This window comes from Azospirillum soli (genome assembly GCF_017876165.1).
In the GTDB taxonomy this organism is placed as follows: Bacteria; Pseudomonadota; Alphaproteobacteria; order Azospirillales; family Azospirillaceae; genus Azospirillum; species Azospirillum soli.
Genome location: NZ_JAGINQ010000002.1, coordinates 447949 through 503920, shown reverse-complemented (window position 1 = coordinate 503920; position 55972 = coordinate 447949). Strand labels below are relative to the sequence as shown.

52 protein-coding genes and 1 tRNA gene (2 of these 53 running past the window's edge) are annotated in these 55972 nt (G+C 67.5%); 25 read left to right on the top strand and 28 right to left on the bottom strand.

What is annotated here, in order from left to right; translation table 11 throughout:
- On the bottom strand, positions 1-752 hold the 5' portion of the coding sequence (locus J2852_RS05410) for a helix-turn-helix transcriptional regulator (protein ID WP_209872038.1). The gene continues 136 nt to the left of window position 1, outside the view; the window shows 752 of its 888 coding nt (coding positions 1-752); the start codon lies at positions 750-752; its stop codon lies off the left edge, out of view.
- Positions 753-1030: 278 nt separating this feature from the next.
- On the opposite strand from J2852_RS05410, the gene J2852_RS05405 reads away from it, so the two are divergent.
- A complete protein-coding gene (locus J2852_RS05405; RefSeq protein ID WP_209872035.1) occupies positions 1031-1846 on the top strand; it encodes a sulfite exporter TauE/SafE family protein in 816 nt (271 codons plus the stop codon).
- 10 nt (positions 1847-1856) lie between these two features.
- On the opposite strand, the gene J2852_RS05400 is transcribed toward J2852_RS05405, so the two are convergent.
- Positions 1857-2330, bottom strand: coding sequence for a DUF411 domain-containing protein (locus J2852_RS05400; protein ID WP_246499298.1), 474 nt, complete (start codon positions 2328-2330; stop codon positions 1857-1859).
- A 291-nt stretch (positions 2331-2621) separates the two neighbouring features.
- On the opposite strand from J2852_RS05400, the gene J2852_RS05395 reads away from it, so the two are divergent.
- The 4 genes from J2852_RS05395 to J2852_RS31965 all read left to right on the top strand — a co-directional run bounded on the left by J2852_RS05395 (position 2622) and on the right by J2852_RS31965 (position 6202).
- Positions 2622-4190: a diguanylate cyclase gene (locus tag J2852_RS05395; protein ID WP_209872032.1), complete on the top strand. Its 1569-nt coding sequence runs from the start codon at positions 2622-2624 to the stop codon at positions 4188-4190.
- A 672-nt stretch (positions 4191-4862) separates the two neighbouring features.
- Complete coding sequence (locus tag J2852_RS05390; RefSeq protein ID WP_209872029.1) at positions 4863-5423, top strand: hypothetical protein; 561 nt, start codon at positions 4863-4865, stop codon at positions 5421-5423.
- Positions 5424-5455: 32 nt separating this feature from the next.
- Positions 5456-5965 carry a hypothetical protein gene (locus tag J2852_RS05385; protein WP_209872027.1) on the top strand — a complete coding sequence of 170 codons (510 nt, stop codon included), beginning with the start codon at positions 5456-5458 and terminating at the stop codon, positions 5963-5965.
- Positions 5966-6079: 114 nt separating this feature from the next.
- Entirely contained in the window at positions 6080-6202 is a 123-nt protein-coding gene (locus tag J2852_RS31965) for a hypothetical protein (protein WP_281418413.1), read from the top strand.
- A 24-nt stretch (positions 6203-6226) separates the two neighbouring features.
- Here the strand turns inward: J2852_RS31965 and pspC are convergent, their stop codons facing one another.
- From pspC to J2852_RS05365, 4 genes are all read right to left on the bottom strand, one after another.
- Positions 6227-6640 (bottom strand): envelope stress response membrane protein PspC, encoded by a 414-nt coding sequence (gene pspC / locus J2852_RS05380; protein ID WP_209872024.1) that lies wholly within the window; start codon positions 6638-6640, stop codon positions 6227-6229.
- A gap of 22 nt (positions 6641-6662) precedes the next feature.
- The gene (gene pspB / locus J2852_RS05375; RefSeq protein ID WP_209872021.1) at positions 6663-6890 is read right to left on the bottom strand and encodes an envelope stress response membrane protein PspB; all 228 of its coding nucleotides are present in this window, start codon (positions 6888-6890) and stop codon (positions 6663-6665) included.
- 107 nt (positions 6891-6997) lie between these two features.
- A complete protein-coding gene (gene pspA / locus J2852_RS05370) occupies positions 6998-7669 on the bottom strand; it encodes a phage shock protein PspA (protein ID WP_209872018.1) in 672 nt (223 codons plus the stop codon).
- 22 nt (positions 7670-7691) lie between these two features.
- Positions 7692-7841, bottom strand: a complete 150-nt coding sequence (locus tag J2852_RS05365) for a hypothetical protein (protein ID WP_209872015.1) — start codon at positions 7839-7841, stop codon at positions 7692-7694.
- Positions 7842-7984: 143 nt separating this feature from the next.
- Between J2852_RS05365 and pspF the strand changes: the two genes are divergently transcribed.
- On the top strand, positions 7985-8992 hold the full coding sequence (gene pspF, locus J2852_RS05360; protein ID WP_209872012.1) for a phage shock protein operon transcriptional activator: 1008 nt from the start codon (positions 7985-7987) through the stop codon (positions 8990-8992).
- Between the two features lie 3 nt (positions 8993-8995).
- Here the strand turns inward: pspF and J2852_RS05355 are convergent, their stop codons facing one another.
- Positions 8996-9307, bottom strand: a complete 312-nt coding sequence (locus J2852_RS05355) for a polyhydroxyalkanoic acid system family protein (protein ID WP_209872009.1) — start codon at positions 9305-9307, stop codon at positions 8996-8998.
- 186 nt (positions 9308-9493) lie between these two features.
- Between J2852_RS05355 and J2852_RS05350 the strand changes: the two genes are divergently transcribed.
- Positions 9494-11647 (top strand): transglycosylase domain-containing protein, encoded by a 2154-nt coding sequence (locus tag J2852_RS05350; RefSeq protein WP_209872006.1) that lies wholly within the window; start codon positions 9494-9496, stop codon positions 11645-11647.
- A gap of 17 nt (positions 11648-11664) precedes the next feature.
- Here J2852_RS05350 and J2852_RS05345 read toward each other — a convergent pair whose 3' ends face one another.
- The 8 genes from J2852_RS05345 to groES all read right to left on the bottom strand — a co-directional run bounded on the left by J2852_RS05345 (position 11665) and on the right by groES (position 19917).
- A complete protein-coding gene (locus J2852_RS05345) occupies positions 11665-12900 on the bottom strand; it encodes a BaiN/RdsA family NAD(P)/FAD-dependent oxidoreductase (RefSeq protein WP_209872003.1) in 1236 nt (411 codons plus the stop codon).
- 87 nt (positions 12901-12987) lie between these two features.
- On the bottom strand, positions 12988-13245 hold the full coding sequence (locus J2852_RS05340; protein ID WP_209872001.1) for a hypothetical protein: 258 nt from the start codon (positions 13243-13245) through the stop codon (positions 12988-12990).
- A 151-nt stretch (positions 13246-13396) separates the two neighbouring features.
- On the bottom strand, positions 13397-14554 hold the full coding sequence (locus tag J2852_RS05335; protein WP_209871999.1) for a NapC/NirT family cytochrome c: 1158 nt from the start codon (positions 14552-14554) through the stop codon (positions 13397-13399).
- Between the two features lie 152 nt (positions 14555-14706).
- Entirely contained in the window at positions 14707-15723 is a 1017-nt protein-coding gene (locus J2852_RS05330) for a cytochrome-c peroxidase (protein WP_209871996.1), read from the bottom strand.
- Positions 15724-16019: 296 nt separating this feature from the next.
- Positions 16020-16583 (bottom strand): catalase-related domain-containing protein, encoded by a 564-nt coding sequence (locus tag J2852_RS31960; protein ID WP_281418412.1) that lies wholly within the window; start codon positions 16581-16583, stop codon positions 16020-16022.
- Between the two features lie 42 nt (positions 16584-16625).
- Positions 16626-17762 carry a catalase gene (locus tag J2852_RS05325; RefSeq protein ID WP_281418411.1) on the bottom strand — a complete coding sequence of 379 codons (1137 nt, stop codon included), beginning with the start codon at positions 17760-17762 and terminating at the stop codon, positions 16626-16628.
- A 172-nt stretch (positions 17763-17934) separates the two neighbouring features.
- A complete protein-coding gene (gene groL / locus J2852_RS05320) occupies positions 17935-19578 on the bottom strand; it encodes a chaperonin GroEL (protein ID WP_209871993.1) in 1644 nt (547 codons plus the stop codon).
- Positions 19579-19626: 48 nt separating this feature from the next.
- Positions 19627-19917 (bottom strand): co-chaperone GroES, encoded by a 291-nt coding sequence (groES, locus tag J2852_RS05315; RefSeq protein WP_109329221.1) that lies wholly within the window; start codon positions 19915-19917, stop codon positions 19627-19629.
- A 290-nt stretch (positions 19918-20207) separates the two neighbouring features.
- On the opposite strand from groES, the gene J2852_RS05310 reads away from it, so the two are divergent.
- Complete coding sequence (locus J2852_RS05310) at positions 20208-20471, top strand: usg protein (protein ID WP_209871991.1); 264 nt, start codon at positions 20208-20210, stop codon at positions 20469-20471.
- Between the two features lie 32 nt (positions 20472-20503).
- On the opposite strand, the gene J2852_RS05305 is transcribed toward J2852_RS05310, so the two are convergent.
- Positions 20504-23992, bottom strand: coding sequence for an FAD-dependent oxidoreductase (locus J2852_RS05305; RefSeq protein ID WP_209871988.1), 3489 nt, complete (start codon positions 23990-23992; stop codon positions 20504-20506).
- Between the two features lie 187 nt (positions 23993-24179).
- Between J2852_RS05305 and J2852_RS05300 the strand changes: the two genes are divergently transcribed.
- The gene (locus tag J2852_RS05300; protein ID WP_246499297.1) at positions 24180-25268 is read left to right on the top strand and encodes a COX15/CtaA family protein; all 1089 of its coding nucleotides are present in this window, start codon (positions 24180-24182) and stop codon (positions 25266-25268) included.
- Between the two features lie 185 nt (positions 25269-25453).
- On the opposite strand, the gene J2852_RS05295 is transcribed toward J2852_RS05300, so the two are convergent.
- From J2852_RS05295 to J2852_RS05285, 3 genes are all read right to left on the bottom strand, one after another.
- Positions 25454-26674 (bottom strand): polyhydroxyalkanoate depolymerase, encoded by a 1221-nt coding sequence (locus J2852_RS05295; protein WP_209871986.1) that lies wholly within the window; start codon positions 26672-26674, stop codon positions 25454-25456.
- A gap of 286 nt (positions 26675-26960) precedes the next feature.
- Positions 26961-27773, bottom strand: a complete 813-nt coding sequence (locus J2852_RS05290; protein ID WP_209871983.1) for an endonuclease/exonuclease/phosphatase family protein — start codon at positions 27771-27773, stop codon at positions 26961-26963.
- On the bottom strand, positions 27770-30022 hold the full coding sequence (locus J2852_RS05285) for a VTT domain-containing protein (RefSeq protein ID WP_209871980.1): 2253 nt from the start codon (positions 30020-30022) through the stop codon (positions 27770-27772). The genes J2852_RS05290 and J2852_RS05285 overlap by 4 nt, the downstream gene beginning before the upstream one ends.
- Before the next feature lie 139 nt (positions 30023-30161).
- Between J2852_RS05285 and J2852_RS05280 the strand changes: the two genes are divergently transcribed.
- The 4 genes from J2852_RS05280 to J2852_RS05265 all read left to right on the top strand — a co-directional run bounded on the left by J2852_RS05280 (position 30162) and on the right by J2852_RS05265 (position 35359).
- A complete protein-coding gene (locus J2852_RS05280) occupies positions 30162-30935 on the top strand; it encodes an ABC transporter permease subunit (RefSeq protein WP_209871977.1) in 774 nt (257 codons plus the stop codon).
- 10 nt (positions 30936-30945) lie between these two features.
- Complete coding sequence (locus J2852_RS05275; RefSeq protein ID WP_246499296.1) at positions 30946-31707, top strand: ABC transporter permease subunit; 762 nt, start codon at positions 30946-30948, stop codon at positions 31705-31707.
- Entirely contained in the window at positions 31704-33353 is a 1650-nt protein-coding gene (locus tag J2852_RS05270; RefSeq protein WP_343206682.1) for an ABC transporter ATP-binding protein, read from the top strand. Before J2852_RS05275 ends, J2852_RS05270 begins: the two co-directional genes overlap by 4 nt.
- 104 nt (positions 33354-33457) lie before the next feature.
- Entirely contained in the window at positions 33458-35359 is a 1902-nt protein-coding gene (locus J2852_RS05265) for a sensor histidine kinase (RefSeq protein ID WP_209871972.1), read from the top strand.
- Positions 35360-35622: 263 nt separating this feature from the next.
- On the opposite strand, the gene J2852_RS05260 is transcribed toward J2852_RS05265, so the two are convergent.
- Together J2852_RS05260 and aceA are read right to left on the bottom strand one after the other, a co-directional pair.
- The gene (locus tag J2852_RS05260) at positions 35623-36186 is read right to left on the bottom strand and encodes a DJ-1/PfpI family protein (RefSeq protein ID WP_209871970.1); all 564 of its coding nucleotides are present in this window, start codon (positions 36184-36186) and stop codon (positions 35623-35625) included.
- 505 nt (positions 36187-36691) lie between these two features.
- Positions 36692-37969 (bottom strand): isocitrate lyase, encoded by a 1278-nt coding sequence (gene aceA / locus J2852_RS05255; protein ID WP_209871968.1) that lies wholly within the window; start codon positions 37967-37969, stop codon positions 36692-36694.
- A 183-nt stretch (positions 37970-38152) separates the two neighbouring features.
- Here aceA and J2852_RS05250 point away from each other — a divergent pair, with 183 nt between their 5' ends.
- The 3 genes from J2852_RS05250 (at position 38153) to J2852_RS05240 (ending at position 42530) form a co-directional block, all read left to right on the top strand.
- A complete protein-coding gene (locus J2852_RS05250) occupies positions 38153-39601 on the top strand; it encodes a helix-turn-helix domain-containing protein (protein WP_209871966.1) in 1449 nt (482 codons plus the stop codon).
- A gap of 156 nt (positions 39602-39757) precedes the next feature.
- Positions 39758-40531, top strand: a complete 774-nt coding sequence (locus J2852_RS05245) for a ferredoxin--NADP reductase (protein WP_209871964.1) — start codon at positions 39758-39760, stop codon at positions 40529-40531.
- Between the two features lie 190 nt (positions 40532-40721).
- Positions 40722-42530 carry a glycoside hydrolase family 17 protein gene (locus J2852_RS05240; RefSeq protein WP_209871963.1) on the top strand — a complete coding sequence of 603 codons (1809 nt, stop codon included), beginning with the start codon at positions 40722-40724 and terminating at the stop codon, positions 42528-42530.
- A 47-nt stretch (positions 42531-42577) separates the two neighbouring features.
- On the opposite strand, the gene J2852_RS05235 is transcribed toward J2852_RS05240, so the two are convergent.
- A complete protein-coding gene (locus J2852_RS05235) occupies positions 42578-43306 on the bottom strand; it encodes an orotate phosphoribosyltransferase (RefSeq protein WP_209871961.1) in 729 nt (242 codons plus the stop codon).
- Positions 43307-43628: 322 nt separating this feature from the next.
- On the opposite strand from J2852_RS05235, the gene J2852_RS05230 reads away from it, so the two are divergent.
- A complete protein-coding gene (locus tag J2852_RS05230) occupies positions 43629-45218 on the top strand; it encodes a response regulator (RefSeq protein WP_209871959.1) in 1590 nt (529 codons plus the stop codon).
- 28 nt (positions 45219-45246) lie between these two features.
- Here J2852_RS05230 and J2852_RS05225 read toward each other — a convergent pair whose 3' ends face one another.
- Entirely contained in the window at positions 45247-45714 is a 468-nt protein-coding gene (locus J2852_RS05225; RefSeq protein ID WP_209871957.1) for a low affinity iron permease family protein, read from the bottom strand.
- A gap of 101 nt (positions 45715-45815) precedes the next feature.
- A complete protein-coding gene (locus tag J2852_RS05220) occupies positions 45816-48158 on the bottom strand; it encodes a mechanosensitive ion channel domain-containing protein (protein ID WP_209871955.1) in 2343 nt (780 codons plus the stop codon).
- Positions 48159-48357: 199 nt separating this feature from the next.
- Between J2852_RS05220 and J2852_RS05215 the strand changes: the two genes are divergently transcribed.
- The 5 genes from J2852_RS05215 (at position 48358) to J2852_RS05195 (ending at position 52577) form a co-directional block, all read left to right on the top strand.
- Complete coding sequence (locus tag J2852_RS05215; protein ID WP_209871953.1) at positions 48358-49038, top strand: sulfite oxidase-like oxidoreductase; 681 nt, start codon at positions 48358-48360, stop codon at positions 49036-49038.
- A gap of 161 nt (positions 49039-49199) precedes the next feature.
- Positions 49200-50921, top strand: a complete 1722-nt coding sequence (locus J2852_RS05210; RefSeq protein ID WP_209871952.1) for a 2-oxoacid:acceptor oxidoreductase subunit alpha — start codon at positions 49200-49202, stop codon at positions 50919-50921.
- A 20-nt stretch (positions 50922-50941) separates the two neighbouring features.
- The gene (locus J2852_RS05205; protein WP_209871950.1) at positions 50942-51784 is read left to right on the top strand and encodes a 2-oxoacid:ferredoxin oxidoreductase subunit beta; all 843 of its coding nucleotides are present in this window, start codon (positions 50942-50944) and stop codon (positions 51782-51784) included.
- Positions 51781-52314 (top strand): ferritin-like domain-containing protein, encoded by a 534-nt coding sequence (locus J2852_RS05200; protein WP_209871949.1) that lies wholly within the window; start codon positions 51781-51783, stop codon positions 52312-52314. Before J2852_RS05205 ends, J2852_RS05200 begins: the two co-directional genes overlap by 4 nt.
- Before the next feature lie 71 nt (positions 52315-52385).
- The gene (locus J2852_RS05195) at positions 52386-52577 is read left to right on the top strand and encodes a DUF1289 domain-containing protein (protein WP_209871947.1); all 192 of its coding nucleotides are present in this window, start codon (positions 52386-52388) and stop codon (positions 52575-52577) included.
- Here the strand turns inward: J2852_RS05195 and J2852_RS05190 are convergent.
- Positions 52574-53020, bottom strand: coding sequence for a ferritin-like domain-containing protein (locus J2852_RS05190; protein WP_246499295.1), 447 nt, complete (start codon positions 53018-53020; stop codon positions 52574-52576). The genes J2852_RS05195 and J2852_RS05190 overlap by 4 nt on opposite strands.
- 155 nt (positions 53021-53175) lie before the next feature.
- Between J2852_RS05190 and J2852_RS05185 the strand changes: the two genes are divergently transcribed.
- Positions 53176-53688 (top strand): ferritin-like domain-containing protein, encoded by a 513-nt coding sequence (locus tag J2852_RS05185; RefSeq protein ID WP_209871945.1) that lies wholly within the window; start codon positions 53176-53178, stop codon positions 53686-53688.
- A 59-nt stretch (positions 53689-53747) separates the two neighbouring features.
- Here J2852_RS05185 and J2852_RS05180 read toward each other — a convergent pair whose 3' ends face one another.
- Both J2852_RS05180 and J2852_RS05175 read right to left on the bottom strand, forming a co-directional pair.
- Entirely contained in the window at positions 53748-54293 is a 546-nt protein-coding gene (locus tag J2852_RS05180) for a YgjV family protein (RefSeq protein ID WP_209871942.1), read from the bottom strand.
- Positions 54294-54618: 325 nt separating this feature from the next.
- Positions 54619-54894 carry a hypothetical protein gene (locus tag J2852_RS05175; RefSeq protein ID WP_209871939.1) on the bottom strand — a complete coding sequence of 92 codons (276 nt, stop codon included), beginning with the start codon at positions 54892-54894 and terminating at the stop codon, positions 54619-54621.
- A 176-nt stretch (positions 54895-55070) separates the two neighbouring features.
- Here J2852_RS05175 and J2852_RS05170 point away from each other — a divergent pair, with 176 nt between their 5' ends.
- Complete coding sequence (locus J2852_RS05170; protein ID WP_209871936.1) at positions 55071-55217, top strand: hypothetical protein; 147 nt, start codon at positions 55071-55073, stop codon at positions 55215-55217.
- A gap of 62 nt (positions 55218-55279) precedes the next feature.
- On the opposite strand, the gene J2852_RS05165 is transcribed toward J2852_RS05170, so the two are convergent.
- Positions 55280-55356: transfer RNA gene (locus J2852_RS05165), tRNA-Arg, on the bottom strand.
- A 208-nt stretch (positions 55357-55564) separates the two neighbouring features.
- Between J2852_RS05165 and gpt the strand changes: the two genes are divergently transcribed.
- A protein-coding gene (gene gpt, locus J2852_RS05160) for a xanthine phosphoribosyltransferase (protein ID WP_209871933.1) crosses the window boundary here: on the top strand, positions 55565-55972 show its 5' portion. Its footprint extends 93 nt past the window's final position; the window shows 408 of its 501 coding nt (coding positions 1-408); its start codon is at positions 55565-55567; its stop codon lies off the right edge, out of view.

Here is a 55972-nt window from a genome sequence, read left to right as displayed (position 1 = left end):
CGCATGACCAGATCGTAGCGTTCCCAATGCAGCGGCACGAAGTCCAAGCGCAGCTGGTGCGCCACCGCCCGGATGGCGAGCCCGGCGTCGGCCTGCCCGCCGAGCACGGCAAGCCCGACCTCCGTCTCCACCCGCACCGGCCGGTCGAGCGTCACCAGATCGGCCCAGCCGAGCCCCGCCCCCATGACAAGGTGGTCGAACAGCAGCTGCGCGCCGGCTTCCGGCTGGCGGCGCACGATGCGGGCGCGTGAGGCGGCGAGGTCGGCCACCGACCGGATGCCCAGCGGGTTTCCGGCCGCGACCACCAGCCCCTGCTCCCGCCGCGCCCATTCGATGGCGACCACGTCCCGGTCGCCGAGCTGCCGCCGGATGAAGGGCAGGTTCTGTTCGCCGCTCGCCGTGTCGAAGGCGTGCAGGCCGCAGGCGACCGCCGCCCCCTCGGCGAAGCGTTCCAGCCCGCTCAGGCTTCCCCCGCCCATCAGCGCCAGCCCGCAGCGCGACTCGTCCACGCACCAGTCGAGCAGCGGGTCGTGGCTGCCCGCGATCACCGGAGGCGGCGCGGCGGCCATCCGGACGACCGGCTCGGTTCCGTTGCGCGCGGCCAGCCAGTGGTCGATCTGGTCCTTGGGAAACAGCCATTTGCCGCCGACGCGGGTGCAGGGGATTTCGCCCCGCTGCACGAGGTCGTAGACCTTGCGCTGCTTCAGGCGCAGGTAATCCGCGATCTCCCGCGTGTTCAGCAGCTGAACCATCGCCCCCTCTTTCCCAAGCGCGCGGCGATTATGGTCGGTTCGGGAAAATTTGCAAAGGCGCGGAGCCGCTGCAGCGTTTCGCGCAATGCCCCGCCTTCGCCGTGAAACCATTCACCGTTTCAGTATTATTCGCTCACCCCATGAAAATTACCGCGCAATCGAAAAATAAAATCACCTTACAGCGTCAAATCAAACGCCAAATTTCTTGTCTCACAGCAAAAAACCCATAATTATTTCCGAAGGTCATCGCCCATTATTTTCTCCCTGGAACGTCCACTATGCCGACCGCTGCAAGAAAGCGCGCCTTTGCCTGCATCGGGTCAGGCGCCGCCATTGGCACGCTTGGCGGTCTCATGGGACTGGGCGGGGCGGAATTCCGCCTGCCGGTTCTGGTCGGCGTGCTCGGGCTCGCGGTGCGGGCGGCGGTGCCGGTCAATCTGGCGGTCAGCTTCATCGTGCTGCTGGCCGCTCTGCCAGCCCGCGCCACGACCATCGCCCTCGACGACCTCCTTGCGCACCTGCCGGAGGTGCTGGGCATGGCCGCCGGTTCCATCGTCGCCGCGTACGTCGGCGTCGGCCTGCTGAAGCGGGTGTCCGACCGGGCGCTCGGCACGCTGATCCTGGGGCTGCTGATGGCGCTGGGCGTTGTGATGATCGGCGACGCGTTCCTCGGCGACGGCGGGGCGGGCATCGTCCCTCATATCCCCGCGTGGCGCGCCCTCGCCTCCGCCGCCTGCGGGATTGTGGTCGGTCTGGTCAGCAGCCTCCTCGGCGTCGCCGGAGGCGAGCTGATCATTCCAACCTTCGTTCTCGGCTTCGGCGTGCCGGTGAAGCTGGCCGGCTCCATGAGCATGCTGGTCGGCCTGCCGACCATCGCGGCGGGGCTCGTCCGTCACCTGCGCGACCCGGCCTGCCCGCTGCGTTCCAGCGGCACGTGGCGCGACACGGTGGGGCCGCTCGGCATCGGGTCGGTGCTGGGCGCCGTGGTGGGCGGGCTGCTGCTGGGCCTCGTGCCCGCCGACGCTCTGAAAGTGACGCTGGGCGTCATTCTGATCTGGTCCGCCTTCCGCACCTTCGCGCACCAGAAACGGTAACCGGCCGGCCTCAGCGCTGCTCGTAGACGGACGCGCCGCCGGGCGTGCCGAACAGCACCACGGCGTAGGGCTCCTTCACCCCGGTCTCCATGCCCGGCGATCCTTGCGGCATGCCGGGAACGGCAAGGCCCTTGGCCACCGGGCGCTCGCGCAGCAGGCGGGTGACGCTGTCGGCGGGAACATGGCCTTCCAGAACATAGCCGTCGACCAGGGCCGTGTGGCAGGACTGCATGTTGGCCGGCACGCCCAGCCGCGCCTTGATCGGATCGACGTCGTCCACATCGTGCACGGTCAGCGAATATCCGGCGGCGCGCATGTGCTGCACCCAGCCTTCGCAGCAGCCGCAGCTGGGGGATTTCCACACGACCACCTCGGTGACCGCGGCGGACGCGACGCCGATTACACCGCGCACCGCGATGGCGGTCCCGCCGACCGCGAGGCTGGCCCCCATGGCCATCAGAAACATGCGCCGATTCATCGTCATGACCGCACCCGATCCTTGCAAAATCCTATCGCCGCCCGGCCCCACCGTGCCGAACGGAGCGCAGTCTGCCGCCATAAAGCGCACCGATCCTTGATCGTACTCAAATGGTGACTCCGCCGACCGCGAAAACCGCATCGCGGAAAATCGCATTTTCACGAAAAGGTTCCCGTTGCACGGGATATGTTGCATCGGTTACGGCTAAGTGAAATCATCCAACACCACAGTTCCGTGCATCGACGGCGGGGTTGTCCGGCCGACGATCATGGACGGGCATGCCGGGCCACGCGCACCATGGGCAACGAGATTCTGTTCGCCGACGACGATCCGCCGATGGCCCTCAGCAACGACGGCCGAAGCAAGAAGGGCGGGCGCGAGGAAGGCGGGCCCAAGGAAAGTGGGCGCAACGACGGGGAACCGTGGACGATCCTCGTCGTCGACGACGACAAGGAGGTGCACGCCGTCACCCGGCTGGCACTGGGCAAGCTGCACTACAAGGGCCGTCCGCTGAAGCTGGTGAGCGCCATGTCCGGCGCCGAGGCGGCGGACATCCTGCGAACCACCGGCAACGTCGCCATCGTCCTGCTGGATGTGGTGATGGAGACCGACGACGCCGGCCTGAAGCTGGTCCGCACCATCCGCGAGGAGATCGGCAACCACGCCGTTCGCATCATCCTGCGCACCGGCCAACCCGGCCAGGCGCCGGAGGAGGACGTGGTGCTGGCCTACGACATCAACGACTACAAGTCGAAGACCGAGCTGACCTCGCAAAAGCTGTTCACCACGGTCATCTCGGCCCTGCGCGCCTACGCCGACATCATGGCGCTGGAGACGAACCGGCGCGGGTTGCAGCAGATCATCCAGTCCACCGACCGCCTGTTCGAGCTGCGCTCCATGCAGCAGTTCGCGGCCGGGGTGCTGACCCAGCTCTCCGCCTTTCTGCGGGTAAAGCCCGACGCCATCCTATGCGCCCGCCGCGGCGAGTCCGGCGACGGCTCCCTCTACGTGCTGGCGGGGGCCGGCTGCTACGCCGAGGCGGCGGAGAATCCGCATTCCGCCATCGCTCCGAACGTGGCCGACAGCATCGCCGAGGTCTTCCGCACCCGCCAGAGCGTCTACCGCCGCAACGAGACCACGCTGTTCATCCGCGTGCCGGACGGCGGCGAGGTGGCCGCCTGGATCCACACCGACCGCCCCCTGGACGAGGTGGATCGCGGCCTGATCGAGGTGTTCGCCGCCAAGATCGCCATCAGCTTCGCCAACCTCAGCCTGTACGAGCAGCTGCGCGAGGCGAACGAAACGCTGGAGGCCCGCGTCGCCGAGCGCACCCGCGCGCTGGAGGAGGCCAACGCCAAGCTGGAGCGGCTGGCCACGGTCGATCCCCTAACCACCGTGTGGAATCGCCGTCATTTCCTGGAGCTGGCGGCGGCCGAGCTGGGCCGGGCGCGGCGGCACGAGCGGCGGCTCAGCGTTTTCCTTCTCGACCTCGACCATTTCAAGGCGGTGAACGACGGCTACGGCCACGCCGCCGGCGATGAGGTTCTGCGCACCACCGTGGCCCGCGCCCGCAGCGCGCTGCGCACCTCCGACCAGATCGCCCGCTTCGGCGGCGAGGAGTTCGTCGTCCTCCTGCCGGAAACCGACATCGAGGGCGCCCGCATCGTCGCCGAACGCGTGCGCGCGGCCATCGCCGACGGCCCGGTCGATGCGGAGGGGCACGCCATCCCCGTCACCGCCAGCCTCGGCGTCGCCGAATGGAGCGCCGGCGAGCCCTCCATCGAACACACCCTGCGCCGCGCCGACGCCGCCCTGTACGAAGCCAAGCAATCAGGCCGCGACCACGTGTGTCTGGCGGCCCTTTAAGCCCTTTTCTCCCGTGAAAGAGCCGGAAAACGGGATTCACCACCAAGACACCAAGGCACCAAGGCACCAAGCGCGACGCACCGACCCTGGCAGTGAACAACCGGCATGCGCTGAAGCGCATCTGATCTTGGTGTCTTGGTGCCTTGGTGGTGAAAATCTTTGCCCTACCCTCCCGCTTCCGCTAGCGTTGTCGCCGTCAACGGACGATCTGCGTCCGTGCGACATTCCCTGAAGATGTGTTGCACGATGTTGCACCGGCCAACGCCCAGGCGTTCACCGGCATCCCATTCGTGCACAAATCGTTGTGCAGCGACTGCACAATGAACGTGTGCGAATGAGAACAGACAACTCTATGACACAAAAGGGAGAAACGGCGCTTTTCACCCATTGTGCAAAAACCTTTGACTGCACAATCTGCACAACGGTGCACAACGGCCCGGAGGTCGCGCCGCCGCACGACCGACACGTTTCTGACCGCCTCGGAACAGGATCCGGTCGTCGGTGCCTGTGTTTGTTGCGAAGCCGTTAAAAGCGCCTGTTTCGGCACACATAGGCGTTGAATGGGGGCGCCGGCTCGATTACCACTTGGGCGTCCCACATCCGATCAGGCACACGCCCCAGGCGAACGGTCGCAGCGAACGCTCCAGTTACACGGCCTCCAAGGTACAGACCATGTGGAACGACTACGCCCAGGCGCTCTTCTTCGCGCTCGCGCTGTCCGGCATGGGCTTCGGCATTGCGAAGCTCGTCGTCGTGCTGGGTGAACGCATGATCGAGAAGCGGCACGGCACCGGCGGCGTGCGCGAGGTGATCGCGCGCCGCGCCAAGCTGGAATCCGGTCTGGAGGCCCGCAAGGGCGAACGCGCCGCCGAACTGCGCAAGATCGAGGGCGAGATCGGCGACCTGTTGAAGCGGCGCCAGAACCTGGAACGTCAGATCAAGGACTCCCAGCGCGCGGGCGACCAGATCGTCCGTCTGATCGGCGAGGAGAACGCGGGAACGCCCTGCTACATCGCCCAGCTGGTCAACAAGTATGTGGGCACCGCCCACAAGCAGAGCCAGCACGCCTTCATCGATTCCTCCTGGGCGCAGCCCCAGACGGTGGAGGTGTGGGCGCGCTCCATGCCCGACGCGCGGGCGGAGATCGAGCGGCGCTATCCTCCGGCCTTCGGCTATGCGGTGGTGCGCATGCAGGACGGGGGCGCCTCCGCTCCCGTCGCGAAGGCGGGCTGAAGGCGGACTAAAGGAAAACGGGGGGGGACGCCATGGCCTACGTGTTCGCCGCGCTGGTCGGATTGTCGGCACTGGTCTTCGCCATGATCATGGCGATGCGCCGCCTGAAGACGGCGGAGGAGCGCATCGCCAACGCCGTCACGCGCAAGCAGACGCAGGTGGACCGCATCAAGCGCGTCGCCCGCACGACGCTGGAGCAGGCCGAGGATCTGCGCGCCGCCCGCCGCCGCAAGGAGACCATCGAGATTGCCTGCGAGGATCTGGAACAGCGGCTGAAGGCGTCCAGCGCGGCCGACCGCCGCGTCTATGTTCTGGACGACCGGCGCACGCAGGCGGACGTCGGCTGGGTGGTGAAGGTTTCGAACCCGGACTACGCGCGCATCAACCCAAACCTGGAAAAGAGCGCGCTGGAAAGCTGGAAGCGTGGCCGCCGCTTCCTGGTCTGGGGCCTGGACGAGAAGAAGGCGCGCGAGAAGATGAACGCGCGCTACCCCGAACAAAAAGGCTTCACCATCCTGTCGGTCCAGCAGAGCCTCGGCTAACGGATGAGCCCCACCGCGTGACCTCTGCCGGTCGGACGGTTGTCACCACCTCTTTTCGCTACCATCTTGCCTCTTACTTGCCTCATTCTCTGAGAGACAAGCGGAGGAGCCGTGATGGATCTCGATTTGGTTCTGCTCGGTGGTGCGATTGCGACGGTGCTTGCCGGTATCGCGGCGGCGTCCCGCCCGACGATGAAGCCGGTGCGCATCCGCACCCGCGACCGGCGCCGCCGGTAGGGCAAGCGCCGGCAACGGTGGTCGCTAGCGATCCAGATCCCGGATCGCGCGGTTGAGTTCGAACTCCTTGGACGCGACGTAGGCTTCCACGCCCGCGACGCGCTTCTCGAAATCGCGAAAGCGCTGCGTCAGGCCGGCCAGCGTGCGGTCGGGCTTGATCGACACGCCCCGCCAGAACGCCTCCTCGTCGGGGTTGCTGTACAGCTGCCGAGGCTTGACCGGCAGCGCCAGCACCGCGATCACGTAGCCGAGGATCACCGGCGGCGCGAAGAAGAACAGGCCGATCACCATGGCCAGCCGCACCAGGATGGGCTGGACGCCGAAGTAATCGGCGATGCCCGCGCACACGCCGCCGATAACCCCGTGTTCGGGGTCGCGGTACAGCCGGTGCGGGTTGGGCGAGTCATAAGGCGAATGGGATGGCGAAGGGCGGTCCATCGGGTCGTCTCCCATCATGTCGTCAGACCTTGTTGCGCCAGTTGGGCGCCTCGGCGTCGAGCACCCGTTCCAGCGTCTGGATACGGCCTTCCAACCGGTTGGCGATCTCCCACAGCTCGGCCAGCAGCCGTTCGTCCTGCGCGGACAGCCCACGCTGGGCGCGCCACTTGGTGATGTAGTGGAAGATGATCCACAGCGGTGCCACCACCGTCATGAAGAGCACCGCGAGCACGAAGCCGAATCCGCTCATCAAGGGTCAGCCTTTCTTGTTCTTGAGAGTCCCCTCCCCCGCCGTCAGGTGGGGGAGGGTTAGGGTGGGGGCTCGCCGCAGCCGCGTGGGGGCTCGCAGCCGGGACGTCAGCTTCCCTTGCGCGCCGCGACCCGCGCCCGCAGCGCGGCCAGATCGTCCTGGATCTTCTGTTCGGCCTCCAGGTCGGCGATCTCCTCGGACAGCGTCTTGGTGCGGCCGGCGTCGAAGGACTCGACCCGCCCTTCCAGCTCGTCAAGGTTCCGCTCGACCTGCTCGAAGCGCGAGAAGGCGTCGTTGATCCGCTCGTCGTGCAGCGCGGTGCGGACGCGCACCCGGTTGACGGCGGTCTTGGTCCGGGCGACCAGCGCCTTTTCCCGGTTCTTGGCGTCGGTCAGCTTGGCCTGAAGGCGGGCGATGTCGTCGTTGGCCTTGGACAGCGCCTCTTCGACCTGGCCCAGCTGCTGGGTCAGCGCCTCGGCCTCGTCGGCGGCCTCGGCCTTGCGCTTCAGGCACTCCTTGGCGAGGTCCTCGCGGTCGTGGGTCAGCGCGGTTTCGGCCTTGCGGTCCCACGTATCACGCTCGCGGTGGAGGTCGGCGATGCGCCGTTCGATCTCCTTGCGCTCCGCGATGATCTTGACCGTGGAGGAGCGGACCTCGACCAGCGTGTCCTCCATCTCCTGGATGATCAGGCGGATCAGCTTCTCCGGATCCTCGGCGCGGTCCAGCAGGGCGTTGAGGTTGGACTGAACGATGTCCGTCAGGCGCGAAAAGATGCTCATGGGTTTGTTTCCCTTGGTGCTTTTAGCCGAGGAGGGTCGCGGCCAGGAAGCCGGCGGCGAAGAACAGCCAGCTCTCGGTCGGGCGGCTGCTGAGGTAGGCGCGGGCGCGCTCCACGAACGGGCGGGCCTCACGGTCGTAACGGTCGCGGTAGTGGCTGTAGCGGTGGTTCATGATGCTCTCCATACCCTGGCCCCTTTATCAGCAAGGCCCATGCCAACCGCCAAATCCTTGCCTTGCCTGGGCTTCGCCGCCTTGGCCCATCGCTAAAACCGCGATACAATCGCCAAAACCATCAAGACTTCGCCAAAACCGCCATGCTTCCCTCCCCGCCCCCGCTTCTGGGAGAATCCCCAGCCTTCCTCGCCGCGCTGGCCCACATCTCCCGCGTGGCCCCGCTGGAGCGGCCCGTCCTGATCATCGGGGAGCGCGGCACCGGCAAGGAACTGGCGGCCGCCCGCCTGCATTACCTGTCCCGCCGCTGGGACCGGCCTTTCGTGAAGGTGAACTGCGCCGCCCTGCCGGAAAGCCTGCTGGACTCCGAACTCTTCGGCCACGAGGCCGGGGCCTTCACCGGGGCGATCCGCCGCCAGACCGGCCGGGTCGAGCAGGCCGACACCGGCACCCTGTTCCTGGACGAGATCGCCACGGCCAGCCCCGCCGTTCAGGAAAAGCTGCTGCGGGCCGTGGAGTATGGGGAGATTGAGCGGGTCGGCGGCCGGACCCTGACGGTGGACGTCCGCGTGGTCGGCGCCACCAACGCCGATCTGCCGGCCCTGGCCGAGGCCGGGAAATTCCGTGCCGACCTGCTGGACCGCTTGGCCTTCGACGTGGTGACCCTGCCGCCCCTGCGCGCCCGGCGGGAGGACATCCCCCTGCTGGCCGAGCATTTCGCCATGGGCATGGTGCGGGAGTTGGAACGCCCCCTGTTCCCCGGCTTCACCCCGCAAACCCTCGACCAGCTTCTCGGCCACGGCTGGCCCGGCAACGTGCGCGAGCTGCGCAACGCGGTCGAACGGTCGGTCGCGGCATCCGATCCGGACGGCCCGGTGGAGGAGATCACACTCGACCCCTTCGCCTCCGCGTGGCGCCCCGCCGCCCCGCAGCCAGCCAAACCGGCCCCCCCCAATCCGGCCGAAGCGCCACCGCCGCCCACACCTTCAGGGAACTTCGATGAGCAGGTCCGCACCTTCGAATCCGGCCTTCTCAAGACCGCCCTGGAGCGCCACCGCTTCAACCAGCGCCAGACCGCCCAGGCCCTCGGCCTCGGCTATCACCAGCTGCGCGGGCTGCTGAAGAAGCATGGGCTGATCGGCAACGGGTGACGATCACTTCTTCTCCAGCATCAGCGTGCCCTGGTGCTGGAGCTTGTCCTTCAGCTTGTTCGCCAGCATGCCCAAGGCCCAGGGCAACTGAACCTCGACGTTGACGCAATCCTCCTGCACGTCGATCCAGCCGGTGACCGTCTGGGCCAGCGCCACCACGCGGAAGTCCATGCGATCCTCCACCCAATGGTCCTCCATGCTGGTCGCCACCGCGCTGAGATAGGAGCGGGCCTGCCCCATCCCTTCCGTCAGGCGCCGCTTGGCCTCCTGCCGGCCCAGCTGGTGGGGAATGGTCACGGTGAGAGGTTTCGACATGGACGGCTTCTCCGTTTCGGCATCGCAGGTCTCAAAAGACAACAAACAAGTTGGCGCCAAATCCCGTCATTCTTCTGCCACGGTCCAAGGACAAATGTTCTCCCGTTCGATGCCGCTCTTTCGGGGTAAGGCCCCGGAAGCGTATATGACGCGAACAGCTTTTCATTCAGGGGCAGCGACCGCGCCGTGAGCAACGATCGACCGGTTGAACTCTTTCCGGGGCCGCGCCCCGTCCAGACCCGCGACGAGAAGCCAGCGCTCCGTCCCAAGCTTCCGAAACTGCCCAAGACGCCGGAACGCGCGCCCAAGCCGCCGCGCCCGCCCAAGGCCGCCAAGCCGCCCCGTCAGCCGCGCGCCCAGAAGGCCGGCCGCCGCTCGATCCTCGGCACGCTGGCGAGCTGGGCGGCCGTCGCGGCCATCTGGTGCGGCGTCGGCCTCGGCGCGGTGCTGGCGTGGTTCGCGCTGGACCTGCCGGACATCTCCAAGGTGTCGCAGTACGAACGCCGCGCCTCGGTCACCGTCCTGGCCGCCGATGGGACGGAGTTCGCCCGCTTCGGCGACCTGCACGGCACGACGCTCAGCGTCAAGGATCTGCCGCCGCACCTCATCAACGCGGTGCTGGCCATCGAGGACCGGCGCTTCTACAGCCACTTCGGCATCGACCCCATCGGCCTCGCCCGCGCGCTGTACGTCAACTGGCGCTCCGGCCGGTCGGTGCAGGGCGGTTCGACCATCACGCAGCAGCTCGCCAAAAACCTGTTCCTGACGCCCGAGAAGTCGCTGAAGCGCAAGATCCAGGAGGCCATGCTGGCCCTGTGGCTGGAGAACCGCTTCACCAAGGACCAGATCCTCACCGCCTACCTGAACCGCGTCTATCTCGGCGCCGGCACCTTCGGCGTGGACGCGGCGTCGCGCACCTATTTCGGCAAGCCCGCCACCCAAGTGGACCTGCGCGAGGCGGCGATCATCGCCGGCCTGCTGAAAGCCCCCTCGCGCTACGCTCCGTCCTCCAACCCCGACGAGGCGGCGGAGCGTTCTCGCGTCGTCATGGCCGCCATGGCCGACGCCGGCTTTATCACCGCGCAGGAGCTTGAGGTCGCCCGCACCACCCCGCCCGCCCCAAAGCGCAAGCCGGGCGGCGACGGGCGCTACTTCGCCGACTGGGTGACGGAGCTGGTGTCGGGCTTCGTCGGCTCCGACCACGGCGACGTGATCGTCCGCACCACCCTGGATTTGAAGCTGCAACGCGCCGCCGAACAGCGGCTGGAGGAAATACTCACCGGTCCCGGCGCCGCCGCCAACGTGCGCCAGGGCGCCGTGGTCGCCATGACCACCGATGGCGCGGTCAAGGCGCTGGTCGGCGGCCGCGACTACGACACCAGCGAGTTCAACCGGGCGACCCAGGCGCTGCGCCAGCCCGGCTCGGCCTTCAAGCCCTTCGTCTATCTGACGGCGCTGGAGTCCGGCTGGTCGCCCGACAGCCCGGTCGAGGACAGCCCGATCCGCATCGGCAGCTGGAGCCCCGGCAACTACGACGGCAAGTTCCGCGGGACCATCTCCATGGCAACCGCGCTGGCCCATTCCTCCAACACCGCGACCGTCCGCATCACCGAACGGGTCGGGGTGGAGCGGGTGCGCAAAGTGGCGTCGAGCCTCGGCATCAACTCGCCGCTCGGCAAGGATCTGTCGCTGGCGCTGGGCACCAGCGAGGTGTCGCTGCTGGAGCTGACCCGCGCCTACGGCGGCATCGCCAACCTGGGCGCGCCGGTCTGGCCCTACGCCATCACCGAGATCCGCGACCGCGACGGCAACGTCCTCTACCGCCGCCAGGGCAGCGGCACCGCCCCCGTGGTGGACCCGGCCCACGCGGTGCAGTTGGCCCGCATGATGGCCGGCGTCATCGACTACGGCACCGGCCGGTCCGCCAAGCTCGACCGCCCGGCGGCGGCCAAGTCCGGCACCACGCAGGAATACCGCGACGCCTGGTTCGTCGGCTTCACCGCCGATCTGGTGGCCGGCGTGTGGCTGGGCAATGACAACAACGACGAGATGAAGAGGGTCACCGGCGGCACCCTGCCGGCCAAGGTCTGGCAGGGCTTCATGATGGACGCCCACGCCGGCAAGCCGGCCCGCCCGCTGCCGGGACTGGAAAGCGCACCCGCCTACGTCGCCGTCGGCACCCCCGGCGCGGCGGCCGAACCGGCCCGCACCGCCTCGGCTGCACCGCCGCCCTCGCGCGGCGGCTCGGCCGCGTCTGGCATCGGCGCGCTGATCGACAGCCTGACCGGCGGCGGAAGCGCCCCGCGCGTCCAGTACGACTACGGCAACCCGAACCGATAGGCCGAACCGGTAGAGCCTTAGCTCCGTTCCAAGTACCCGAGGACACCCCCGCCCGCTTTCGCGCCCATGGCGAAGCAACCCTGGAGGAGGTAGCCGCCGGTCGGCGCCTCCCAGTCCAGCATCTCGCCGGCGACGAAGGTGCCGGGCAGGCGGGTGAGCATCAGTGCCTCGTCCACCTCCGGGAAGCGGACGCCACCGGCCGTGGAGATCGCGCGCTCAATGGGGCGGACGCCGGTCAGCACCATCGACAGCCCCTTGATCCGATGGGCCAGCGCCGCCGGGTCGGACAGGTCGCCGGCCGGGGCGAATTCCCGCAGCAGGGCAGCGCGCGGACCGCTCAGCGAAAAGGCCTTCTTCAGGAAGGTGGACAGCGATTCCGCCCCCCGGCGACGCACGCGCTTCGCCACCTCCGCCTCGGTCAGGTCGGGCAGCAGGTCGAGCGTCAGGGCGGCCCAGCCCTCGGCCTCGATGGCGTCGCGCAGGGGGGCGCTCAGCGCGTAGACCGCACCACCCTCGATGCCGGTCTCGGTGATGACGAACTCCCCCTTCAAGCGCCGGTCGCCGAAGGCAAGGCTGACGCTCTTGACCGGCTGGCCGGCGAAGCGTTCGCGCAGGTGATCGGACCAGGGCACCTCGAAGCCCATGTTGGACGGGCGCAGCGGCGCGATGTCCACCCCGCGCGCCGCCAGAAGCCCGGTCCACGCCCCGTCCGAGCCGGTGCGCGGCCAGCTCGCCCCGCCCAGCGCCAGCAGGGTGGCGCGCGGAGCGACGGTGGTTTCGGTCCCATCGGCGCGGCGGAAGGCCAGAGCCCCCTGCCCGTCCCAGCCGATCCAGCGGTGCCGGCCGTGCAGCGTCACGCCCAGCCCGTCCAGCCGGCGCAGCCACGCGCGGACCAGCGTGGACGCCTTCATCTGCACCGGGAACACGCGCCCGCTGGAGCCGACGAAGGTCTCGATGCCCAGCCCGGCCGCCCAGGCGCGCAGGTCGGCCGGCGAGAAGGCGGACAGGCAGTCGCGGAAGAACGGGGCCTGAGCGCCGTAGCGGCCGACGAAGGCGTCCAACGCTTCCGAATGGGTCAGGTTCAGCCCGCCGCGCCCGGCCAGCAGCAGCTTGCGGGCGGGGGTCGGGGTGTGCTCGTACACGGCGACGGAGCGGCCGGCGGCGGCGATCACCTCGGCGGCCATCAGCCCGGCCGGGCCGGCGCCGACGATGACGACATCTGGAACAGGATCGGGTGCGGACACGGCGCTCATCAAGGCACTCTCAACAATGCACAACCACGCCCCGAACCCGTCCCCCGCGGCAACGGGACGGACGGGTCCGGGGCGTCGCGGGAGCGATCACTCCTCGTCCTGCATGACTTCGTCGGCAAGGTCGTTGGCCATGTCGGCGAAGTGGCCGGCATCCACCTCCAGCCCGTTCTCCTCGCAGATCCGGATGAAGATGCGGTAGGCGTGCAGGATTGCGACGTCGAGCACGGCGAGGTCGCCTTCCTCGCTGTGCTTGTCGGTGACTCCGCGCTCCTGGAGCGTGCCGACGATGTCGTGAGAGGCGGCCTGAAGGACCGCTTCCATGGCTTGTTTGTGCAGAGTCGACATCGCGGGGGTCCTCTTTCTCAGGTGGGCGTCTGCGTCACGGCGCGGCCCGACAGGACCGCGTCGTGAAGAAAACCCCTCTTAGCAGCTTCGGGTTCTCACCGCAGCGATCATTCCACGGGCCTGCGGCGGAAATGCCGAAGGGTCCTCACCATCACGGCGCGGCGGCGCCGATGTCCTTGGCGTTGCTTTGCAGATAGGTTTGGAGCAGGCGAACCTCCTCCTCATCGAGCTTGGTCAACCGTTTCATGGCGTTGATCTTGCCGATCCAGGCGTTCGCGGCGTAAGCCTCGGGCGGGTGGAGCGTGTGGCACAGCGAGCAGTTCGCGTCATTGATGCGCGCGCCGTAGGCCCAGAGCGTGTCGAGCTCAGCCACATAGCCGCCCGTCCTGGTCCAGGCGACGAGGCGGGCTTCCGTCCAGTCCTGCTCGGTCTCCGGGTCGGTGACGACGCGCAGCCTTTCCGCCCGAGCCGCCGCCACCTCGTTCAGCTTGGCGAAGGTGATGCGCTTGCCCGGCTTGGCGAACAGCGTCTGCGTCGAGTCGCCGCGCTGCCAGCCGACGATCTCCACCTGCATGGCCCCGCCTTCGACCGCCAGGATCTTGACGGGAGTCGCCGGGGCGATCTCGCCGTCCGCAGGGGTGTCCGCCGCCGGAGGGGCGAGGTGAACGCCGAGGGTGGCGAGCGCATAGACGGTGTCGCCGGGCTCGAAGCGAAGCGTCTTCGCCTCCGCCGACAGATCCGCGAAGGTCTGGCGGTGGCCGGCGGCGACATTGGGGAAGCTGTGGGCGACCCCCTTGTGGCAGTCGATGCAGGTCTTGCCCGTCTTTTCCGCGTCCCGCATGGCGGAAGCGGCCTTGGCGGTCTGCTTGTGAAAGTCCATCGCATCGAAGGAGTGGCAGTTGCGGCACTCGCGGCTGTCGGACGCCCGCATACGGTCCCATTCGCTGCGCGCCAGTTCGTGGCGTTTCGCCTCGAACTTCTCCTTGGTGTCGATCGAACCGATGAGCCAATGGTACAGCTCGCCGGACGCCTGCACCTTGCGGATCACCTTGTGCGTCCAGTCACGCGGGACGTGGCAGTCGGAGCAGGTTGCGCGCACGCCCGACGGGTTCTGGAAATGCGGCGAGGTCTTGTATTCGGCGTACACGGTGTCGCGCATTTCGTGGCAGGAAATGCAGAATTCCATGCTGTTGGTGGCGTCCATGACGGTGTTGAACCCGCCCCAGCCGACCACGCCCACGATCATGCCCGCCAATCCGACCAGCGCGAGCACGCCAAGGCCGCCCGCCTTCCTCCAACCCGACAACATGCTCGTACCCTGATGAATGCCGGCCCAACGATCAGCCAGCCGCGCCCCGAGGCGCGCTCCACAACGAAATCAAACCCAAAAGGGTCAAAGGCGTTTGATGGGAGCCACCAAACGCCTTCGACATCATTCACGACGTTGAAGCCCGACGCTGGTCAGTCGAACGGCTTCGGCTGCGGAGTCTTGTCCGTCGACGCCGGCAGGATCGGCAGCGGGAAGGTCGGCTGATCGCCGGTCAGCGTCTTCAGGAACGCCACGATCTTGGCGTTCTCGTCCGCCGAGAACTTCTTACCGAGCTGGATGCGGCCCATGACGTCCACGGCGTCGGACAGCGTCGCGGCCTGACCGTCGTGGAAGTACGGGTAGGTCAGCTCGACGTTGCGCAGGGTCGGCACCTTGAAGTTGAAGCGGTCGGCTTCTTCCTTGGTCACCGCGAAGCGGCCCTCGGCCGGGTTGCTGGTCTTGTACGGCTCGACCACGCCCATCTTCTGGAAGGTGTTGCCGCCGGCCGCCGAGCCGTTGTGGCAGGCGGTGCAGCCCGAATCCTTGAACAGCTCGTAGCCTTCCAGCTCCGCGGTGGTCAGGGCCTTCTTGTCGCCCTTCAGCCACTTGTCGAAGCGCGAGTTCGGCGTGACGAGGGTTTCCTCGAAGGCGGCGATGGCCTTCGTCACCTCGTCGATGGTGATCTTCGTCTCACCGAAGACGGTGTTGAACTCCTGCACATAGGCCGGGATGGAGCGCAGCACCTCGACCGCCAGCGTGTGGGTGGAGCCCATCTCGCCCGGATTGGCGATCGGCCCGCCGGCTTGCTCCTGCAGGGTCAGCGCGCGGCCGTCCCAGAACTGGGCAACGTTGAGGCTGGAGTTCAGCACCGTCGGCGAGTTGATCGGGCCCTGCTGCCAGTTGTGGCCGATGGAGGTCTTCAGGTTGTCCGTGCCGCCCATCGACAGGTTGTGGCACGAGTTGCACGAGATGAAGCCGGACTTCGACAGGCGGGGATCAAAGTAGAGCTTCTTGCCGAGTTCAACCAAACCGGGATTGCTGACCTTGGCCGGCTCGATGGGCTGGATCGGCTCGTCGCCGGCCGCCTGCGCGCTGGTAAATCCGCCGAACGACACCCCGCCGGCCACCATCAGCATGGCCGCGAAGGATACGGCTGCACGCTTGGACATGGCTCTTCTCCCTTATGAGAATTCTAATGTTCGCCATAAAGCTTTGATGTATTTGGGAGAGTACAGATGCATCGCGGTATTACCAGTGATCTTGCCGCCGCGCGACAACTTGCCACATGCCCACACTGCGCGCATGGGCATCGGTTGAACGGCCTGAAAGCTTTTTGCGGCAGCGCACAAAAATGGGGCGGCGATCCGCTCGCCGCCCTTGCCCACTGACACATATTTCAAGTTGCGCCTTGCTCCGGAAAGCCAATGGCTTGGCCTGCTCTGCCGGAGCGATTGCGCCCGCCGGATCACTCGGCGGCGGCCTGCTTGCCTGTGGGCTTCGCTGCGTCGCCGCGCATGCCGCCCAGAACCTCCCCGGCGGTGACCTTGCGGTTCTTCACGGAGCTGGTCCACTGGCCCCAGACCGTCGGGTCGATCTTGTCGCCGTTCTTGCCCAGGGTCTTCAGGCGTCGCTGGTCCTCGTCGGTCAACACCTGCTTCGGCAAGGGCTGGAGGTGCTTCACGTCGTCCGCCGTCATGCCCAGCATCCCGGCGACACGGCTGCCGTAATCGTCGTGGACCAGGAACAGGTGCCACAGCATCCGTTCCTGCACGTCGCGTTCGCACTGGCCGAGCAGGGTGCCCATGTTCAGCACCAGATCGTCGCGCTCCCAGTCCATCATGGTGCAGTAGCGGCCACGCGGCTGGACATAGTCGTTGCGGCGCTCCAGCGCGCTGCGGGTCAGGCGGCCGTGGATTTCCGGCGGGTTGTTCGGCTCCTCGCGCGGGTTTTCGCTGAGGCCGTTGTGGATCGACGGCTCGAAGTTGATGTGCGGGTTCTGCCCCGGCGCCAGATCGCGCCCAAAGGACATCTGCCCGCCGGACAGGTTGGTGGCGACCCTGGCGTTCTTCGCCTAATTCACCGGCAGTTGCAGATAGTTGGTTCCGACCCGGTGGCGCTGCGTGTCGGAGTAGGAGAAGGTCCGCCCAACCAGCATCTTGTCGTCGGAGAAATCGAGCCCGTCCACCAGAACGCCGGTGCCCATGGCGATCTGCTCGTTCTCGTTGAAATGATCCTCGACGTTGCGGTTCAGCGTCATGACGCCGACGTGCCGCAGGGGAAAGTCCTTCTCCGTCCAAATTTTGGTGTCGTCCAGCGGGTCCCAGTCCAGTTCGGGATGGTCGTGGTCCTCCATGATCTGGACGTACATGTCCCACTGCGGATACTCGCCGCGCTCGATGGCTTCGTAGAGATCCTTGGAGGCGGAGCCGAGGTCCTGGCCCTGCACCTTGGCCGCTTCCTCCGCCGTCAGGCTGGCGACGCCGCAGCGCGGGTGGAAGTGGTACTTGACCAGCACCGTGTTTCCTTCAGCGTTCACCATCTTGTAGGTGTTGACCCCGAATCCCTCCATGTGCCGGTAGCTGGCCGGGATCCCGCGCGGGCTGAACAGATGCGTCAGCATGTGCATGGATTCGGGCGTCTGGCTCATGAAGTCGAAGATGCGGTTCGGCTCCTGCCGGAAGGTCACCGGATCGGGCTTCAGCGAGTGGATGACGTCCGGGAACTTGATGGCGTCGCGGATGAAGAAGACCGCGAGGTTGTTGCCGACGAGGTCCCAGTTGCCGTCCTCGGTGTAAAACTTCACCGCGAAGCCTCGCGGATCGCGCGCCACCTCCGACGAATCGCGGCCGCCGATGACGGTGGAGAAGCGGATGGCCAGCGGAGTCTTCTTGCCGGCTTGGCTGAACAGCTTGGCGCGGGTGTATTTCGAAGCCGGCTCGTCGCCGATCTTGCCGGTCGCCTCCAATTCCCCATAGCAGACGAAGCCGCGCGCGTGCACGACGCGCTCGGGGATGCGCTCGCGGTCAAAGTGGGTGATCTTTTCCAGGAACTGGTAGTTCTCCAGCGTCGCCGGGCCACGGCTGCCGACGGTGCGCTGGGACTGGTTGTTGGTGATCGGGTGACCCTGACGGTTGGTCAGGTGGGTCGGCGATTGCTGGCTTTCTGATGGGTTGGCCGGACTCTTCGGGGTCTTCGGCTTGTCTGCCATTGGATTCTCCCTGAACGTCGGACGGGCCGGGAGATCGAGGCGCCGCCCGGCATTCCTGCCAACCGCCCGGGATCCCCACCGTTCCGCCCTGTCCGGGAGAGGGTGCGCATAAGGAAAAGGGCGGCCCCGAGGGACCGCCCTTTCCGAAACGTCCGGAAGACGTAGGCTTCGATTAGAAGCCCATGTCGTCCATGCCGCCCATGCCACCCGGCATGCCGGCCGGAGCAGCCTTCTTCTCCGGCTTCTCGGCGATCATCGCCTCAGTGGTGATGAGCAGGCCGGCGATGGAGGCCGCATCCTGCAGAGCGGTGCGGACGACCTTCACCGGGTCGATAATGCCAGCCTTCACCAGATCGGTGAACTCGCCCTTCTGGGCGTCGTAGCCGAAGTTGGCGTCGTTCTGGTCCAGCAGCTTGCCGACCACGATCGAACCGTCGGTGCCCGCGTTGTAGGCGATCTGACGGACCGGGGCCTGCAGGGCGCGGCGGATGATCTCGATGCCGACGCGCTGCTCGTCGTTGATCGGCTTCAGGCTGTCGAGGGCCTTGGTGGCGTACAGCAGGGCGGTGCCGCCGCCGGCGACGATGCCCTCTTCCACCGCGGCGCGGGTAGCGTGCATGGCGTCGTCAACGCGGTCCTTGCGCTCCTTCACCTCGACCTCGGTGGCGCCGCCGACGCGGATGACGGCAACGCCGCCAGCCAGCTTCGCCAGACGCTCCTGCAGCTTCTCGCGGTCGTAGTCCGAGGTGGTCTCCTCGATCTGCGCCTTGATCTGGGTGATGCGAGCCTGGATGTCGTCGCCAGCGCCGGCGCCGTCGACGATGGTGGTGTTCTCCTTGGAGATCACGACCTTCTTGGCGGTGCCCAGCATGTCGATGGTGACGTTCTCGAGCTTGATGCCGAGATCCTCGGAGATGACCTGGCCGCCGGTCAGGATGGCCATGTCCTCCAGCATCGCCTTGCGGCGGTCACCGAAGCCCGGGGCCTTCACGGCGGCGACCTTCAGACCGCCACGCAGCTTGTTCACGACCAGGGTCGCCAGGGCCTCGCCCTCGACGTCCTCGGCGATGATCAGCAGCGGACGCGAGGACTGCACGACCGACTCGAGAACCGGCAGCAGAGCCTGGAGGCCCGACAGCTTCTTCTCGTGCAGCAGGATGTACGGGCTGTCCAGCTCCGCGATCATCTTGTCGGCGTTGGTGATGAAGTACGGCGACAGGTAGCCGCGGTCGAACTGCATGCCCTCGACGACGTCCAGCTCGGTCTCCAGGCTCTTGGCCTCTTCAACCGTGATGACGCCCTCGTTGCCGACCTTCTCCATGGCCTGGGCGATCATCTTGCCGATCTCGGCTTCGCCGTTGGCGGAGATGGTGCCGACCTGGGCGATCTCGTCGTTGGTCGTGACCTTCTTGGCGCGGCCGCGGATGTCGTTCACGACGGTCTCGACGGCGAGGTCGATGCCGCGCTTCAGGTCCATCGGGTTCATGCCGGCGGCAACCGACTTCACGCCCTCGCGGACGATGGCCTGGGCCAGAACGGTCGCCGTGGTGGTGCCGTCGCCGGCCAGGTCGTTCGTCTTCGACGCGACCTCACGCACCATCTGGGCGCCCATGTTCTCGAACTTGTCGGAGAGCTCGATCTCCTTGGCGACCGACACGCCGTCCTTGGTGATGCGCGGAGCGCCGAAGGACTTCTCGATCACGACGTTGCGGCCCTTCGGGCCCAGCGTGACCTTGACGGCATCGGCCAGAATGTCAACGCCGCGCAGCATCTTCTCACGCGCGGAAGCGGAGAACTTAACTTCCTTGGCAGCCATTTCTCGATTCCTCTGAATTCAAATGGAAAGACCGGAGCGGGCGGAGACTTAGGCCTCGATAACGCCCATAATGTCGGATTCCTTCATGATCAGGAAATCCTCACCCTCGATCTTCACCTCGGTGCCCGACCACTTGCCGAACAGGATGCGGTCGCCAGCCTTCACGTCGAGCGCAACGACCTTGCCGCTCTCATCGCGGGCACCCGGACCCACCGCGATCACCTGGCCCTCCTGGGGCTTTTCCTTCGCGGTGTCGGGGATGATGATGCCGCCCTTGGTCTTGGTGTCGGACTCCAGACGCTTGACGACGACGCGGTCGTGCAGCGGACGGAACTTCATGGGGATGCCTCCTCGAAAGGCTCATTAATGGAATGGATGCCCAGGGTCGGGTGTTAGCACTCTCCCCCGGTGAGTGCCAGACAGCTAATCGAGCTTTCCGCGCGATTCAAGAGGGTCGTTGGGACAATCAACTCAAATATTGGCAGCAGTCGCGGCGGTCGGCTGCTAATCTATTGATATGGAACGATTTTTCCCGTTGCCGGTTATCCGTGTCGCAGGCAAACTTCACCGAACAGTCACACCGAGACCAGTGAAGGGCACCACAGGATCCACCACGACGGAGACATTGCATGGCCAATCTGGGTCTTCAGTTGCGCGACTACCGCCTGACCACGGCGGAGATCCTGTACCACATGCCGGACCACCCGACGCTGCTGCAAAGCTATCTGTGGCAGGACCTGGATCTGGCGCCGGAATACCCGGTCCTGCGGCGCTTCCTGGATTACTGGCAGGCCAATCTGGACGGCAAGCTCCATTCCGTGAAGCTGGCGACGAACAGGCTGATCACGCCAGGCGACACCCGCTTCCTCGCCGCCGAGATCCGCTGGCACTGAGCGCCGGGCGTCCCGGACACCCGGCATCGGCCTCACACCCGCCTCAATCCAGCCTGCCGCAAACAGCGGTCGATCCATTGCGCGGTCAGCTTCTCCTGGACAGTGTTCTGCCGGAGCCGCTGGTTCAGGTTGGCGAAGTCCACGCGGTCGAGGCTCTGGTCCTGGTTGAAGCAGGAGAAGACGATGGTCTCTTCCCCCGTCGCCGGGTCCACATGCCGCTGCAGGCACTGGGCGCAGATCTCCTTCATCATGCACTGCATGGGGGAGTTGATGGAGCCGATGCCGAGGTGATTGGGCTTCAGGTGCGGCTTCAGCACGCCATGCCGGGCCGCCCCCACCGCCGCCATCATGCGGTCGGAGCCGATGGCGACGATGCGGTCCACCGCCTCCAGCGGGATGTCCGTCCGGCCCAGTTCGCCCGCCGCGTAGGCGCGCATGGCCTCCACGATGTTGCCGACGAAACTCACATCGCCGGGGCGTGAGGGCGTGAAACCCGGCGCCTCGTCGCAGCACCAGACCACGCGGTCGGCGGCGGCCTCGATCTGTTCGACCTTGTAACGATCCTCCATCCGTTTGTAGCCAGCGAAGTAGACGACCTTGCAGCCGCGCGCCCGGCAGGCCTGCCCGATGGAGAACAGCACCGCGTTGCCGAGCCCGCCGCCGACAAGGCAGACGGTCTCGCCTTCCGGAATTTCGGTCGGCGTGCCGGTCGGCCCCATGACAACCACCGGGTCGCCGGGCTTCAGTTGGGCGCAGAGGTCGGACGATCCGCCCATCTCCAGCACGATCATGGACAGCAGGCCGCGCGCCTTGTCCACCCAGGCGCCGGTCAGGGCCAGCCCCTCCATGGCGAGAGTCGTACCGTCCACACGCTGGGCCAGCGTCTCGAAATTCTGCAGGCGGTAGAACTGTCCGGGTTCGAAACAACGCGCGGCAGCCGGGGCTTTTACCACCACCTCGATAATGGTCGGGGTGAGGCGCGCGACCGCGTGCACCACCGGGCGCAGCTCGGCGTTGAGGCGCTGAACCAGCGCGTCCGGCGCGAAGGCGGAGGGCGGGCGCTTGGCGAGGACGCGGCTGACAACCGGATAGCCCTGCTTCGCCCCGCCCATGGCCTTCACCACGTTGCCGGCGAAGGACGGGTGCAGATCGCCGAAGAAGCTGAGGAACCGGCCGTCCGGGGCCTTGGTCATCAGGACACGGGCTTCAGCGGGTTTGCAGAGGCGCTCCGGCGTCACAGGCTGGCCGTCCTCGTCCACGGCGCGGAAGGTCCGTCCGTCCAGTTCCACCCAATCCGGCTCCTCGCGGGCGAGCACGGTGTTGGGCTGGGTGCCGGCGGCGACGAGGATGGTGCGGGCGGGGATGCGGACGGCTTCGGCGGCCGGCGCCACCACTCCGTCCGGCCCGGCCGGGTTAATGGCGAGATGAATGGCCTGCGCTGCCCCGGTCTCGTCGATCTCCACGCCGCGCGGTGTGGCCGATTCGAGGAAGCGGATGCCCTCGGCAAGACCGTGCGCCACCTCCTCGTGGTTCAGAGTGTAGCTGGGGCTGTCGATCAGGCGACGGCGGTAGGCGATGGTCGAGCCGCCCCAGCTTTGCAACAGAGGCAGAATGCGGGCTTCACGGTTTTCGGCCAAGGCGGCGGCGCGCTCGGCGCGGATGGCGCGGGCGTGGGCCAGGAATTCCTCCGCCGCCTCCGCCTCCTCGGCGGTCCAGCGGGCGCTCACGGCGGCCTCGCCCTTTTCGGAAGCCAGAGACTCGTACCGGCTCAGGAACTTCTCGACCTGCACGGGGTAGTAGGCCAGCGCCTCGGTCGCCGTGTCGATGGCGGTCAGGCCGCCGCCGACGACCACGATGGGCAGCCGCACCTGAAGGTTGGCGATGCTGTCGGCCTTGGCCGCCCCAGTCAGTTGCAGCGCCATCAAGAAGTCGGACGCCTGCCGCACGCCGCGCGCAAGGCCGTTCTTCATGGGGATGACCGTCGGCTTGCCCGCCCCCATGCACAGCGCGACATGGTCGAAGCCCATCGCCAGCGCGTCGTCGATGGTCAGCGTGCCGCCGAATCGCACGCCGCCGATGATGCTCATGCGTGACCGGCGCTCCAGCAGCAGGCGGATGATCTTCAGGAAGTTCTTGTTCCAGCGCACGGTGATGCCGTACTCGGCCACGCCGCCGAAGCCGGCCATGACGCGCTCGTCCAGCCGGTCGAACAGGTCGTGCACGTCGCGGACCGGACGGAAGGGCACGCGCGTGCCGCTGGGCAGAACGCCTGAGAGGTGGGCCGGCAGAGGCTCGATCTTCAGCCCGTCGATGCCGACCACGGTGTGGCCGTCGTTCATCAGATGGTGCGCCAGCGTGAAGCCCGCCGGCCCCAGCCCCACCACCAGAACCTTGTAGCCGCTGTCCGACCGCATCAGCGGGCGCCGCAAGTCGAGCGGGTTCCAGCGCGTCAGCAGGCTGTAGATCTCGAACCCCCAGGGCAGTTCCAGCACGTCCTTCAGCGTGCGCGTCTCGGCCTGCGGGATATCGACAGGCTCCTGCTTCTGATAAATGCAGGCCTTCATGCAGTCGTTGCAGATGCGGTGGCCGGTGCCGGCGCACATGGGGTTGTCCACCACCACCATGGCCAGAGCCCCGACCGGCACGCCCTCCGCCTTCAGGCTGTGCATCTCGGAGATCTTTTCCTCCAGCGGGCAGCCGGTCAGCGTGACGCCGAAGGCGCTTTTCTGGAAATCCCCGGTCTTGCGGTCGCGCAGGCCCTTGGAGCAGCTGTCTTTGCCCTGGTTGTGGCACCAGATGCAGTAGTTGGCCTCGTCCAGCGCGCCGGTCAGGTCGGTGCCGGGGTCGGTCAGGTGAAAGCCCTGGCGCTCGCGCTGCCGGTCCTCGGGCAGGCGCATCATGGTGACCCCGTGCAACTCCACCGTCTCCACGGGGACGAGGTGTTCGGGGTCGGTCTTGTGCGGCAGTTGGAACAGCACGCCGTCACCATGCCGGCGGCGTCCCGCCTCGGTGAACAAGCTCCACGCGGCGTAGCGGGCGGCGGTGTCCAGTTGCGCCGCGTGCTCCGTCTCCGCGTCCATCCAGGCGAGCACCTGCCGGGCGAAGCCCATCTCGGTCAGCGGTCCGCCGAGCCAGTCTTCGAGACGCGCCGCCAATTCCGTACCGTCCAGCGCGGCCACCTCGTCCGGTTTCACCGCCTTGGCGGCGCGGCGCTGCACAAACAGTCGCTTGGCGGTGTAGAGGGGCGCCAGCTCCGTATGCCGGGCGCGCAGTTCGTCCAATTCGGCCCGGATGCCGAACAGCTCGCCGATGACGTCCTCCAGATGCGGCCCCAGCGCGATCAGCAGGTCGCTTTCCTCCTTCCCGGCCGGCGGGGCGGCGCGGGCGGCGAGCAAGCGATTCGCCAAGCCCGCGTCCGCGTCGGCCAGCCGGTCGAGGAAGGCACGGTCGAGGCGCGCGAGCCCGTCGTGCTCGTACAGATCCTGGAACGCCAAGCCGAAGCCGAGGGAGAAATCCGCCATCGCCGCTCCAGTGCCGAAACCGCCAACCAATCGAAGACTGGCCAGTCGAATATTTGTATCACCCCAACGATGCGCAAACACCCATATCCCGAGCGGCCCGCCGGGTGATGCTCCGTGTCCGTTTGACGCGGGCCAGCGTGAGCCCCACATTTTGGAACGCTCCGCCTCCGTCCGGGATACCCCAGCCTTGACCGCCATCACCGCAACGGACGACGTCCGCGACCCCACCTCCACCCGGCCCATCGCCTACTGGCTGCTGGTCTGCTGCGCCATGGTGCTCGCCATGGCGGTGATCGGCGCCATCACGCGGTTGACCGAATCCGGCCTGTCCATGGCGGAATGGAAGCCGCTGATCGGCATCCTGCCGCCCCTGTCGGAGGCGGAATGGCACCGGGTCTTCGGCCTGTACAAGCAGACGCCGGAATTCCGCGTCTACAACGCCTGGATGGACCTGGAAGGCTTCAAGCGGATCTTCTGGTGGGAATGGTTCCACCGCCTGTGGGGCCAGCTGATCGGCTTCGTTTTCCTGATCCCCTTCCTGCGCTTCTGGTCACAGGGGCGCATTTCCAAGGAGCTGTGGCCGAAGCTGGCCGGTCTGTTCCTGCTGGGCGGGTTTCAGGGCGTCATCGGCTGGTACATGGTCATGAGCGGCCTCACCGACCGGCCGGAGGTCAGCCACTACCGGCTGGCGCTGCATCTGGGCATGGCGATCCTGATCTACGGGCTGCTGCTGCGCACGGCGCTGGGCATCCTCGACCCGCTGCCGCTGGCCGGCTGGGCGATGGAGGCACGGCGCCTGCGCCGGCATGCGCGCGTGGCGCTGGGGCTGGTCGGCGTGACCATCGTGTGGGGGGCCTTCGTCGCGGGGACCGACGCGGGACTGGCCTACAACACCTTCCCGCTGATGAACGGCCAGTGGATCCCGGTGGAGGTGAACAACCTCTCGCCCTGGTGGATCAACCCGTTCGAGAACACGGCGGCGATCCAGCTGACGCACCGGGCGCTGGCGATCTTTACCGGACTGGTGGTTCTGGCCTTGTGGCTGCGGGTGCGCGCGGCGCGGCTGCCAGGCCGGGCGGGCCGCATCGCCGCGCTGACCGCCGTTATGGTGCTGCTTCAGATCGGGCTGGGCGTTGCCACGCTGCTGAGCTTCGTGTGGATCCCCGTGGCCGCCGCGCATCAGGCCGGCGCGATCCTGGTCGTGTCAGGGCTGGTGTGGCTGCTGCACGAGCTTCGGCCGGTCACGGCGCGAGAAACGTGGCAGAGAACCGCCTGAGAGCTTCGTGGGGGACAACAGATTCTCCACGGATTACACGGATTGAGGCACGGATTACACGGATTACACGGATTGCTCTTTGGCTTGCTCAGCGCGCCCATCGAAAGGCGACCACTGGGCACGCATAGAAAAATCCGTGAAATCCGTGTTCAAATCCGTGAAATCCGTGGAGAATTGGTGCTTTCTCAGTCGTGCTTGCGGATGAACTCCCGCACCGCCGGCATGATGTTCTCGCGCCAGCGCCGGCCGTTGAAGATGCCGTAGTGGCCGACGCCCTTCTGGAAGTGGCGGGCGCGCATGTCGTCCGGCAGGGACGCGCACAGGCGGTGCGCCGATTCCGTCTGGCCGGGGGCGGAGATGTCGTCCAACTCGCCTTCCACGGTCATCAGGGCGGTCTTACGGATGGCCGCCGGCTCGATCTTGCGACCGCGCGACTCCATCGTCCCGTTGGCAAGCGCGTGCTTCTGGAACACCGTCTCGATGGTCTGCAGGTAGAATTCCGCCGACAGGTCCATCACCGACAGATACTCGTCGTAGAAGCGGCGGTGCTGCTCGGCGCTGTCGCCGTCGCCCTGGACGAGGTGGCGGAACAGGCCCAGATGCTCGCCGATGTGGCGGTCTAGGTTCATGGACATGAAGCCGGAAAGCTGGATGAAGCCCGGATAGACGCGGCGGAAGCCGCCCGGATAATAGGCCGGGACCGTGGTGATGACGGTGTGCTCGAACCACGACAGCGGGCGGGTCGCGGCCAGTTTCACCGGCACGGTCGGGTTGGCCATCGGGTCGATGGGGCCGCCCATCAGCGTCATGCTGCGCGCCTGCACCGGCTCGTCCGACGCGGCCATCAGCGACACGGCGGCCATCACCGGCACGGCCGGCTGGCACACCGCGATGACGTGCGTCTGGGGCCCCAGGAAGCGGATCAGGTCGGCGACCGTGTCGATGTAGTCGTCCAGGTCGAACCGGCCCTGGGCCAGCGGCACCAGCCGCGCGTCGGTCCAGTCGGTGACGTAGACGTCATGGTCGTCGAGCAGCGCCGCCACCGTGCCGCGCAGCAGCGTCGCGTGATGGCCCGACATTGGGGCGACCAGCAGGACGCGCGGCTGCGCCGGCGTGCCTTCCGGCTTTTCGAAGTGCAGCAGGTTGCAGAAGGCCTTCTTCAGAACGATGCGTTCCGTGATCGCAACGGTTTCGCCCGCGACCTTGGCGGTCTTCAGGCCGAAGGCAGGCTTGGGAAAGCGCCGGGTCGTGCGTTCGACCAGCTCCGCGCTTGCCGCGACGGCGCGGCCGATGCGGGTGTAGGAGACCGGGCTGAACGGGTTCTGGAAGGTGTGCTGGGCCGCCTCGGCCAGCAGGCGCATCGGACGCAGGGCTGCGTGCTGCAAGTCGTAGAGATGGTAAAGCAACAGGGTCCTCGCTACGCGGTTTCGTCCCACGCCCGGCCGGGGATATGGCGTTCTCTTTGGTCGTATGACCAACAGACTTAAGAGAACAGCATATGACCTTAAGGTCAATAGCCTGACGACCCAGCTCGGGCTTCGTTGCAGAGGAAACAGTCGGGAGCGGCAAAAGAGCCACGCGATGCTGCGGCGCACATGTCTCATGTGCGTTGCGAATGAGCATCCGCTTCCGGCGGCATGCGCATCATCGAGAGAGGTACGGCGCTTTGACAAGCCCTAGACGAAAGGTCGGTTATGGGACCGCGACGGTCGCGCGCACCGGCAGATGGTCGGACGCGCGGCGGGTCAGCACGGTGCGCACCACCTCGTAGGCGGGGATGGTCAGCCCGCCGTTCACGTAGATGCGGTCGAGCCGCAACGTGGGCATACGCGCGTGGAAGCTGCGCGGGCTGGCCCAGTCGGGGAAGGCCTGCGCTAGCCGCTTCAGGCGCGGGGAATTGGGCGCCCATTCGTTAAGGTCGCCCATAAACAGGGTCGGCAGGTCGGGCCGCTCGGCCACCTTGTCGACGATGACGCCCACCTGTTTGGCACGCTCCCACGGGTCGAGGCCGAGATGGGCGACGATGATGCGCACTGGCCGCCCCTCCACCTCCACCAGCACTTCGAGGCCGCCGCGCGGCTCCCGCCGGCCGATGCTGAGGTCGATGAAGGAACTGCTGCGCACCGGCAGGCGCGTCAGGATGGCGTTGCCGTAATGGGCGCGCTCGTTGTGCTTGGTCGGGCCGGCGTGGGCCGTCAGCCCCGTGGCCTTTTCCAGGAAGGCGAACTGGTCGAGCCCCGATTCGCCCCGGTGGTGCCAGCCGACCTCCTGAAGGCCGATCAGATCGACGTCCAGATCCTTGATGACCTGGGCGATGCGGTCGGGGGCGAAGCGCGCGTCCAGCCCGACGCAGCTGTGGATGTTCCAGGTGGCGATGCGCAGCGCCGCCATGCCTTCGGGCACAGTCCCCATGCGCCCGTCGAAGCGGCGCTTGGGGCGGCGGGCGCGCGCGGCGCGCAGTGCGGCGGCGATCCGCTCGACACGCTCTCGGCTGAATCGGATCACGGCTTGCCGCTCCCCCTCGTCTTCTTCATCACAGCGTTGCCAACCCAGCCAAGCCCCAGCGCCACAGCGGCCACCGCCGCGAGCAACGCCACCTCGCCAGAGGTCGGTTCAGTCAACACCCGCTCAAGCTGATGGCCCAGCAGGTTGAAAGCAATGATGCCGGGCATCATTCCCAGCATGGTCCCGATCAGATAGTCCAGAAAGCGAATTCGGGAAGCCCCCGCAACAAGGTTGACCACTGTGAAGGGCGCCACCGGCACCACCCGCACCCCCACCACGGTCAGCACGCCGCTGTCGCCTAGCCGCTGGCTGACCCGCCGCACCAGCGCCCCGCCGTAGCGCTCGATGGGTTTGCGCCCCAGTCGCCGGCCGACCCAGAACAGCACGGTGGCCGAGGCCAGCGCCCCGCCCATCGCGGTCGGCACGCCCCACCACGGCCCCATGACGATGGCGGTGGCAGCAATCAGCAGCATCAGCGGGAACATCACGAAACCGCCCGCCACGTAGAGAAGAATCAGCCACAGCGGCCCCAGCGCCACGCCCTGCAGCCGCCCCATGGCGTCCATCACCACATCCAACTGCGCCCAGTCCCGGAGCGGGGTGTGATTCCACAGGCCCCAGAATCCGACCACCATCAGCAGGATGGCGAACAGCGCGATCCAGTGGTGGCGGCGCGGAATGCGCGAAGGCAGGAAACGCAGGACAAGCTCCGTCGGATCGACCGGCCGTTCCGGGTCGAAGACGCGAGCGTCGGCCACGGCGGCGGCCAGCGTGCCGGGCTCCGGGTCCTCCAGCGGCTTCAGCGTCCGTCCGTCGGAACGGCGCAGCGTCTCGATGGTCCGGATCAGGGAGCCCCGGCGGCGCAATTCCGCCGCGACGCTTTCCGGCGCGACGCCGAGATGTTCGGCGATCAGCCCGTTGCGCACGTCGGCGATGGCGTGGCGCACGGCGCGGCTCTCGGCCCGGCTCTCGGCGCCTCCCTCGGCGCCATGCGGGGCCTCGATCGCCAGATCGCACTCGCTGTCCAGGCCCATGGAGCGGTTGTTCAGGTTGGCCGAACCGATGCGCAGCAGCCGGTCGTCCACCACCATCACCTTGGCGTGCACGGTGATGCAGGCGCCGCCGTCGGTCAGCGCGACGTAGAGGCGGAAGCGCCCGTGCCGGTCGGCCTCGCGCAGTTCGCGGGTCAAACGGGCGCGGGAGCCGAGCATGACGGTGTTTTCCAGCCAGCTGGTCGTGCGCACCGGGTTGACCACCACCACCTCCGGCCCATCGGGCTCGGCCAGCCGCGCCTTGATCGCGTCGGCCACCGCGACGGAGGCGAAATACTGGCTTTCCAGATAGATGAACCGGCGGGCTGCCGCGATGGCCTCGACGTGCAGCGCCTCGACCTCGCGCACCTCGTCGCGGCCGTTCCAGCGGGGATCGGTGCGGGCGATGCCGACGCCGATGCCGCGCGCCAGCGGAGTCAGGTTCGGCGGCCAGGGATCGGGTTTGGGCCGGTCCGATTTGAGCCGTTTCAATCCGAGCCGCTCGGGCTTCATCTCGCCCGGCGGGGTCAGCGTGCAGCCGGTGGCGCGCCGCCAGCGCTCGCGGAACAGGTCGCCCAGCGCGCGGGCGGCGTCGCCGTCCACCGCCATCATCACGTCGTGAAAGGGCTCGTAGGGCGCTCCGTCCGGTTGGCGGCGCAGCGGCTCGTCGGCGCGGTGGGCACGGGTGTCCCAGCGGTTGGCGGTGATGTCCAGCCCGCCGCAGAAGGCCAGCTGGTCGTCGACGATCAGCATCTTCTGGTGATGGCAGGCGCCGGTCGGGTGGTCGCTGTCCAGCCGGTAATGCAGGCGCGGGTGGCTCAGCCAGTTGCGCAGGAACAGCGGCTGCGACCAGCGGGCGAGGTCGAAAAGCTCCGCATAGTCCCACTTCAGCACATGGATGGTCAGATCGGGCCGGGTGGCGGCCAGCCAGTTCAGCAGGTTGCCCAGCCGGTCGGGACGGCGCGGCCGGCGCATCTGCGGTGTCAGACGGATGCGCGCGTCGAAATCCCAGGCGGTCAGGTAGATGCTGCGCCGCGCCCGGCGCATCGCGGCCTTGGCGACGGCGAAGTAATCCTCCGCATCGACGATCACCCCGACGCGCTCGGCCCGCTCCACCCGCCAGCAGTTGCGCCCCGGCACCAGGATCGGCGATGCCTGGGCCGGAGCCGGTTCCGGCGGAAGGAAGCGGCGGGACGGATCGGGGGCGGGGACGAGCATACGGGCGGGCCAAACGGAATCGTGAGCGTTCGGGAGGGATAACAAACGTCGCGCCCGTCCCTCCCCGCCCCCCGCCGAGAGGCGAAATTTCATTGCCCGACCGGCACCAACCTGCGTACCGTCAGGGCACCTCCTTTTGGTGAAACCTCATCTCCCGCCGATGCTGAGCTTTACCGCACGACGGTTCACCGCCGCGGTACCCGCCCTTGCGCTGTTCGCCCTGCTCGCCGCCGTCGCGGCCGAGGCGACCGGGCACGGCTGGGCAGAGGCGCTGGGGGCGATGGTCGAGGCCCTGCCCCTGACCGTCGCGCTGACCGTTCCGGCCCTGGCGATGGGAACCGGGATCGGCGCGCTCCTGGGCTTGAGCGCCGGCCTGCGCCCGCGCTCCCTCGCCGGATGGGCGGGGATGCTGTTGGGCGGAATCGGCCCTGCGGTGCCCGCCTTCCTGCTGGCGGCGGTCTTCGCCGCCCTGATGACGGACAGGTCCTTCACCCTCGTTCTCGCCTGGACGGCGCTGGCGGTGGCGCCGGCCGCGCAGGCGGCGCGGGTTGCGCGCCAAGCCTTGGACGGGGCGCTTGACGGCAACATGATTGATGGCGGCGCGATCTTCGCGGCCCGCGGACGCGGCCTCAGCAACAAGGCGGTGTTGTGGCACCACGCCGTGCCGCTCGGCCTCGCTCCGGTGGCGGGTGGCCTGCGGAGCCCCGTAATCACCGTGGTGGCCGGCGCGGTCGCGGTGGAGGGCCTGTTCGCGCTGCCAGGGGCCGGACGGCTGTTTCTTGAGACGATGCGGGCCGGCGACGCCGGAACGGCGGTCGCGGCGCTGGCCGGGCTGTGCGGGCTGACCGTGCTGCTGAACGCGGCCGGCGCGGTGCTGCACGGCTGGTTCGACCCGCGCTTCCGGACGGCGTGAGGGCGGCAACATGCGGAGCCCGGCAACCGACACCCCCTGGCACATGGCTTCCCGCCGCCTGACCGCGCACCGGCCGGCGGTGGCGGGGCTTGCCGTGCTGGCGGCCTTGGCGCTCGCCGTTCCGGCCGCGCCGCTGCTGGGGGGCGGTGTCGTGGCGGATGCGTTGTCCGCCGGGCAGGGAAGCCTTGCCTTCGCGCTGCTGGCCGGGCTGATCGGCGGCGGGGCCGGGGTGGTGTGGGGAACGCTCGCCGTGGCGCTGGGACAACGCGCCGAGCGGGCGATGATGAGCCTCGCGAACCGGCTGATGGGCTTGCCGTTGGTGCTGGGGGTGCTGCTCGCCTCCGGTCTGGCCGGGCGCGGGCTGGGCCTGCTGGCCGGCATGGTCGCGCTGACCGCCGCGCCGGCCGTGGCCGTGCTGACCCAGGGAGAGCTGCGCAGCCTGCTCCGCCGCGAGTTCCTGACGGCGGCCCAGGCGTCCGGCCTTTCCGGCCGCGCCATCCTGCGCCGCCACATCGCACCCAACGCAGCCTTGCCTCTGGCCGCCGCCGCTTGGACCGCCCTGCCCCGCGCCCTGGCGGCGGAGAGCTTCGCCAGCCTGCTCGGCCTCGGACTGCCCGACGGGGTGCCAAGCTGGGGCGGCCAACTGGCAACCGCCGTCCGGCTGGGCGACCCGCTGGCCGTGGCGCCGCCGGCCCTGCTGCTGGCGCTGTCCCTGTGGTCGCTGTGCGCCATCGGCGACGGACTGCGCGCCGCCGCGGGAGGCCGCCCGTGAGCACGCCGCTTCTGGAAGCCGAGGCGCTGTCCATCCACACCGGCCGCGACATCCTCCTCGACCGGCTGAGCTTTGCCGTGAATCCCGCCGAGGTGCTGTCCATCACCGGCGCGGCAGGGAGCGGCAAGACCCTGCTTCTGCGCACACTTGCCGGGCTTCCGGCGCCGGGCGCCTGGATCGAGGGAGAGGTCCGCGCCCAGGGCCGCCGCCTGCTGGTGACGCAGGACGGGGCGTTGACCCCGCACCTCACGCTGGGGGCACAGTTCGCCGAACTGCTCGCCCACCATCTCGGGCTGGACGAGCGCGCCGCGCGGCAGCGGGCCGTCGCGGCGCTGGAGCACCTGCACGTTTCCGCCGCCGCCCGCCGGCTGGCGCTCTACCCCCATGAACTGTCGGAACCGATGCGCTGGCGCGCCGTGCTGGCCCTGGCGCTGGCCGCCGAACCCACCGTTCTGCTGGCCGACGCGCCGGCCGCCAGCCTCGACCCCACCCTGCGGGCGCGCCTGCTGGACGAGCTGGCCGGCTGGGCACGGGAGACCGGCGCGGCCCTCGTCCTTTCAGGGCGGCCGGAGGACGGCGTGACCGGCCCGGCGACCCGCGCACTGAATCTCGACCGGGGCCGCCTGACCGAATCCACGCCCCCCACTGAAACCGCCGTCAACGGCGAGGCGCCCCCGCCCGGCCCGCCGATCCTGTCGGTGCGCGAGCTGCGCGTTGCCTTTCCGCTGGGGCGGACGTGGCGCGGTGAGGATCGCTGGCTGACCGTCGTGGACGGTCTCAGCTTCGGTCTTGCCGAGGGCGAGATTTTGACCCTGCTCGGCGAATCGGGCAGCGGCAAGTCGGTGCTGGCCCGCGCGGTGCTGCGGCTGGTGCCGCCGGCCGGCGGGCAGGTCGCCTGGATGGCGCGGGACTTGGCGACCGCCCCGCCGGAGGCCATGCGCCGGGCGCGCCGCGACTTGCAGATGCTGTTTCCCGACCCAGCTGCGGCGTTAGACCCCGGCCAGACCATCGGCGCGCAGTTCGACGAGACGCTGGAGGCTCTGCGCCCCGACATCCCCGCCGCTGGCCGCGCGCGCGTGATCGGCGACACCCTGCGCGAGGTCGGACTGCCGGACTCCGTGCTGACGCGCTTCCCCGCCACCCTCGCTCCCCTGGAGGCCGCCCGCGCCGGCCTTGCCCGCGCGCTGCTGCCGGGACCGCGCCTCCTGGTCTGCGACGAGCCCGCCGCGACGCTGAGCGGTGTGGAGCGGGAAACCTTCCTGACCCTGCTTCTGGAACTGCGGCGGACCCGCCGCCTGTCCCTGCTCCACGCCACGCAGGACGCCGATACCGGCTTGCGCCTCGGGCACCGGGCGCTGGTGCTGCTGTCCGGCCGGGTGGTCGAGGAGGCGGATTGCGCCACCCTGGCCGCCGACGCCCGCCATCCTTACAGCCGCGCGCTGATCGCCGCCGCCGAGGCTCGCCGGCCCGCCTTGCACGGCGATCCTCCGTCCGCCCTGCGCCCACCGAGCGGTTGCCCGTTGCGCCTGCGTTGCCCGAGGGCGCGCGATTACTGTGCCCAGGCCATACCCCCGTTGGACGAGGTTAGTCCCGGCCATCGGGTGGCCTGCCACTACTGGGACACGAACGGGTCCGATGCAGCATAACGGCGCTCGCTGATCCCGGCGTTTCTCCGTTGCTACTCCCCTATTCACGGACGGCGCCGGTCTGATAGGATCGTGTGCATGGCCTTTACCACGCGACGCCGCCGATGACCGTGTTCCAGCCTATGGAGGCGGAACTTGCCGGGCTGGAGTTCCTGGAAGGTCTGAGCACGCCCTTGTGGCTGGTTCGCTGGGATCGCGGAGCACCGCCCGGAAAAACGGTCTGGCTGAACCCGTCGGCCCGCACCTTCCTCGACCTTTCACCCAGCGCCCCACCGGCGGCGATCCGTCTGGAGAACACGACCGAGTTGCAGCGCGCGCTGGAGACCGCCGCCTCCGGCCACCGGACCGAGGCGCGCGTCATCTTCACCGTCGATAATGCCCCGCCGCTGGAGGTGGAAACCCGGCTGTCGCCGGCGCCCCGCTCCGCAGACCTGATCCTGATCGAGGCCCGGCCCGACAGCGCCGTCCGCCAGGAGGTGATGCGCCTGACCGAACAGCTGGTCGCGCTGTCCTACGCCTATCCCGACATCCGGTTCGAGCTGCAACGCGACGGCACCATCCTCGACTTCGCCGCCGTCAACCCGACCGACCTGAACGTGCCGGCCGAGCGCTTCCTGAACCACCGCGTGCAGGAGGTGCTGCCCGAACCGGCGGCCGGTCTGGTCGCGGCGGCGCTGGAGCGGCTGAACGGGGGCGAGACGGTCACGGGCCTGGACTTCACCCTGCCCGCCCTTCCGGGTTCCCTCTCCAACGGCGACAAGTTCTTCGAGGCGCGGCTGGTCGCGCTGATGGACGGCCACCGCATCCTGTGCAGCATCCGCAACGTCACCGAACGCGTGCTGGCCGAGCGCGGGGCGCGGCGCGCCCACGACCTGCTGGTGGACGCCATCGAGTGCATCACCGAAGGCTTCGTCCTGTACGACGCGCAGGACCGGCTGGTGCTCTGCAATTCCCGCTACCGCGAGCTGTTCGCCGCCAACGCCGACCTGACCACCCCAGGAACGCCGTTCGAAACGGTGCTGCGCGAGGGCGCCAAACGCGGTCTTTACGGCATTCCGCCGGAGAATCTGGAGTCCTGGATCGCGCGGCGCATCGCCCAGCACAGCAACGCCGGCCCGCCGCTGGAGGTGCAGCTTCACAACGGGCGCTGGCTGCGCATCGAGGAATGGCGGACGCATGAGGGCGGCATCGTCGGCATCCGCGCCGACATCACCGACCTGAAGGCGCGCGAGGCCGAGCTGCGCGCCGCCCGTGACGAGGCGGAACGCGCCAACCAGCGCAAGTCCGACTACGTCCATCATCTGAGCCACGAGCTGCGCACCCCGCTGAACGCCGTGCTGGGCTTCTCGCAAATCATCCGCGACGAAGTGATGGGGCCGAACAACCCGCGCTACCGCGACTACGCCGGGCAGGTCGCGGCGGCCGGCGTCTACATGCTGGACCTCATCAACAACCTGCTCGATCTCGCGAAGATCGAAGCGGGGCGGATGACCCTGAACGAGGAAGCCTGCAACCTGTCCCTGCTGGTCGATCTGACCTTCGGCATGATGCACCCAAGGGCGGCCGAGGCGGCGGTGTCCCTGGTGATGGACATCCCCGACGATCTGCCGAGCGTGCACGGCGACGCTTCGCTGATCCGGCAGATGCTGACCAACCTGATCGCCAACGCCATCAAGTTCGCCCGCCCGTCGAACGGCCGCGTCGTGGTGCGCGCCGAACTGACCACTGATGGCGGAATCACGCTGAGCGTTGCCGACAACGGCATCGGCATGGGCCCGGAGCAAATCCCCCAGGCGCTCGACGCTTTCGGCCAAGTGCACGAGCGCACAGTGGCGACCGAGCGCGGTTCCGGCCTCGGCCTGCCGCTGACCCGCGCTCTGATCGCGCTGCACGGCGGCGAGTTCCGGATCGAGAGCGAACCGGGTGTCGGAACGACCGTGTTCCTCACCTTCCCCGCCTCACGCGTCGGCGCGGTGGAGGAAGGGGCGTTGGGCGAAGGGATTTGAGCCGAAGAACTGATTCTTCACGGATTTCGCGGATTTGAGCACGGATTACACGGATTTTTTTATCCGGCTTGCCCGGTTCGAGCCGAACGGAAGGCGACCACTGCACAAGACCAAACAATCCGTGAAATCCGTGTCCCAATCCGTGAAATCCGTGAAGACTTGGTACTCCCCCCAGAAACGCAAAACGGCCGCGCGCACGTAAGGTGCGGCGGCCGTCCACCCGCAGGAAAGACGGGTTTCCTCTTTTACGAGGAGCGTCCCGTTCAGGCAGCCTTGCGAACCGTGGCGGCCTCGGAGAAGATCTTTACGACCTGCTCGACGAAGGCGGCCAGCTCGTCATGGCCGAGCGCCGTAATCGTAACGTTGTCAACCACCAGAGCTTCGTCGCTCGGCTTGCCGCCGGCTTCTTCCAGCTCGGCGCGGAACGCCTCCGGAGCAGCCAGCTGGCGGCCCTTCAGCTTGCCCGGAATGGCGAGCAGCTGAATGCCATGATCGATGGCCCCGATCGGCTTGTGGGCGTCCAGGAAATGGCCGACGATGCGGCGGGTGTGCGCGGACTTCTGGAGCTTGGCGACGCTGCGCTCGCCACCCGGCAGCAGCAGCATGTCGTAGTCGGCGCCCAGAACTTCGCCCAGCTGCTTGTCCACCGGGAAGTAATGGCCCCAGGACTTGCCGTGCCAGCCGTTCACCAGACCCTGTTCGGTCGAAATCGTACGCAGAGTGGCGCCAAGCTTGAGGAGAGCCCGCTGCGGCTCCGTCATCTCCAGTTCCTCAAAGCCGTTGGCCACGAGAATGGCAATGCTCTTTCCTGCGAGGGGTTGATCCATACTGTCTTGTCCTTTCATCGTTCAACCTATAATCGCGGGCCGACGCATGACGCATAAACGTCTGCACGCCGCGCAAAAGCTTCGCGCGGCGACGGGACCCGCCACCGGTCCTCATCTGGGGAGTGCCGGTGTGGGGGCGTTCAAGCCCCTGATCGGTTTGTTTTGAGCATGGAACACAAGTGGCCCCAATGAGGTCCCAAGTCAATGCCTTATTCCGCGATGCAGCGGAGGGTTGAACAGCGCGAACCGACCCAGCAAAGCGGCGTTTTTGCGGCTGCGTTCAAGACTTAACGGGCGGCAGCCCCGCACCGGAGGCATGGCAACGCAGGTCAGCCATGCTGCCATGTCACAGCTTCGTGGTGACAAAAAAGCGGCCGGGGAGGGAAGTCCCCGGCCGTCTTAAGTCGAATAGCGTCAGCCGTTCAAAGAGATCCGGCTCGCACACCGGATCGGGTACCACCGGCCATCGGATGAGGTCACCCGATGGCCGGAACTCAAGAGCCGATCAATGGAACTGGTCGGCCTCGGTCGAGTCCTTGTACGCGGTGGTCGAGGACTGACCGCCGGAGACCGCCGTGGCGACCAGATCGAAGTAGCCGGTGCCGACTTCGCGCTGGTGCTTGGTCGCGGTGTAGCCCTCGGCCTCGGCCTCGAACTCCGCCTGCTGCAGCTCGGAGTAGGCGGCCATGCCGCGGGCGGCGTAGCCCTTGGCCAGCTTGAAGGCCGAGTAGTTCAGCGAGTGGAAGCCGGCCAGCGTGACGAACTGGAACTTGTAGCCCATGGCGCCCAGCTCCTGCTGGTACTTCGCGATGGTCGCGTCGTCCAGGTTCGCCTTCCAGTTGAAGGACGGCGAGCAGTTGTAGGCGAGCAGCTTGCCCGGGAACTCCTTGTGGATCGCCTCGGCGAACTTGCGGGCGTCGTCCAGGTTCGGCTTGGAGGTCTCCCACCACAGCAGATCGGAGTACGGCGCGTAGGCTAGGCCGCGGGCGATGCAATGCTCGACGCCAACGCCGGTCTTCAGGCGGTAGAAGCCCTCCGAGGTGCGGCCGGCGTCGAAGTCGATGAACGGATGGTCGCGCTCGTCGATGTCCGAGGTGATGAGCTGCGCCGACTCCGCGTCGGTGCGGGCGATCACCAGGGTCGAGGTGCCGCAGACGTCGGCGCCCATGCGGGCGGCGTTCAGCGTGCGGATGTGCTGCTGCGTCGGGATCAGAACCTTGCCGCCGAGGTGGCCGCACTTCTTCTCGGACGCCAGCTGGTCTTCCCAGTGCACGCCGGCCGCGCCGGCCTTGATCATGGCCTTCATCAGCTCGAAGGCGTTCAGCGGGCCACCGAAGCCGGCCTCGGCGTCGGCGATGATCGGCGCGAACCAGTAGGTGTCGCCCTTGCCCTCGGCCGTCTGGATCTCGTCGGCGCGCTTGAAGGTATTGTTGATGCGCTCAACCACGGCCGGGACCGAGTTGGCCGGATAGAGGCTCTGGTCCGGGTACATCTGGCCGGCCAGGTTGGCGTCGCCGGCGACCTGCCAGCCCGACAGATAGATGGCCTTCAGGCCGGCCTTGACCGCCTGCATGGCCTGGTTGCCGGTCAGAGCGCCGAGCGTGTTGATGTACGGCTCGGTGTTCAGCAGCTCCCACAGGCGCTGGGCGCCCAGCTCGGCGAGCGTGTACTCGATCTTGATCGAACCGCTGAGACGCTTGACGTCATCCATGGTGTAGTCGCGCTTGATGCCTTCGTAGCGCTTGGCGCGGAGAGCGGCCTTGGTCTTTTCGTCGAGCGACATGGGGTCGGTTCCTCTTCTATCCGTGACGTCCGCGCTGCTTTACAGCGCTGCCATGCACCGAGAGTTAAAACGACCTTTGACGCGTTGCAATAAGCCCTTGTTTGTAAAAGGGTCGGTTTGTAAACTACTGTCAGCAACTTCCTGTAAATCAGTAAATTTTGTAAAGGCGCAACGGTGGCGGCGATGGACAAGAAGGCGATGCTCGGGCCCAAGGTCCGGCGCCTGCGCCGGGACCATGGGTTGACCCAGGCCCAGATGGCCGAACAGCTCGGCATCTCCCCCAGCTACCTGAACCTGATCGAGCACAACCAGCGCCCGGTCACCGTGCCGCTGCTGCTGAAGCTCGGCCACAATTTCGGCGTGGATCTCCAGGCCTTCGCCGAGGACGAGGAAGGCCGGCTGGTCGCGGGCCTGCGCGAGGTGTTCGCCGACCCGCTGTTCGACGGGTCCGACATCAAGAACCAGGACTTCCGCGAACTGGCCGCCGTCGCGCCGACGCTGGGGCAGGCGGTGGTGTCGCTCTACCGCGCCTTCCGCAATTCGCGCGACGACCTCCAGGCGCTCGCCGAGCGGATGGCCGACCGCGACAAGCTGCACCTCGTCCAGAACGTTTCGTTTCCGCAAGAAGAGGTGCGCGACCTGTTCCAGGCCGCCTCCAACCACTTTCCCGACCTGGAAGCCGCCGCCGAGGCGCTGTGGGAGGAAGGCAAGCTGGAGAAGGGCGACCTGTACCGGGGGCTGGTCGATTACCTGCTGAACAACCACAGCGTCCGCGTGCGGCTGCTGCCGTCCGACATCATGGGCTACGCCGTGCGCCGCTTCGACCGGCACGGCCGGCGCATCCTGCTGTCGGAGATGCTCGCGCCGTCAGGCCGCAATTTCCAACTGGCCTGCCAGATCGCCCTGCTGCGCCACCGCGAGTTGCTGAACCAGATCGTCGAGAGCGCCAACCTTTCAGGCGACGAAGCGCGGCGGCTGGCCCGCATCGGCCTTGCCAACTACTTCGCGGCGGCGGTGCTGATGCCCTACGGCCGCTTTCTGGAGGCGGCGAACCAGAGTCGTTACGACATCGAAATCCTGCGGCGGCGCTTCGATGCGTCCTTCGAGCAGGTGTGCCAGCGCCTGACCACGCTGCAACGGACGGGTGCGCGGGGCGTGCCCTTCTTCCTGATGCGGGTGGACAGCGCCGGCAACGTGTCCAAGCGCTTTGCCGGCGCCGGCTTCCCCTTCGCGCGCTTCGGCGGCGGCTGCCCGCGCTGGATCGTCTACGAGGCGTTCCGCACGCCCGGAAAAATCCACAGCCAGCTGTCGCAGATGCCCGACGGCACGACCTACTTTTCCATCGCCCGCACGGTGGTGAAGGCTGGCGGCGGCTTCCGCAGCCCGCCGCAGCAGTTCGCCATCGCGCTGGGCTGCGATGCCCAGCACGCGGCGCAGATCACCTATGCGGATGGTTTCGATCTCGAAAACACCGAGGCGGCGACCCCTATCGGCGTGAATTGCCGGCTGTGCCCGCGCCTGGACTGCTCGCAGCGCGCCTTCCCGCCGCTGAATCACCGGCTGATCGTGGACGAGAACCTGCGTGGCCTCAGCCCCTACCTTTTTGCGCCGCCGACCGGGGAAACACGGTAACTCTTTGTGATATCGAAAAGCCATAGCAAAATTGTTGGTATGAATTAGTGGCTTGTTGACTATTTCCTTGTTAATGAGACGTGCTGCAATGCGGCACGGCCACCCGTACACTTGGCCCACCCGAACATCTGGCTTCGAAACGGACCTGCGGATCCCATGAGCAACCTGTTTCAGGAACGCGTCCTGCGCGTTCACCACTGGACCGACACGCTGTTCAGCTTCACCACCACGCGCGATCCGTCCTTCCGTTTCGATCCTGGCCAGTTCACGATGATCGGCCTTGAGGTCGATGGCCGCCCCCTGCTGCGCGCCTACAGCCTGGTCAGCGCCAATTACGAGGACACGCTGGAGTTCTTCTCCATCAAGGTCCAGAACGGCCCGCTGACCTCGCGCCTCCAGCACTTGAAGGAAGGCGACACGCTGCTCGTCAACCGCAAGGCGACGGGCACGCTGGTCACCGACAACCTGCTTCCGGGCCGCAACCTGTACATGCTGAGCACCGGCACGGGCCTCGCCCCGTTCCTCAGCATCATCAAGGACCCGGAGATGTACGCCCGCTTCGACAAGGTCGTGCTGACCCACACGACCCGCACGGTGGGCGAGCTGGCCTACAACGACATCATCTCCAATGTCCTGCCGGAGAACGAGTTCTTCGGCGAGGATGTGAAAAACAAGCTGATCTATTACCCGTCCGTGACGCGCGAGCCGTTCCGCAACCAGGGCCGCATCACCGACCTGATCCGCAGCGGCAAGCTGTTCAGCGACATCGGCCTTCAGCCCTTCGACCGCGAGGTCGACCGCGTCATGATCTGCGGCAGCCCGGAGATGCTGGCCGAGACCAGCGGCATCATGGACGAGCTGGGCTTCAAGATGGGCCACAACGGCGAGCCCGGTCATTACGTGATCGAAAAGGCCTTCGTGGAAAAGTAAGCCGGAAACCGCGGCCCAAAAAATTTCACGGGGAAAATTCCACGGGGAATAATTTCGGCAGGGATGCGTTGACCTGACGTGACGATGGCACGTCATCAATCCTTGACCGGACCTTGAAGGGCGCGCCTCCTGCCGGAGGCGCGCCCCTTTCCGTTCAAACCCACCCCCGTTTCGTGTAGACATCCTGCCCATGCGCATCCTCACGATCCTCGCCGTGCTCCTGCTGGCCGGCCTCGCGAACCTCGCCGTCTGGTCCATTCCGAACCGGCCGGTGCCGCTCGACCCGCCGCCGGGAGGCAAGCTGAAGAGCGTGTCCTTCGCGCCCTTCCGCGACGGGCAGAGCCCGCTGACCCAGACCTTCCCCTCCGTGGCCCAGATCGAGGAGGACTTGGTGGCGCTCGCCCCCCAGGTGGCCGGCGTGCGCACCTACACCTCCCTGGAAGGGCTCGAGGTGGTGCCGGAACTGGCGCGCAAGCACGGCATCCAGGTCACCATGGGCGCGTGGCTGTCGTCCAAGCCGGAGAAGAACGAGAAGGAGATCGCCTCCCTCATCGATCTCGCCAACCGCTATCCGGACGTGATCACCCGCGTGATCGTCGGCAACGAGGTGCTGCTGCGCCGCGAGCTGACGCCGGAGCAGGTCACCGGCTACATCGACCGCGTGAAGGCCGCCGTGAAGCAGCCGGTGTCCTACGCCGACGTGTGGGAATGGTGGCTGAAGTACCCGCAGATCGCGGATCACGTCGATTACCTGACCATCCACCTGCTGCCCTATTGGGAGGACGTGCCGGCCGGCGTGGAGGGCGCCACGGAACGCATCCGCAGCTCCTACCGCACCATCGCCCAGCGCTTCCCCGGCAAGCCGATCCTGGTCGGCGAGACGGGCTGGCCGACCTCCGGCCGGTCGCGCGGCGCCGCCGTGCCGGGCCTCGTCAACAAGGCGAAGTTCGTCAACGGCTTCGTCCGCCTCGCCCAGCAGGAAGGCTTCGACTACAACGTCATCGAGGCGTTCGACCAGGGCTGGAAGGCCAAGCTGGAGGGCACCGTCGGCGGCCACTGGGGCCTCTACTCCGCCGACCGCGAGGCCAAGTTCTCGCTCGCCGGCCCGGTGGTGGAGACGAAGACCTGGCCGGTCCTGTTCGGCATCTCCTCCGCGCTCGGCATCCTTCTGGTCGCCGGCCTGACCCTGCGCGGCCGGCCGCTGACCGCCGGCGCCTTCGCCGCGCTGGCCTTCCTGGCGCAGGGGCTGTCCACCCTGTTCGTCCACGCGGTCCACGCGGCGATGCACGGCAAGCACTACATCCAGGACACGACGCTCGCGGGCGTCATGCTGGCGCTGACCGCGCTTCTGGCGCTGACCGTGCTGCTGGCCGCCCGCCGCGCACTCGGCACCGGGGCGCTGGCGCTGGAGCCGCTGGCGACCCTGCGCGGCCGTCCGGCCCTGTCGCACACCGAGGCGCTCGGCCGTTTCGCCGCCGTGGCGCTGGCCGTGGCGGCGCTGATCTGGTCGTTCCTGATCGTGTTCGACGGCCGCTACCGCGACTTCCCCAACCCTTACCTCGTCGTCCCGGCCTTCGGCCTGCTGGTTCTGGGCGCCATGCGCGCCATGCGCCGGCCGGAGGGCACGGCGGCGCTCGGCGCCTTCGGCATCGGCGCGCTGTTCCGCCCGGCCATGCCGGTGGCCGACATCCCGGCGCGCAGCCTGTGCGCGGCCGTTCGCCGGTTGCCGGTTGAATCGGCGCTGGCCGGCGCCCTGCTGCTGGGCGCCGTGCTGACCGTGCTGGCCGAGGGCTTCGTGCCGCTGGAATCGCTGATCTACGGCCAGCTGCCCTTCCTGGAGGCTCTGCACGAGGTGGACTGGACGCAGCCGAACCTGGAGGCGCTGGCCTGGGCCGGCTTGCAGCTTCTGCTCGCCGTGCCCTACGCCGCCTCCGTCCTGGCGGCCCGTGTTCAGGAACCCTCCCGCGCCGGCCAGTGGGTGCGCGTGGCGGGGGAGTGAGCCTCCAATCCCCCTCTCCCGGCAGGGGCGGGAGAGGGGGATTTTCGTTACGCCACCCGTTTCCCCTTCCCTTTTCCCTTCCCCTGGTGCTCGGCGCCCTGATGTTTGGCGGTCCAGCGTTTGGGGTCGTGGAGGAAGGCGTGGATTTCGCCCTGCGCCTCGCCGTCCAGGTAATGGCCCTGGTTGACCATCTCCAGCACGTCCCACCACGTCGCCAGCGCGTGCATGGTGATGCCGAGCGGGGCGAGGTGTTCGTGGATCTCGTCGAAGATCCCGTACTGGAACAGCACGAACAGGTCGCGCACGTCGCAGCCCGCCTCCTTCAGCGGGGCGGCGAAGCGGACCTTGCGGTGCCCGTCAGTGGCCAGTTGTTCGACCAGCAGGACGCGCCAGCCGCGCTCAACCCGGCCTTCGATGCGGTGCTTGTACTCCTGCCCTTCCGGCGGCTCCTTGCGTACGAAGATGACCGGCAGGTCCAGCCGGTCGGCGATCAGCGTCGCCCAGGCCACACCCGCCCCTTCCGCCGCCGCGATGGCGTCCAGTTCGCGGGCGCCCACCTCCTGCTCGATCATGCGCACGGCGAAGTCGAGCACCTCGTTGCGCACCGCCGGGTAGGAGAGCAGGCGACGCCCCTCTACATGGACCGGGCTGACCAGCCCCGACCCGTGACTGCACAGATGGTCCGGATCGTACCGGACGCATCCCGTTTCGATGATGTGACGGGCCACGGTCAGCGCCCCTTCGCGCGACTCGATGTCCCAGGCGTCCGGAATCATGCCTTCCCCCTTCGTGATGCCTCTGTCGTGATGAGACGGCGCCCCATTCGGGCAGGGTGCTCTGTCGGCTTTGTCCCCTGATTGACTCGCCGATGGACGATTGCCGCAATCCCCCCACCCGCTTGAACGAACAAGCTTTGGCGGTACCCCGAACGTCGCGCGCGCGTTCGTTGCCGACGCCGGGACAACATCCGACGCAGCGGAACGTTGCGCGCCCTACGTGTCGCACCTGGGAATGGTTGACAATCGTCGCGTGCCAAGCGGAAAAATGGTTCGCGAGTGTGCATATGCGTTCGGAACCGGGCAGGCGGGAGCAGCATTCATGGCGGACATCCAGGACGACAGCGACGACCTGCTGTTCGCCGATGAGGATGCAAAGGACTCCACGCCCAACGGGCGCGCGGCGACGCCTTGGAAAATCCTGATCGTCGACGACGATTACGAGGTGCACGCGATCACCCGCGTGGTTCTGGGCGACGTCATCTTCGACGACCGCCCCCTGCGATTCCTATCCGCCCATTCCGGCGCCGAGGCGCGCGAGCTGCTGAAGGCCCACGCCGACATCGCCGCCGTCCTGCTGGACGTGGTGATGGAGACCGACGACGCCGGCCTGCGCGTCGTCCGCTTCATCCGGGAGGAGCTGGGCAACCGCCAAGTCCGCATCATCCTGCGCACCGGCCAGCCGGGCCAAGCGCCGGAGCGGCAGGTCATCGTCGCCTACGACATCAACGACTACAAGGCGAAGAGCGAGCTGACCGCGCAGAAGCTGTTCACCGCCACGGTGGCGGCGCTGCGCTCCTACCAGCACATCTCCACCATCGAGCAGAGCCGCCAGGGTCTGGAAAAGATCGTGGACGCCGCCGCCACCCTGTTCGAACAGCGCTCGCTGAAGCAGTTCGTGGAGGGGGTGGTGCACCAGATGGGCTCGCTGCTGTCGGGCGCGCAGGGCTCCTTCCTCTGCACCCTGCGGGACGACGAGTACGACGGCCATTTCGACGCCGAGGTGCTGGCCGCCTCCGGCCTGTTCCAGGGGGCGGTCGGCCGTCCGGTGCGCGCCGTCGTGCACGAGGCCGTGTTCAGCGACGTTCAGACCGCGCTCCGTAACCAGCGCAGCGTCTACCGCGACGACTACAGCGTCGTGGCCTTTCGCTCGCGCAACCACACGCCCAGCGTCATCGCCATCTGGGGCCATGGTCCGTTGTCGGACATGGATCGGCGACTGGTCGAGATTTTCTGCGGCAAGGTCGCGGTCGGCTTCGACAACGTCTTCCTGTACGAACAGCTTCGGCTGGCCCAGGCGGCCACCGTCCACGCGCTGGGCAAGCTGGCCGAATACAAGGACGAGGTCACCGGCGACCACGTCAAGCGCATCGGCCGCTGGGCCACCGCCATCGCGCGGGAGCTTCAGGCGTGCGACACCTTCGGCACGCTGGTGGACGACCAGTTCTGCGAGCTGATCGGCATGGCCAGCATGCTGCACGACGTGGGCAAGGTCGGCATCCCCGACAGCATCCTGCGCAAGCCCGGCAAGCTGGACGCCGACGAGATGCGCCAGATGCGCGAGCACGCCTCCATCGGCGGGCGCATCCTGCGCGACGCCTCCGGCGCGGTCGGCGGGCGCAGCTACCTGACGCTGGGCGCCGAGATCGCCGAAAGCCACCACGAGAAGTTCGACGGTTCGGGCTACCCCAAGGGCCTGTCGGGCGACGCCATCCCGCTGTCCGGCCGCATCGTCGCCGTGGCCGACGTCTACGACGCGCTGCTCCACCGCCGCCCCTACAAGGAAGCGTGGGACCTCGACGCCGTCATGGACCTGATCCGCGCCGAGGCCGGCAAACATTTCGACCCGCGCGTGGTCGATGCCTTCGTCACCGTGCTGTCGCGCGAAGGCGTGCTCGAACCTGCGGCGTGATGCTCATAAACTCTCACCTCTCTGGCCCTCACCTCTCTGGAGAAAGAGAGGTTTCCTTCTTCGTCAGCCCCCGCTCCTCGAACTCCTCCTCCACCTCCTCCTCGACCTTGCGTTCGATCTCGCTTTCCAGGCAGTCGGCGGTCTTGGCGGCGATCTTCTCGAAGCCGTTCTTCACCCTCGCCAAGTCCTGCTCGGACCGTTCCTCCAGGTTGATCAGGTTGTTGCGCGCCGCCTCGGTGGCGCGGATCAGCTCGTCCAGCTTCAGCTGCACCGCCTGGGTGTCGCGGTTCTGAGCGTTCTGGATCAGAAACACCATCAGGAAGGTGACGATGGTCGTCCCGGTGTTGATGACCAGCTGCCACGTGTCGGAGAAATGGAACAGCGGGCCGGTCACCGCCCACAGGATGACCACGCCGAGCGCCAGGACGAAGGCTCCGGGGCGTCCGGTCTGACGCTCCGTCCAGCGGGCGAAGCGGAAGAAGAAGGCGTGGAACATGACGCGGTGCTTTCCGGTGTGAACTCACACACCGGAAACACTGCACAGCCTCAAATGTTTCTCCCGGTCCGCGCGAAAGGGGTAATCAGGAGCCCTGGCTCTCAGGACCCCTGACTCAGGGCCTCGGCAAGCGCGCGGTCCGGATGGCCGCTGCCGACGACCAGCTGCATGGCGCCGGTCGGGACCTCGACCCCCAGTTCGTCGAAACGCTTCTTCATACGGCGGTTGAACTCGCGCGAGACGCCCCATTGCTTGGTCGGGCGGGTCTTGAAACGCGCCGTGATGAGCTGCGTGGAGTCCTGCTGGAACTTGTCCAGGCCCATGACCTCCAGCGGCACCAGGATGTCGGGCGCGAACTGCGGGTCGGTCTGAAGGCCGGTGCCGATCTCCTTCAGCGCCGCGATCACGCGGTCGGGGTCCTCGCGGTAGGACACGCGCACCTCAAACAGGGCGTAGGAGAAGTCCTTCGACATGTTCTTGACCGTGGTGACCGAGTTGAACGGCACCGAATGGATCGCGCCGGACGCGTCGCGCAGGCGGATGGAGCGGATGGACAGGGCCTCCACCACGCCGGAATGCCCGCCGCCGACATCCACCACGTCGCCGATGGAGATGCTGTCCTCGAACAGGATGAACAGGCCCGTGATGATGTCCTTGACCAGGGTCTGGGAGCCGAAACCGACCGCCAGACCGACCACACCGGCACCGGCCAGCAGCGGCGCGATGTTGACGCCCAGCTCCGACAGGGTGATCAGCGAGACCATGGTGACCAGCACCACCAGGAAGGCGTTGCGCAGCAGCGGCAGCAGCGTGCGCACCCGCGCGCTGCGCTCGATGCGCGTGCCGTTGCGGTCGGTGGAGGCCAGGAAGCGTTCGATCAGCGCGCTGACGATCTCCCACGCCACCACGGCGCCGACCAGCAGCAGCGCGATGGACACAGCACTGCCGACGATGCGCCGGCCGAGCGGGATTTCGGTCCAGGCCAGCGTGTCGATGCCCCAGCCGTAGAGGATCATCATCAGGGCGACGACCCAGATGACCGTCTTCACGACCCGGTGCAGGATCGGGATGTAGAGGTTGGCACGCTCCTGCAACTGCGGCAGAGCGGCCTGCGTCTCGGCCCCCATGCGCAAGCCGCGCCGCAACGCCCGGTTGATGCCGTTGACCAGCAGCCGCGCGACCACCGCCACGGCGATGGTGGTGCCGGTGGCCCGCGCCAGATACTCGAACCCGCCATAGACGTTCAGCACCCAGACGCCGAAGGTCACCACCACGTAGATGATGGCCAGCACGTGCCAGATGTCCGCGAAGCGCCGCCGGGCGGAGCGCAGCACGGCCCCCTGCCCGTCGGCCTCCCGCGCTTCCGTCGACACGGGATCGCCGTCGCCGGACAGTGGGTTGCCGTGCATCCATTCGGCCACGGTGCGGCGGTTCTGGAGAATCAGCGCGATCAGCATGCCGGCCAGCGCGAGGCCGAGCAGCTTCAGCAGCGCCCCGTACGCGCCGAGCGGCAGGCCCAGCACATAGGCGCCCTCGGCCATGAAGTAGCCGTAGACGCCAACGGCGGCGAGACGGCGAATCCACACGTACAGCCGCACGGTGTTGGCATCGCCCATGCGGATCAGCCGCAGGTTCGGCGCGTCCGGGGCGATGACCATGCGGACGACGACCAGCAGCACCTGCAGGATCACCGTCGCGTTGATGATGGCGAGCGCCACCAGCCGCACGCGCGGCCCCGGCTCGCTGACCGACAGTATGCCGTAGCCGACGACGATGAAGGCGGCGATGGGCGCCAGCTCCAGCAGCGCGCGGCCGAACAGCAGCGGCACCCGAACCAGCGTGTTCGGCGCCCCGCGCGCGGCCAGCGCCCGGCGCGGGCGGGCGAGCAGCCACATGACGAAGCGTTCGATGATGCCGCCGGCCACCAGGATCATGGTGAGCTGGATGCCGATCTGCGCCCAGCGGTCGCGGGCCGAGGGATCGTCGACCTGCCGTTGCAGCCACTCGGCGGCGCCCGGCAGATCCTTGAACACGTTGGCGACCTGGACGAGCTGGTGGCTCAGCACGTCCATGCGTTCCGCCAGGAAGGACAGCGCCCGCGCGCCGATGGTTTCCGGCAGGGACTCCACCGCCACTTCCTCGGCCTTCGCCTGGTCGAGCCCCTTCTGCGCCGCGATCAGCGCCTTCAGCTGCTCCACCAGCCGGGCGCGGGCGGCCGGGTCCTCCAGGGTCGTGACCATGGCGGCCAGCTGCTCGGCCGTCGGCTCCGCCGAAGCGGCCGGTTCGGCGGCCGGCGCCGGAGCCGTCGGCATGCCGACCGGTGCGCTGGGTACCGGACCGGCGGCCAGCGCTGGCACGGCAAGGCTCATGACCAGAAGCAGCAGGATGGCGGCAAACCCGCCGATCCCCAACCCACCCAGCCAGGGGGTGCGTGCGCGAAGCATCCGTGTCCTATCCGTTTTTTCAGTATCTCGCGGGACAGGGAAGGTAGCCCGCCCCCTTCCGCTTGCCAACCCGAGGCCTTTCAAACCTTTTTGAGACGACCTGGACGCAGTCACCGTGTCCTTGGGGAAAACCGGCACGATCATCTGTGCTAACCTGCGTTCATCCGTGTCCCCAATCACTGCGCAGCGCGAGGACGCCATGGCCGATGAGACCGAGGACGAGATCGGGAAGGACGGAACGATTCGCGAAAAGCTCGTCGCCACCAAGGAGACGTGGGCGCGCGAGGGCCGGGGTCTGACCGGCACGACGGCCGACCCGGCGCGCGACCGGCTGCCGCCCGGCCAACGGCTGGTGGAGGACTGGCCGGTGCTCGACCTCGGCATCGTGCCGCGCGTGACGACGGAGAACTGGACCCTGACCGTGGACGGGTTGGTCGAGAACCCGATCGCGTGGCGCTGGGAGGACTTCCAGGCCCAGCCGCAGAAACGCTTCGTCTCCGACATCCACTGCGTCACCACATGGTCGCGCTACGACAACCATTGGGAGGGCGTCAGCACCCGCCATCTGCTGGCCATCGTGAAGCCGAAGGCGGACGCGCGCTTCGTCGTCTGCCATTCGTCGGACGGCTACACGACCAACCTGCCGCTGGACGCCTTCGCCGAAGAGGACGCGTTGCTCGCCACCCGCTGGGAAGGCCAGCCGATCAGCCGCGACCACGGCGGTCCCGTCCGGGTCGTCGTGCCCAAGCTGTATTTCTGGAAGAGCGCCAAATGGGTGAAGCGCCTCGAACTGGTTGCAGAGGATCGGCGCGGTTACTGGGAGGTGCGCGGCTACCACAACGAGGCCGATCCCTGGAAGGAAGAACGCTATTCCGAGTAGCGCGGCAACACTCAATCGGCACGGCGGATTGGCCGCGGCCCTGCGGCAATTCGCTTCCTTGAGGTTGGGGCTTGCGCCAGATCATTCCCTTGTTCCGCAAAGCTGAATAAGCGGTATGTCCGTCGGGCGACTCACTTTCGGACGCAGGGGGGATGAACCTTATGACAGTGGACTCGGTCACGATTGCCCTGGTGGGCAGCGGTGGCGCCGGCGCGATGACCGCCGGACAGATGCTGCTGGATGCCGCCGCCAATGTGGGATGGTACGGTTTGATGTCGCGCTCCACCGGCCCGCAGATCCGCGGCGGTGAGGCGGCGGCCCTCGTGCGTCTGTCGCCCACCCCGGTGCATGGTCCCGGCGACCGCTTCGACCTGATCGTCGCCTTCGACTGGCAGAACGTCGAGCGTTTCGCGGCCGAGCTTCCCCTGTCGGACAAGAGCGTCATCGTCACCGACCCGAGCCAGGGCGAGGTGCCGGCAGTGCTGGCGGCCAGCGGCGCCAAGCAAATCGAGCTGCCGATCAAGGAACTGGCCGCGAAGATCCCCGGCGGGCGCGTCAACATGGTCGGCCTGGGCGCCGTCGCGGCCGTCATCGGCCTGCCGCGCGCCGGCATCGACGCCGTGATCCGGAAGGCGCTGGGCAAGAAGGGCGACGCCGCCGTCCAGGCGTCCAGCGCCGGCATCGACGCCGGTGCCAAGGAAGCCGCCGGCTGGGGCCTGGACTTGGAACTCGCCGCCCCGAACCGGGGTGACGGCGTGCGCTGGAACATCTCCGGCAACGAGGCCGCCGGCCTGGGCGCGCTGAAGGGCGGGGTGAAGTTCTGCGCCGCCTACCCGATCACCCCCGCGACCGAAATCCTGGAATGGCTGGCCCCCAACCTCGCCAGGACCGGCGGCAAGCTGGTGCAGGCGGAGGACGAGCTGGCCTCCATCGCCATGTGCCTGGGCGCCTCCTTCTCCGGCGTGCCGTCGATCACCGCGACGGCCGGTCCGGGCCTGTCGCTGATGACCGAATGCATCGGCCTGGGCGTGGCGTCGGAAACCCCGGTGGTCATCGTGGACGTGCAGCGCGGCGGCCCGAGCACCGGCATCCCGACCAAGTCGGAGCAGTCGGACCTGAACATCGCCGTCTACGGCCTGCACGGCGACGCGCCGCATCTGGTGGTCGGCCCGACCTCCATCGGCGATTGCCTGTTCACCACCCAATGGGCGGTGCATCTGGCTGAGGCGCTGCAAACCCCGGCGATCGTGCTGTCCGATCAGGCCATGGGCCAGTCGCGCGCCATCATCGACAAGCCGGCCGACGCCCCGCACAAGGCGGAACGCCTGCTGGCGACCGACCTCGGCGGCGGCGAGAAGTACAAGCGCTACGCCAACACCGAGTCCGGCGTCTCCCCGGCCGCGATCCCCGGCATGCCGGGCGGCGAGCACACCGCCGACGGCCTGGAGCATGCGGAGAACGCCCTGCCCTCCTCGCAGGCGTCCGACCACCAGAAACAGCTCGACAAGCGCCTGCGCAAGCTGACCAGCCACGAGTTCGGCGACGCCTGGGCCGACATCGAGGGCGAGGGCGAGATCGCCGTCGTCACCTGGGGGTCTTCCACCGGCCCGTCGCGCGAGGCGGTGCGCCGCCTGGAGGCCGCCGGCAGGAAGGCCCGTCTGGTCGCCATCCGCCTGATCTTCCCGGTTCAGCCGGCCAAGCTCGCCGAGGCGCTGAAGGGGGTGACGAAGGTGCTGGTCGTCGAGCAGACGCACGGCGCCCAGTTCCACAAGTTCCTGCGGGCGCATTACGACCTGCCGGGCGAGGTGTCGGTGTTCAGCCGCCCCGGCCCGCTGCCGATCCGCGCCCGCGAGGTGCACGAGACGCTCGTTTCCCTGATCTGACCGGCCGGAGCACGAAAACCATGGATACGCATCTGACCGAGAACGTGCCGGCCCCCACGCCGCACGACTACAAGTCCGACGTGAAGCCGATCTGGTGCCCCGGCTGCGGCGACTATTCCGTGCTGGCCGGCATCACCCGCGCCATGGCCAACATGGGGATGGAGCGTCACAACACTGTCGTGGTGTCGGGCATCGGCTGCTCGTCGCGCATTCCCGCCTACACCAGCGTCTACGGCTATCACACCGTGCACGGCCGTTCGCTGGCGGTGGCGTCGGGCGTGAAGCTGGCCCGGCCCGAACTGAACGTGCTGATCTTCGGCGGCGACGGCGACGGCTTCTCCATCGGCGGCAACCACTTCCTGCACGCCTGCCGGCGCAACGTGGACATGACCTACATCGTCATGGACAATCAGGTGTACGGCATGACCAAGGGCCAGGCCTCCCCCACCACCGAAGCCGACTGGTGCGAGAGCAAGCTGACTCCGGAAGGTCCGGGCGTGAACCCGATCCAGCCCGTCGCGCTGGCGCTGGCCTGCGGCGCAAACTTCGTGGCGCGCGGCTTCTCCGGCGACCCGAACGAGGTGGCGCGCCTGATCGTCGAGGGCGTGAAGCACCCCGGCTTCTCGGTGATCCACGTCCTCAGCCCCTGCGTCACCTTCCGCCCGGAACAGCGCGGCTGGAAGAGCACGGTCCACCCCTACGGCCGCGAGCCGACCGACGATCCGAACGCGGCGATGCGCGCCGTGCTGGAAGACGACGGTTTCGGCCTCGGCATCTTCCTCGCCGGCAACCGCCGGCCGTTCCAACCCGGGTCGGCTGTGACCAGCACCATCGCCCAGATCGAGGAGGGCTTCGCGGTATGAAGACGACGGTTCTGAACGGCGCCGCCAACGTCGGCCTGTTCCTGGCCCACGCCCTGGAGCTGGAGAACGAGGCCGCCGACCGTTACGTGGAGCTGGCCGACAGCATGGAAGCCCACAACAATGTGGACGTCGCGAAGCTGTTCCGCGACCTCGCCGTCTACTCGCGCAAGCATGCCGAGGAAGTGCGGCAGATCGCCGAGAAGCATGGCCCTCTGCCGAAGGTCGCCCCGTGGGAGTTCCAGTGGGACGCGACCAACGAGTCGCCGGAGGCCGCGAGCTTCGAGCACGCGCACTATCTGATGCAGCCGCACCATGCCCTGAAGATGGCGCTGCTCAGCGAAACGCAGGGCAACAAGTACTACGCTTCGGTCGCGGCCGAGACCAAAGACCCGGAGGTCGCCCGCCTCGCCCGCGAGTTCGCGGAGGAGGAAGCCGGCCACGTCGCCCTGGTCCGCCAATGGCTGGAACGCTACCCGGCGCCGAAGGAAGGCTGGGACGACGATCCCGACCCACCGAACATTTCGGATTGAGACCGGTCCAGACCCGGTGTTAGAGGACGGGGCGGCGCATGGCCGCCCCGTTTCCTTTTTTGGAAGTCCGTATGTCCGCCGATGCCGAAACCGATGCCGTTCCGTCCCCCTGCGTGAGCGTCTGCAAGCTCACCGAAAACCGCTCCCACTGCCTGGGCTGCCTGCGCACGCTGGCGGAAATCAAGGCGTGGAAAGGCATGGAACCGGCCGACAAGCGCGCCCTGCTGGCCGAGCTTGAGGTTCGCCGGGCCGCCAACGCTTAAGCAACTTCCCCCCGCAGCATGGCCATGCGGTCGCGGTCCACCCGGATGCGGTCCAGGTGCTGCGCGACGACGGCGGTGATCGGCAGCGGCAGTTCCTTCGCCAGCGCCTCGTCGTAGCGGCGGACACATTCGGACTCGCCCCGCTCCACCTCCCCCAGGATGGCAGCGCGGTCGTGGCCGAGCACGGTGGACTTCAGTTCCAGGAAGAAACGGTGCGCGCCGCCCAGCACGGTGCCGCCCATGTCCGGCGCCCCGCCCTGCTCCGCGACCAGCCGTTGCAGCTCGCGAACGATGGCGCCGCGCTGGGCCGCCAAGTCGTTGAACAGCGCCTTGAGATCGTCCTCCGCCGCCGTTTCCGCCGCTTGGCGGTAGGCTTCGTGGCTGTCCTCGACGATGCGAATGAGATCGTTGAGCGTATCGACGATCTCGTCCTTGCCCATCATGTCCGGCCTCCCTGGCATCCTGCCCGTTCGATCGGACAACCCCCGGCCGCGCCGAAGGTTCCTTTGTACCCTACGGCAACGGAATGGGACGGCCCCTGTTGTTCGGAACGGACGCACCAAACAGCGTTCCGCTTTCGAAACGAGGGAGAGACAACGTGGCCAACAGCAAGGACACACTGACCGACTGGCTGCGCGACGCCTACGCGATGGAAAGCCAAGCGGTCGAAATGCTGGAACGGCAGGCCGAGCGCATCAAGAACTACCCCGAGGTGCTCGCCAAGGTGCAGGAGCACATCGAGGTCTCCAACCGGCAGGCCGACCGCCTGAAACAGTGCCTGCAACGGCTGGGCACCGACACCTCGGCCATCAAGACCGGCGTCGCCATGCTGATCGGCAACGCCCAATCGCTGTCCGGCATCATAACCAGTGACGAGATCGTCAAGGCGGCGGTCTTCAACTACTCGTTCGAGCATTTCGAGATCGCCAACTACCGTTCGCTCATCGCGGCGGCCGAACAGGTCGGCGAGCCCGAGATTGCCCGGATGCTCCAGCAGAGCCTGAACGAGGAGCTGGAGATGGCCGGCTGGCTGGAACAGCGCCTGCCGCAGCTGACCAAGACCTATCTGGAACGCAAGGAAACGGCCGGCGTGGCGGAAGCCAAACGCTAAAACCAGGAGCCGTTAAACCGGGAACCAAGGGAGGCATTGCCTCCCTTGAACCCTTCGCGTCAGGCGGCCACGGCGAGGCGACGTTCCTCGGCGCGGTCGCGCCACAGGCTCCACAGGTGGCCGGACAGTGCCAGCGCGTCGGAGCCGAGCCCGAAGGCGGAGCCGGCCAGGATGTTGTGCCCGGCGCCGACCACCGTCGCGGTCAGGAAAAACATCCGCATCGTCCCAACCGAACTCTGCCAGCGGCCGATCGTGCTCAACACGAAGCCCGCCGCCGACAGGGCCGACATCGGCCCCTGCCAGGTCAGCGCGGCCACCGCCAGCGCCGCCGGAACGGTCAGCGCGAACGCGACGCCAAGCCAGCGCGGACGCTTTTCCGGATAAGCCGTGGCAAGCTGCACCAGACCCAGCGCGCACATCAGCATGCCCGTCTGCGCGCCCAGGCACAGGAAGTGAATTACGAACAGCGCACCGGCCGCCGCCTGCGCGGCCAGGATCATCCGCCGGTCGGACAGAAGCGTGGACAGGGTGCCAAACGCCAGACCGGCGAGACCCGTCACCGCAACGAGGGACAGAGTCGGCAGGTAGTCGAACAGGAACACCATGGTCGGTCGCCTTTGATCTGCGGAAATGCCGCGGTGCAGCAAAGGCGCCCGACCCTAGGCGGGCATGGTTAACCGGATCTGAATCGCGGTGTGACCAAGATCAGACAGCTATCCTGCCGTATTTTCATCTGGAAATGTTCGATGCGGCAACGGGTTAGAGCGGCTTTTCTTTTTCGTACGCTGCTCTTTTCAACGTCATGCCCGTGCTTGAAACGGGCATCCACGGCCACGGCCGAACGTCCTGCCTAGACGTGGATGCCCGGCTCAAGGCCGGGCATGACGATGGAGAGGCATTCACATTGTGCAAAAAGCCGGGTTAGCCGCATCAGGCCGCCTGTTCCCCCTCCTCCGGCGATCCCCGCAAAGCCGTCTCAATGCCCTCCGCCAAATCGCGTCCATCAGCTCGGCATTCCCGCGCAACCCGCTCCAACCGCTGGCGCAAGAACTCCTGCCCACGGTGAAAGGCGGCCTCCTCGGCGGACCGGATCGCGTCGGCCAGTTGGCGTTCGAAGTCCCGCTCGGCCACGCAGGAATACAGGTCGATGCGAAACCGCGCCCGCAGCTTCCGGCTCAACGTCTTGGCGCGTTCGGTCGGCGGCATGCCTATCCCCTTTCGATTGCGATGGCTCTTTCGATTTCGGCCCTTGAGACTTGCGCGCATCACAGCGCCCGGCAACGGCGGGATGGGAGTGAACCGTTCGGGGTGGAGCGCTGTTGTCGGGGTGAACCGAAAGGAGGATCTCGATGAAGGGCAGTCCCCGCAGCCTCTGGCTTTCCATGGCGAACCGCGCGGCAAATCAGGCGGTCGGCTTTTGGACCGGCATGATTTCGGCCACGGCCAAGCGCAATCAGGCGGCCATGGCCAAAGCCATGACCAAACCGGCGGCAAAATCAAAACGGAAGCCGAAGGGCAAGCGGCACTGACGCAAGTGCCGGAAAGCACAAAAGCCGCCTTGCGGCGGCTTTTTTGTGTACCGGAAGAAGGATGGCGCGCCCGAAGAGATTCGAACTCCTGACCCCCAGATTCGTAGTCTGGTGCTCTATCCAGCTGAGCTACGGGCGCATCCTGCTTGTACTGTCTCGGCGGTGGTTTTGGCCGTCCGCGTCGAGGCGCGCAACTTACTCAAAAGCCTATGCCCCCGCAAGCCCTTTTTTGACGCTTTTTCGTCCCCCCGCTCCGTGGCCTTTTCAGGAAGCCTCCGGCCCTCCGATTGCCCGCGCACATGGCTTGCGCTATAAGCGGCCCTTAGTCTCTACCGGAGTCCAAGACCGTGGCCAAAGCCGTTCCTTTCGAGAAGCACTTCCCCGTGTCGTGGGAGGAGCTGCACCGCAACGCCAAGGCTCTGGCCTGGCGCCTGATCGACAAGGGTCCGTGGAAGGGCATCGTCGCCGTGACGCGCGGCGGCTTGGTCCCGGCCGCGATCATCGCGCGCGAGCTGGAGCTTCGCCTGATCGACACCGTCTGCGTGTCCAGCTACGACCACCAGAACCAGCGCGAGGCGATGGTCCTGAAGGGCGTCGAGGGCGCCAACGCCGGCGACGGCGAGGGCTGGCTGATCATCGACGACCTCGTGGACACCGGCAAGACGGCCATCGTCGTGCGCAAGATGCTGCCCAAGGCGCATTTCGCCACCGTCTACGCCAAGCCCGCCGGCCGTCCGCTGGTGGACACCTTCATC

Bases quoted from the DNA above. Each gene is read 5' to 3' on its own strand.
- J2852_RS05405 (WP_209872035.1), top strand. From the start codon at position 1,031: ATGCCGACCGCTGCAAGAAAGCGCGCCTTTGCCTGCATCGGGTCAGGC.
- J2852_RS05400 (WP_246499298.1), bottom strand. From the start codon at position 2,330: ATGACGATGAATCGGCGCATGTTTCTGATGGCCATGGGGGCCAGCCTC.
- J2852_RS05395 (WP_209872032.1), top strand. From the start codon at position 2,622: ATGGGCAACGAGATTCTGTTCGCCGACGACGATCCGCCGATGGCCCTC.
- J2852_RS05390 (WP_209872029.1), top strand. From the start codon at position 4,863: ATGTGGAACGACTACGCCCAGGCGCTCTTCTTCGCGCTCGCGCTGTCC.
- J2852_RS05385 (WP_209872027.1), top strand. From the start codon at position 5,456: ATGGCCTACGTGTTCGCCGCGCTGGTCGGATTGTCGGCACTGGTCTTC.
- J2852_RS31965 (WP_281418413.1), top strand. From the start codon at position 6,080: ATGGATCTCGATTTGGTTCTGCTCGGTGGTGCGATTGCGACGGTGCTT.
- pspC (WP_209872024.1), bottom strand. From the start codon at position 6,640: ATGGACCGCCCTTCGCCATCCCATTCGCCTTATGACTCGCCCAACCCG.
- pspB (WP_209872021.1), bottom strand. From the start codon at position 6,890: ATGAGCGGATTCGGCTTCGTGCTCGCGGTGCTCTTCATGACGGTGGTG.
- pspA (WP_209872018.1), bottom strand. From the start codon at position 7,669: ATGAGCATCTTTTCGCGCCTGACGGACATCGTTCAGTCCAACCTCAAC.
- J2852_RS05365 (WP_209872015.1), bottom strand. From the start codon at position 7,841: ATGAACCACCGCTACAGCCACTACCGCGACCGTTACGACCGTGAGGCC.
- pspF (WP_209872012.1), top strand. From the start codon at position 7,985: ATGCTTCCCTCCCCGCCCCCGCTTCTGGGAGAATCCCCAGCCTTCCTC.
- J2852_RS05355 (WP_209872009.1), bottom strand. From the start codon at position 9,307: ATGTCGAAACCTCTCACCGTGACCATTCCCCACCAGCTGGGCCGGCAG.
- J2852_RS05345 (WP_209872003.1), bottom strand. From the start codon at position 12,900: ATGAGCGCCGTGTCCGCACCCGATCCTGTTCCAGATGTCGTCATCGTC.
- J2852_RS05340 (WP_209872001.1), bottom strand. From the start codon at position 13,245: ATGTCGACTCTGCACAAACAAGCCATGGAAGCGGTCCTTCAGGCCGCC.
- J2852_RS05335 (WP_209871999.1), bottom strand. From the start codon at position 14,554: ATGTTGTCGGGTTGGAGGAAGGCGGGCGGCCTTGGCGTGCTCGCGCTG.
- J2852_RS05330 (WP_209871996.1), bottom strand. From the start codon at position 15,723: ATGTCCAAGCGTGCAGCCGTATCCTTCGCGGCCATGCTGATGGTGGCC.
- J2852_RS31960 (WP_281418412.1), bottom strand. From the start codon at position 16,583: ATGTCCTTTGGGCGCGATCTGGCGCCGGGGCAGAACCCGCACATCAAC.
- J2852_RS05325 (WP_281418411.1), bottom strand. From the start codon at position 17,762: ATGGCAGACAAGCCGAAGACCCCGAAGAGTCCGGCCAACCCATCAGAA.
- groL (WP_209871993.1), bottom strand. From the start codon at position 19,578: ATGGCTGCCAAGGAAGTTAAGTTCTCCGCTTCCGCGCGTGAGAAGATG.
- groES (WP_109329221.1), bottom strand. From the start codon at position 19,917: ATGAAGTTCCGTCCGCTGCACGACCGCGTCGTCGTCAAGCGTCTGGAG.
- J2852_RS05310 (WP_209871991.1), top strand. From the start codon at position 20,208: ATGGCCAATCTGGGTCTTCAGTTGCGCGACTACCGCCTGACCACGGCG.
- J2852_RS05305 (WP_209871988.1), bottom strand. From the start codon at position 23,992: ATGGCGGATTTCTCCCTCGGCTTCGGCTTGGCGTTCCAGGATCTGTAC.
- J2852_RS05285 (WP_209871980.1), bottom strand. From the start codon at position 30,022: ATGCTCGTCCCCGCCCCCGATCCGTCCCGCCGCTTCCTTCCGCCGGAA.
- J2852_RS05275 (WP_246499296.1), top strand. From the start codon at position 30,946: ATGCGGAGCCCGGCAACCGACACCCCCTGGCACATGGCTTCCCGCCGC.
- J2852_RS05265 (WP_209871972.1), top strand. From the start codon at position 33,458: ATGACCGTGTTCCAGCCTATGGAGGCGGAACTTGCCGGGCTGGAGTTC.
- J2852_RS05260 (WP_209871970.1), bottom strand. From the start codon at position 36,186: ATGGATCAACCCCTCGCAGGAAAGAGCATTGCCATTCTCGTGGCCAAC.
- aceA (WP_209871968.1), bottom strand. From the start codon at position 37,969: ATGTCGCTCGACGAAAAGACCAAGGCCGCTCTCCGCGCCAAGCGCTAC.
- J2852_RS05250 (WP_209871966.1), top strand. From the start codon at position 38,153: ATGGACAAGAAGGCGATGCTCGGGCCCAAGGTCCGGCGCCTGCGCCGG.
- J2852_RS05245 (WP_209871964.1), top strand. From the start codon at position 39,758: ATGAGCAACCTGTTTCAGGAACGCGTCCTGCGCGTTCACCACTGGACC.
- J2852_RS05240 (WP_209871963.1), top strand. From the start codon at position 40,722: ATGCGCATCCTCACGATCCTCGCCGTGCTCCTGCTGGCCGGCCTCGCG.
- J2852_RS05235 (WP_209871961.1), bottom strand. From the start codon at position 43,306: ATGATTCCGGACGCCTGGGACATCGAGTCGCGCGAAGGGGCGCTGACC.
- J2852_RS05230 (WP_209871959.1), top strand. From the start codon at position 43,629: ATGGCGGACATCCAGGACGACAGCGACGACCTGCTGTTCGCCGATGAG.
- J2852_RS05225 (WP_209871957.1), bottom strand. From the start codon at position 45,714: ATGTTCCACGCCTTCTTCTTCCGCTTCGCCCGCTGGACGGAGCGTCAG.
- J2852_RS05220 (WP_209871955.1), bottom strand. From the start codon at position 48,158: ATGCTTCGCGCACGCACCCCCTGGCTGGGTGGGTTGGGGATCGGCGGG.
- J2852_RS05215 (WP_209871953.1), top strand. From the start codon at position 48,358: ATGGCCGATGAGACCGAGGACGAGATCGGGAAGGACGGAACGATTCGC.
- J2852_RS05210 (WP_209871952.1), top strand. From the start codon at position 49,200: ATGACAGTGGACTCGGTCACGATTGCCCTGGTGGGCAGCGGTGGCGCC.
- J2852_RS05205 (WP_209871950.1), top strand. From the start codon at position 50,942: ATGGATACGCATCTGACCGAGAACGTGCCGGCCCCCACGCCGCACGAC.
- J2852_RS05200 (WP_209871949.1), top strand. From the start codon at position 51,781: ATGAAGACGACGGTTCTGAACGGCGCCGCCAACGTCGGCCTGTTCCTG.
- J2852_RS05195 (WP_209871947.1), top strand. From the start codon at position 52,386: ATGTCCGCCGATGCCGAAACCGATGCCGTTCCGTCCCCCTGCGTGAGC.
- J2852_RS05190 (WP_246499295.1), bottom strand. From the start codon at position 53,020: ATGATGGGCAAGGACGAGATCGTCGATACGCTCAACGATCTCATTCGC.
- J2852_RS05180 (WP_209871942.1), bottom strand. From the start codon at position 54,293: ATGGTGTTCCTGTTCGACTACCTGCCGACTCTGTCCCTCGTTGCGGTG.
- J2852_RS05175 (WP_209871939.1), bottom strand. From the start codon at position 54,894: ATGCCGCCGACCGAACGCGCCAAGACGTTGAGCCGGAAGCTGCGGGCG.
- J2852_RS05170 (WP_209871936.1), top strand. From the start codon at position 55,071: ATGGCGAACCGCGCGGCAAATCAGGCGGTCGGCTTTTGGACCGGCATG.